Genomic DNA, 55,290 nt, shown 5'->3' with positions numbered 1-55,290 from the left:
AGTGGCTCTTGCATCACAACCAGCAGCTTTTGCAGTTCGTCGTTTGAAATTCTCGCCACTGCGTTCAGCTCACCTGCAAGACTTGCGGCTTTTTTTGCGTTACTGTCGCTGAGCCCGTCAACATCGGTCAGAAATTGGGCCGTTTCAGAAATCAGGCCGCCATCGCTGCCCATGAGAGTTTTGCAGGCGTCTTCGTTAGGGCCCGGCAGGTCTGCCCGTGTTTTCATTGTCTCCTCATGGGTGACTGCGGACTTGTCCGGATCCGGCGAAGCACAGCTGGTGATAAGAATGAAGCAGGAGGCGAGGATAACGAGCTCATTTTTCACGGTCAGCCGTTTTTCTACTAGTACCGTACGAGGATTCCGCATTGGCGGACGTTGCCATATTGGAAGTCTACGCGGAACGCTCCTCGCTTCATCAAGGTTTTATTGTCTAAACAATGCGGCCGCAAACACCAAGTTTCCTCCGAAACGCCATCCGAGACGAACTAGAAAGTCTCTCCGTGAGCTCTTCTATCGCTGGCCTATTGCACAGACCCCCGCCGGCCAGGAATAAGAAGCCGCTCCAACACACTGGCTCACCTCCGGATATTGCTGGAAACACAGGAAAAAACTCAAAACCCCTAACAGCGCGGTGGACTGACCCCCTCATCCCCCTAACGCTGCACGTCCCGAACCCCACATGGAAAGCTTTTTCGTAGGGGGACTAACCCCGATGCAGCTCGGGGCCAGCGCCAATAGATTTAGGACAAGCCAGGCAGCGCGCAGGGCTCACTACATAGCTCACATCATTCAATTAGGGGAGATTATTATGCCTAACGTCACCACCGAACTTCTGCAGTTCCTGATGAACCTTTTCGGCGATCGCCAAGCTGCCCAGGACTTCCTGGACGACCCGGAGAATGCACTGGAGCACGCCGGACTGGGCGGCGTCTGCAAGGCAGACGTTGATGCCGTTATGCCGGTTGTTCTTGACTACGCACCCATCACCGTCAAGTCCTCCTTTGACCGTGAGTACAACACCGGTGGCAACAGCTCCTGGGCCGGGACCGGCGCAGTTGCCGCTCCTGCACACCACCACCACGATCACGATCACGCCCATGCTGTCCAGCAGCTGCACCACGTGGTGCACAACTACTCCTACACCTCCAGCGTTGATGACCGCGACACCATCACGGACCAGTCCGTAAACCAGAACATTTGGGCCGACGGCGACGTCAACCAGTGGTTCGACAACGATGCCGTAGTCGCCTCAGGTGACGGTGCCATCGCCGCAGGTGATGACGTGGAAATCGACAACTCCGAGGACAACTCGACCAACACCAACATCACTGTCGGCGACATCGATATCGAAGACTCCTTCAACGAGGACAACAGCGTTGATGTCGACATCGAGGACTCCTTCAACGGCAACATCGTTGGCGACGAGAACGTAGTTGTCGGTGGCGACCTGACCAACATCGACACCGACATCGACGTCGACATCGACGACAGCATCATCGTCGGCGGAGACGTTGAGGACTCCGACCTTGTCGGCGGGGACCAGACCAACACCGACATCGACGTCGACGTAGACGGAGATCTCATCGTCGGCGACGGGAACGTAACCGGCGACGGCAACCTCGTAGGCGACGGCAACCTCGTAGGCGACGGCAATGTCGTGGGCGACGAGAACGACATCGTCGGTGGGGACCAGGTCGGTGGCGACAACGTCGGCGGAGACCTCATTGACGTTGATCTTGGGGACGTGACCGTTGATATCGTCGGCGGAGACGTCGTCGGCGGGGACGTCATTGGTGGAGACCTTATTGAAGGCCCTGTCGTTGGCGGAGACCTCGTCGATGTTGGCGACATCGTAGAGGGAGACCTCATCGTGGTCGATGACGTCCTGGACGGAGGCGTTATTGGTGACGTCGACGTCATTGTTGATGCTCCCGTCCTCCCTTTGGCTGACGCCGCCCCTGCTGCCTAAGTAGTAGTAAGACAGCTGGATATCTGCAACTAGAAGGCCCGGCAGGAATAATCCTCCTGCCGGGCCTTTGCAGGCCTAGACTGAATGAACACACCTAAGGAGGACCGGTGGCTGACCTGGTCAAGCTGGTAACGCACGGGATCACCATGGCACGAGCCGGTAACCGGGAGGACCTAAGCCGTCGTCTCGAACAGACCCGCAACCGGCTCAAGGATCCCAGTGTCCGAGTCATCGTTGTTGGCGAGTTCAAGCAAGGCAAAAGTCAGCTCATCAACGCCCTGGTGAACGCTCCGGTTTGCCCTGTTGATGATGACATTGCCACTTCTGTCCCAACCGTTGTACGGTACGGCAGCCCTGCATCGGCCGCTGTGCTGGTAGCAGGTTCAGGCGGGGAAGCTGAACTGGAGCGTCTACCCGTTGCGTTAGATGAACTGGCCGCGCATGTTTCTGAAAAGGGGAACCCTGGGAATAAGAAGAGATTCATCTCGGCAGAAGTGCTCCTCCCCCGCAAAATCCTCGCGGGCGGATTGTCGCTCATCGATTCCCCCGGTGTCGGTGGGTTCAACTCCGTGCATTCCCTCACCACTCTGACAGCACTGCCGACAGCAGACGCAATGCTCTTGGTTTCCGATGCATCTCAGGAATACACCGAACCTGAAATGCGGTTCATCCGCCAAGCCCTGCGGGTTTCACCAAACGTTGCGTGCGTACTGACGAAGACCGACCTATACCCCCAGTGGCGTCAGGTGCTTGATCTGGACCGGGCCCATCTTGACGACGGGGGTCCCGAGGTGATTCCCCTGTTTCCGGTGTCCTCCGAGCTGCGACTGCATGCCGCCCGGCACGAGGACAAGGAGCTCAATGACGAGTCCGGTTTCCCAGCACTCGTGAAGCATCTGCGTGATGAAATCGTGGGTAACTCTGAACGTATCCAGGAAAAGTCCGTCCGCCATGATTTGCTGTCCGTCATTGAGCACTTACGCTTGTCGCTCAACGCAGAGTTAGTCGCGCTGCAGAACCCCGAGGACACTCCCCAACTCATAGCCGAGCTGGAACTGGCTAAGGAAAAGTCCGGTGAATCCCGCAAGCGCTCAGCCCGCTGGCAGGTGACGCTCAACGACGGCATGGCTGATTTGATCGCCGATATGGATCATGACCTGCGTGACAGGCTCCGAAAAATTCAGCGCGAGGCAGAGCGCGCCATAGACCAAGGTGACCCCGGAAAGTCGTGGGAAGAATTCACGATATGGCTTGAGGAAGGCTGCGCGGAGGCCGTGGCAGACACCTTTGTTTGGACAAATGAACGCGCCCAATGGCTGGCCGCCCAGGTCGCGGAATACTTCGACCAGGACGCGTCGGCCTTGCCTGGGCTGCGGGTCGATGAGACGGACGACGTCATGGATCCAGTTGAACCAATGCCGGTGCTGGACCCAGGCTACGTCAAGCCGACTCAGAAGATTCTCATCGGGATGCGAGGGTCGTACGGCGGAGTACTAATGTTCGGGTTGCTGACAGGAGTCATGGGGATGGCGCTCATCAACCCTATCTCCATCGGGGCAGGTCTCCTGCTCGGCGGAAAGGCGTACAAAGAGGACATGGAGGCGCGGCTCCAGCGGCGCCAGGGTGAAGCCAAGAACCTCGTGCGGCGACAGATCGACGACGTCATTTTCCAGGTCGGCAAAGAACTGAAGGATCGGCTCCGTTTGATCCAGCGCTCATCGCGGGATCACTTCTCCGAGATCGCCGAGGAACACCACCGCTCACTATCGGAATCCCTGACTGCCGCACAGAAAGCTGCATCAACCTTTTCAACTGAGCGCGAGCAGCGGATCAAAGCCATAAAACTCGAGCTAGCACGCGTGGATGTATTACACAAGCATGCTTCCGCTTTAGGGACCCCTCCTATGGTTACGACGGGGTCGTAAATCGTGACGTTAACAACCACCGCTGCCGCCGAGCTGTTGCGGGAAGCAGTGCTGCTCTACGAAGGAAACGAGCCCGCCCTCAAGGTGCTGAAGGGCTATGCCTCCCGGCTTAACGAACCAATGCGCGTTGCAGTGGCAGGAATGGTGAAAGCCGGGAAGTCAACTTTGCTCAATGCCATAATTGGCGAAGAAGTTGCTGCCACAGATGCCGGTGAATGCACGAAAATTGTCACGTGGTACACGTTTGGCCCCGTTCCCAAACTGACCCTGCATCTGCATCAAGGAGAACCCAGGGAACTGCCCGTCCGCCGGCGCGACGGCCAACTGGTACTGAATCTCGACGGTCACCGGCCCGAAGAAGTTAGCCACCTGGCGGTGAACTGGCCATCCCCCAACCTGAAGAACTTCACACTAGTAGACACCCCGGGTCTGGCCTCGACGGCAGAGAGTGTTTCTGTTCGGTCCATGAACTCCTTGGCGCCTGATGACGCGCCGCCTGACGCGGACGCCATCATCTACCTGATGAGGCACCTCCACGACTCCGACGTGCAGTTCCTCGAAGCCCTCAAGGACCCAAAAAGAAAATATTCCGGTTCTGTCAACGCGTTGGTGGTTCTCTCCCGGGTGGACGAGATAGGAGCAGGGCGCATCGAGTCGCTGGTATCGGCCCGGCAAATTACGGACCGCTACAAGCAGGATAAAAACCTGCGACGGCTTAGCCTTGGAGTCCTTCCTGTAGCGGGCCTTCTCGCCCAAAGCGCCCGCACCCTTCGACAGTCCGAATACGCGGCCCTGGCTGAGCTCGCCAATATGGACAAGACAGCACGGGAACGGACACTGCTTTCAGTGGACAGATTCCTATCCGCCTCTCAGCCCTCAACAGTCGATAGGGCGATGCGGAGCGGGTTAGTAAACCGCTTCGGCATCTTCGGAATCCGTTTGGCCGTGGTGCTGATTGCAAGCGGAACAAAGGACGCCGCGGCCCTCGCCCAAGAGCTTGCCCGACGAAGCGGACTCGATGAGCTGCTGGAGCTTCTTTATGGGCAGTTTCAGGCAAGAGCTGCTGAAATGAAGACCCGCTCAGTCATCATTGGTGTGGTCCAGCTGCTCAGAGAGCAGCCCGTCCCCGGAGCCGACAAAGTCAATCTTCTGCTTGACCGTCTACTTTCGGCCACCCATGAGCTACGCGAGTTGCACCTTCTGATGCGCTTGCGCTCAGGTGCAGTATCTGTGCCAACAGAGCTGTTGCCAGAAGCTGAACAGCTCCTGGGCGGTTACGCTACAGCAGCGACTACTCGCCTTGGCCTCTCCAAGGAAGCGACGGCAGCGGAAATTGAAACCGCTGCCCTTGCACATGTACATCGCTGGCGGGCGATGTCCGAACATCCACTGTTGGACAGGCCAACAAGTGAGGCTTACAGAACCATCGTCAGAAGCTGCGAAGGCATTCTTGAGGAAGCACCGACCAGCGTAGATTGGTCCTAAAATCCCACCCCGTTCAACGTTCCTTCGACTTGATCCACCTTGTACTTGATGGAAGGAAACTAATGACGGTTGCTGTAAGTGCGAGGAAGAATCCCGCAGCCAGGAGCCAAAATACGTAAGGCCCCGTGGCACCAGGAGGAACGAGGAAAGCACTGGCAACTATGCCAACTGCTAGGTGGAGCAAAAGGACAACGACCATAACCCACCGCGCCCAGCTACGGGCAAGCATGACAAGTGAGACGAGGAACACCTCGATGAGGATTACGATGGAGACCGCTCCCACTGACACCCAGAAAATCAAAGAGGTGGCGCTGTCAAACGAGTCAGGATTAATGTCCAGTGCCAGCTCACGGACAGTCTCGCGCAACCACTCGAGCTGAGGCTCGCGAACCAAATAGACAATGAAGATACAGGCAGCACCTGCCAGAAAACTCACTATCCACAGGAACTGCGCCAGTCGCATGGCACCTGGCGGAGGTTCCGGCGCCAGTTTTCCTATAGGGGCAGGATCCCGGGGCGACCACCCGGGGCGAGGCGGCTCCTCTAAGGAACGGCTTCGTGCTTCGCCCTTCACGCTTTTGGAGTCGTCTTCTTTAATTGGATCCACTCCGTAAATATACAACTTTCATGGTCGTACTCTAAGCACCTCGGTGTATTTTCTGGTCCGGATTCAGCGCGGGTTTTTATTTCGAGTTATGGCACCCATATTTATCCTCCTTCATTTTAATAAAGGAAAAAGTACGAACGAAGTGACAACCAGCTTTTGACACCCTTACTCTGACTGGTGCCTGTAGCGCGAAGAGCCATCCGCAGTGAAGGCGGCGCAAGACCGTGATTCAGTTTCACGTCTACTGGCGCAGCGTGATCGCTATCGGTCTCAACGTTTGGCTCATAGGTTTCATGGACAGCGGTTGCAGCAGTTCAATCCTGTAACTTGATTCAAGAACCAACACCGGGCCACGGGCGCAGCGGCCTTCCTACTGGCGTGGAGTGCGGACAACCTCGCTGATCCACTGACGGGTTTTGTCGTCGATCGGGCCGGTGACCTTGGTTTCCCGAGCTGCCCGGTCTGCCTGGATCTTTTGCCACACCATCCGTCCCAGGCCGGCAAAGACAGCAGCAGCCATCACGGGCAAAAGGAAGGACTTTGGGTTCGCAGTCATGCGGCCATCCTAGATCAGTGGTTGACCCGTAGAACAGGTCAACCTGCCGTCCCTGGAATTCCGGCAGCGATTCCTGCGCGGCGTGCAATAAGGGTGATACCAAGGGCCGCTGCCAGGAAGATCACCGCGAGTACTGCCCAGCCATGAAATCCGTTTTTGACGACGGTCGCGGTCACCACGAGTGTTGCACCCAGGGAGAAACCCATCCCGAACATGCCTTTGTCTGGCTACGTAGCCCGGCGTCCCGTACCGAGCGGCCGTACTGGGCGAAACCCGTACCAGCCTGTTGACCGGCCTCGCGTCCCCGGCGTCATCGACTGAACTCGGAGTGCGTTTTGGCGTAACCACGTCTGCCGTTAATCAACACCTCCGGGTTCTTCGGAACGCTGGGCTCGTGACCTCAACCCGTTACGGCCGCAGCATGCTTTATTTCCGCAGCGAACTTGGAGTTGCTCTGCTGCAGGGTTGAGGTCCGGGGAAGCCAGCGGGGCCGGTAGAATAGACTGGCAAGCTCGCGGAGCGTCCGTTCATTTCTGTTGTTGATCCCTACCGGGTCGCCAGGCCACGGCGTGAGACGGCACTACTCCGCTGGGCTGCACTGCGCCCCTTACCCAATGCTCACGCACAGGAGTTGCCGGATGCCCCGGATCGTTGTTGACGTCATGCCCAAGCCCGAGATTCTGGACCCGCAGGGGAAGGCCATCGTGGGTGCACTCCCCCGTCTGGGCTTCACCGCGTTTAGCTCTGTCCGTCAGGGCAAGCGCTTCGAACTGACGGTCGACGGCGAGGTGACGGAGGAAATCCTGGCCCAGGCCCGCAATGCCGCCGAGACCCTCCTGTCCAACCCGGTGATCGAAGACGTCGTAAACGTCGAGGTCGTTGGAGCCTGACATGACTGAACTTCCCCTGATCGGCGGGGCTCCGGCTGCCGCTGACATGTTCGACGGCGGCCCACTCGCCGGTGCCAAGATCGGCGTCATCACCTTCCCCGGCACACTTGACGACCGCGACGCTGCCCGCGCTGTCCGCCTCGCTGGAGGCACGGCCGTTCAGCTCTGGCACGCCGACGCCGAGCTCGGCGACGTTGACGCTGTCATCATCCCCGGCGGTTTCTCCTACGGTGACTACCTGCGCGCAGGCGCCATTGCCCGGTTCGCACCCTTGATGGGCAAGGTCATTGACGCTGCCAATTCGGACGCCAAATTGCCCGTCCTGGGTATTTGCAACGGCTTCCAGATCCTGACCGAGTCCCACCTGCTTCCCGGTTCCATGATTAAGAACGACCACCTGAAATTCCTGTGCCGCGATCAGGTCCTGCGGGTGGAGAACAACAACACGGACTGGACCCTCGACTACGGTCAGGGCCAGGAAATCACCATCCCCCTGAAGAACCAGGACGGCCAATACCTCGCCGACGAAAAGACCCTCGATGCCCTCGAGGCTGAAGGCCGCGTGGTGTTCCGCTACGTGGGCTTCAACCCGAACGGCTCCCGCCGGGACATCGCCGGAATCTCCAACGCCGCCGGCAACGTGGTGGGCCTGATGCCCCACCCCGAACACGCCATCGAACCTGGCTTTGGCCCCGAATCGCTCGATGGAATCGGCGGCTCCGACGTCGATGGCCTGGGCTTTTTCACCTCCGTATTGACCAAGATTGTGGGAGGCGCCAAGTGACCACCTCAGCTGAAACCATCGGCAAGAAGTTCAACATTGACACCGTCGAGAACGCTGCCAAGACCCCGGACACCGATCTCCCCTGGGCCGAACTCGGCCTGAAGCAAAACGAGTTCGACGAGGTCGTCAAGGTCCTGGGCCGCCGCCCCACCGCGGCCGAACTTGCCATGTACTCGGTGATGTGGAGCGAGCACTGCTCCTACAAGTCCTCCAAGAACCACCTTCGCCAGTTCGGCGAGAAGGTCACCGAGGAAATGAAGAAGGACATGCTGGTAGGCATCGGCGAAAACGCCGGCGTGACCAACCTCGGGGACGGCTGGGCGGTAACCTTCAAGATCGAATCGCATAACTCGCCGTCGTTCGTTGAGCCCTACCAGGGCGCAGCTACGGGCATCGGCGGAATCGTCCGCGACATCATCTCCATGGGCGCCCGCCCCGTTGCCGTGATGGATCCGCTGCGCTTCGGCGCGATCGACCACCCGGACACTGCCCGCGTCATGCACGGAGCGGTTGCCGGCATCGGCGGTTACGGGAACTCCCTGGGCCTGCCCAACATCGGCGGCGAAATGGTGTTCGACTCTGTCTACCAGGGCAACCCGCTGGTGAACGCCCTGGCTGTAGGCGTGATGCGCCACGAGGACATCCGCCTGGCCAACGCCTCCGGCAAGGGCAACAAGGTGGTCCTGTTTGGTGCACGCACCGGCGGCGATGGAATCGGCGGCGCCTCGGTGCTGGCGTCTGAGTCCTTCGATGACACCAAGCCGTCCAAGCGCCCCGCCGTCCAGGTGGGCGATCCGTTCGCTGAGAAGGTCCTGATCGAGTGCTGCCTGGAGCTGTTCAAGGGATCGCTGGTTGAAGGCATCCAGGACCTTGGCGCGGCAGGCATCTCCTGCGCCACCTCGGAGCTCGCGTCCAACGGTGACGGCGGAATGGAAGTTGAGCTGACCTCGGTCCTGCTCCGCGATCCCACGCTGACCCCCGGTGAGATCCTGATGTCCGAGTCGCAGGAACGCATGATGGCCGTGGTCACCCCGGAGAACATCGCCGCATTCGAAGCTGTGATGGACAAGTGGGCCGTGGAATACTCGTGGCTGGGTGAGGTCACCGATACCGGCCGCCTCATCATCACGTGGGAAGGCGACGTCATTGTCGACGTCGACCCGCGCACCGTTGCCCACGACGGCCCGGTCTACGACCGCCCTTACGCCCGTCCGGAATGGCAGGACTCCGTCCAGGCCGATTCCTTCACCGGTTCCGTGCACGATGCCGGCCGTCCCGCCGCTCCGGCTGAACTGGCTGCAGCAGTCACTGAGCTGGTGGCTTCGCCGAACATGTGCAGCAAGTCCTGGATTACGGACCAGTACGACCGCTACGTTGGCGGCAACACCTCCATGGCGTTCCCCGATGACGCCGGCGTGGTCCGGGTTGACGAGGAAACCGGCCTGGGCGTTGCCCTGGCTACTGACGCCAACGGCCGCTACACCTACCTGGATCCGTACTACGGCGCGCAGCTTGCCCTGGCTGAGGCTTACCGCAACGTGGCCACTTCCGGTGCCGTACCCATGGCTGTCAGCGACTGCCTGAACTTCGGTTCCCCCGAGGATCCGGACGTCATGTGGCAGCTGGCCGAGGCTATCCGCGGCTTGTCCGACGCCTGCATGGAGCTGGGCATCCCGGTCACCGGCGGCAACGTCTCGCTGTACAACCAGACCGGCACCACGCCCATCCACCCCTCCCCCGTGGTGGCAGTGCTGGGCAAGCTTGACGACGTCGCCCGCCGCACGCCGTCGGGCTGGCGGGAAGATGGCCAGGCGATCTACCTCCTGGGCACCACGGCCAACGAGCTGGACGGCTCCGAGTGGGCGAACATGCACGGTCACCTCGGTGGGTTGCCCCCCAAGGTTGACCTCGGCGTCGAACGTTCCTTGGGCGAGATCCTGATTAATGCCTCACGCGACGGCATGATCGACTCCGCGCACGACCTCTCCGAAGGCGGCCTGGCGGCTGCCCTCGTGGAATCCTCGCTGCGATACGGCGTGGGTGCCCGGATCGCCCTGCAGGATGTCATGGACCGCGATGGCGTGGACCTGTTCACGGCGCTCTTCTCCGAGACCCAGGGACGTGCCATTGTTGGCGTCCCGCGCTCGGAGGAGGTCCGCTTCAACGACATGTGCACCGCCCGCGGCTTCGCTTACACCCGGATCGGCGTTGTCGATGCCGAAAGCGGCGAACTCGCCATCAACGGTGTAGATCCGCTGTCCCTGGACGCGCTGCGCGAAGCCCACGAGGGAACGCTGCCGAAGTACTTCGGCTAACGCACAGACCAGAAATCCGCGGTGGTGCCGGCATGTCCGGGACCACCGCGGATTTCTTTTAAGGTCGGCGCCCGGGTGCCTAGTGGTCCTCGCTGCGGAGGTCCCGGCGTCGAACGCTGAGCAATTCTATTTCCGGACGGGAAGCCACCAAACGTTCGACGGCGTCAAGCACCTCGATCAGATGGCTGCGGTCTGCTGCCACCAGGCCAATGCCCAGGACAGTCCGGCGGTGCTGGTCGTGAAGTCCCGCCTCGACGGCGGAAACGTCGTACCGGCGCCTTATTTCGGCCAGGATGGGCCGCACCACCGAGCGTTTTTCCTTCAGGCTGTGAACATCACCCAGCAGGACATCGCATTCGATCCATCCAATCCACATCTACCCAGTCTTGCACTTCTACTTCATGGTGCCCTGGGACACCGAACCCTGCAGTTGGCGCTGGAAGATGATGTAGACGATCAGCACCGGGACTACCGTGACCGTAACGGCGGCAAAAAGCGCTCCGAAGTCCACGGCGTAGCCCATCTGCCCTGCGAAGGCCGCGAGCTCCTGTGACAACACGCGCGGACCTGCAGCGTTGATGGCTACCGGAATCAGGAACTGGTTCCACAGGCCCAGGAAGTTGAAGATGGCCACCGAGGCGAGCCCGGGCTTGGCCATCGGCAGCATGACCTGGAAGAACGTCCGCCATTCTCCTGCTCCGTCAAGGGCGGCTGCCTCGGTGATCTCATGAGGCAACGACTTGAAGAAGGCGAAGAGGAAGAACACCGTGAACGGCAGCGCAAAGCCGACGTAGACCAGGATCAGCCCCGGCAAGGTGTTCAGCAGGCCCATGTTCCTCAGGACGAAGAACAACGGCACCATTGCGAGGAAAATCGGAAAGGTGAGCCCGGCGAGCATCAGGTAGTAAATCAGCGTGCTGCCCGGGAAGGTATACCGGGCCAGTACGTAGGCACACATGGCGCCCAGGACCATGACGATCACCAGTGCCGTAGCCACCACCAGCACCGAGTTGAGGAACGCGCTTCCGATGCCCGCGTCACTCCAGGCCTTGAAGTAGTTGTCCAGGTTCCACTGAGCCGGCAAGGCGAACGGCGAAGCGAAGATCTCACTGGACGTCTTGAAGGAGGACATAACTGTCCACAGGAGGGGAAGGATGACGATGAGCGTCCAGATGGTCAGAGCGGTATGCGACACCGCACCCACGACTTTGTCAGCGGTTGAGGTGGCAGGGGTCCGTGGCTGGAAGTGCAGCGACTTCATCTCAGGAGATGAGGTTTGTGTTGTCATTAAAAGCTCACATCCTTATCGCCGCCGGTGAGCCGGTTAACCAGGAACACGAGCCCTGAAAAAACCAGCGTGGCAACTGCAAGGACAACGCCCATGGCGCTTGCCAACCCGAACTGTCCCTTGCTGAACGCCGTGAAGAACAGCTGCTGTGCCATCACCAGCGTGGAGTTATCCGGACCACCGCCGGAATTCAGGGCTGCCATGTAGACGAAGGCATCCAGCGCCAGGATGCCCATGTAAATGTAGGCAGTCTGGATGTTGTCACGGATCAAGGGGATGGTGATGGACAGAGCGGTTCGGAAACGGCCGGCTCCGTCGATCCTGGCGGCTTCAAAGAGCTCGGCAGGGATACCCTTGATGCCGGCAACGAACAGAACCATGTAGAAACCCACGAAGCCCCAGACGATCACGAACATGGTGGCTGCCATGGCGGTGTTCTTGTCGCCCAGCCAGGCAAAGTCCTTGTACTGGTCAAATCCCAGTCCGGTGAGCATGCCGTTCAGCAAGCCACCGGAGGGATCATAAATCTGGCCCCACATAATGCCTATGGCGATGGCCGGAATCGTGTACGGGAAGAAGGACACAACACGGTAAAAGCTGGAATTGCGCAGGCCCTTGATTTGGCCTTTGCTGCTTCCGCCCACGGTCACCAGGGATGCCAGCACCAGGCTCAGGATGATGGTAATGATCGGGAGGAAGATGACCAGGAGAATGTTGTTTCCCATGGCCTTCATGAAGATATCGTCCGTGAAGATCCGCGTGTAGTTCTCCAGGCCGATGAAGTTCTGGGTGGGTGAAAAACCCGACCAGTCCGTCAACGAATAGCCGAAAGCCTGAACAAAGGGCCAAATCACGAACAACAGGTAGATCGCCAGCGGCAGTCCGAGAAAGACTGCGAAGAAACTGACTCTGTCCCACGTTAACGGCTTGCGCCGCCGCTTCACGAACGTCGGAGCGGTAACCGGAACGACGACGGCGGCCAGGCCGTCGTCGTTCCGGCCCTGCTGGGTTTTCACTGCTGTCACTTCACTTCGATCTTCTTGACCGAGCTGTCGTTACGAACCTTGTCCGTGATGTTTTGCAGCCCCGCGGTCAGCGTCGCCACGTCGGACTTGCCGTCGAGGAACGTGTTCCAGACCACCAGCTGGTCCTTGTTGGTGCCGTACAGGTCGATGAAATTCCAGGTGTAGATATCCTCACCGGCTGCATCAAGCAGCTTGGTCTGCGAGACGAGGGCTGTGGATCCAAAGCCATCCGCCGGAACGGTGTCCTTGACGATGGTCGGGGCCAGCTTGGACTTGGCGAAGTTGGTGGCGGCTTCCTTCGAGAGCATGACGCGCAGCAGCTCTTTGCCGCCGGCTACATTCTTGCCCTGGGATGGAACGATGAAAGGCTCACCTGCCGCGCTGTGCAGTGCCTCGTAGGGAAGCGCAGAATCGGCGGTAACAGACGGGACAGGCGCCCCGGTCATATTAAAGCCGTCCTTGGTTTGGTCCTTCATTTCATTTTCAATCCAGGAGCCGGACGGGTAGAACACGGCTTCCTGTGCATTGCTCCACTGTGCCTGGGCAGCGGTGAACTGGGTGCCTGAGCCGCCGGGCTTGAAGAAACCGGCCTTGATGATCTTGTCCAGGGCGGTGAAAACAGACTGGACGGCGGGGTGCGACCAGCAGTCGGCCGTGAGGTTCTCCAGGCCGAGGCGCACTTCGTCGCCGCCTTCCTTGACGGCAGAGGCAATCGCCATCTCCTGGTAATACGTGGCTGCTTCCTTGCCCCACAGGAACAGGTACTTGCCTTTAGCCTTGGCCTCCTCGCCAAGCGCAAACATCTCGTCCCAGGTCTTGGGCACGGACCAGCCGTTTTCCTTGAGCAGCGAATCCGAGTACCACATGGCGTAAACGGTCAGCACGTAGTTCAGTGCTGCCAGTTTGCCCTCGAAGGTGCCTGGAGCAAGGACGCCGCCGTAGAGCGTGTCCTTGATGACAGTTCCCTCAAGGTTCTTGGCTTCGACCACGCTGGTGAGGTCTTCGAGCTGGGCGAGTACGGTGCTGAAGCCGATGGCCTTTGCACCGGAGTTGTCGATGAGGTCCGGCGGGTTGCCACCGACGAAGCGGGGCTGGAGTTCCTGGGCGATATCTGTGGAGGGGGCAATCTTGGCGGTGGAACCCTCGCGGACCTTCTCGAACGTCTTGCCGGCAAACTCAACGTAGTCAATTCCATAGCCGCCCTTGAAGATGACAGCGTCAACCGTGGAGTTGTCCGCCATGCCGAAGGGGTTGGTGTCGGAGACGGTACCTGTAGCTGCCGGGCCGGCAGTCCCTCCCCCACCTGCGGCACACGAAGCCAGGGCTCCACCCATCGGAACGAGGACTGCAGCTGCAAGTGCCCCACGGATAAATCCCCGCCGTGCGAGTGGCCGATTCTCAATCTTCATCTCATACCCTCCAGTGACTCCTGATGCGACCCCCTGAACGGATAAGTTCCGGGACATCGACGGCCAATCCGGTCCGTCCTGTGTGACATATTTCACCACTAGTGCTCGGAAATCAATATTTGGTGGCACTTTTAATCAAAAAGAATCATTCCAGCAACACGAGTCGGTATTTCGGGACGTCAGGGCGTCTGTTCAAGTGCCATCCGCAACCCGCGCCCAACCCAATTGCTCCTGCTGCTTGCGGCTTAATGAGGCCACCACCAGGTCGTAGGAGTCCTCGATCATGTCGCGGACCATGTCGTCGGGCAGGGCACCGTCCAGCCGGACGCCATTCCAGTGCACCTTGTTCAGGTGGTACGCGCCGACGATTTCCGGGTGGGCTGCGCGGAGCTGCACAGCCAGGGCCGGATCGCATTTGAGGCTGACAGAAAGTGCCGCTGGCTCCAGTCCGGAGATCGCAAAGATCTTGGCCTCCTGCCGCGCGCCGCCGCTTACGGCCGCCCGCACCTTAAAGACGGACATGTCGGGCCCGAAGGGAAAATCCTCAAAGGTACCGGGAAAAGAGAGGCATATTTTCCTGAGTTGCGTGGCATCCATGCAGCGAGCCTACAAAGCCCGCGTGCGCGGTGCTAGCCTGCGGGAATGGAGACTATTCCAGTTCTGGACTTCAGCACCGCCAAGAAGCCGGACGGTTCGTACAACCCGGAGTTCATCGATCAGCTACGGGACGCCACCCACCGCGTGGGTTTCTTCCAACTGACGGGCTACGGAGCTGTGGCCGGACAGACGGAGCACCTTTTCGACGTCATTAGACGGTTCTTCGCCTTGCCTCTCGAGGAACGCATGAAGCTGGATAACCGGCTGTCGCCGCATTTCCGCGGGTACACACGGATGGGCACCGAGGTGACCCAGGGCCGCGCGGACGCCCGTGAACAGATCGACTACTCGCCGGAACGGGAGCCAGTTCGGAATTACCCTCAGGACCAGCCGTTCTGGCTGCTTCAGGGTCCCAACCTCTGGCCGGACGAGGCCTTGCCGGAACTGCGCCAGGCAGCCATGGAATGGGCTGGGCTGATGTCCAGGGTGGGTGCGGGACTGCTGTCCGCGATCGCCGTTTCCCTGCACCTGGAACCGGACTATTTTGATCCGGCTTTCGAGGGGACGCCTGCCTGGATGGGCAAACTGGTGCACTATGTGGGCGGTGTGGTGGAGGCGGCCGGAGACCAGGGCGTGGGCACCCACGCGGACTACGGTTTTGTCACTCTGCTGCTGCAGGACAACGTGGGCGGGCTGGAGGTGCTGCCACCCGGTACCACCGAGTGGATTCCCGTGGAGCCAATCGAGGGTGCTCTGGTGGTGAACCTGGGCGAGATGCTGGAAGTTGCCACGGAGGGCTACCTGGCGGCCACCGTTCACCGTGTGCAGGCGCCTCCGCCGGGCGTGGACCGCTACTCGGTGCCGTTCTTCTGGTCACCGAGGCTGGACGCGGTGATCGATCCCGTGCCGCTTCCGGAGGAGTTGAGGCGTGAAGCCCGGGGCATCTCCGACGATCCGGAGAACCCCATGCTGGCTTCGTTTGGAATGAACATGCTGAAGGGCCGCATGCGTGCCCACCCGGATGTCACCGAGCGCCACTATCCGCAGATGCTTAAGCGCTGATCCCCGGCGGCTCAGCCCGCTTAGAGTCCTAACTTCCATGCGTGGTGCGCCGGGCAAGTATTCATCACGACGTCGAGTCCAGCGGCTTTGGCGCGCTCCGCAGCGGCTTCGTCAATAACGCCGAGCTGCAGCCACACCGCTTTTGCGCCGACGGCGATCGCCTGGTCAACCACGGCGCCCACTTTTGCGGAATTCACAAAGCAGTCCACGACGTCGATCGGTTGTTTTTCAGCGGGAATGTCCGCCAGTGTTTTGTACCCCTGTTCGCCGTGGACGCTATCGCCGGGAAGGTTCACAGGGATGATTTCCATCCCCAGCCGGTCACGGAGGAGCAGTGAGACGTCATACGCTGAGCGCCACGGATTGGTGCTTAGGCCAACAATGGCCCAACGGCCCTTCGTGCGCATGAGCGTCTCAATAACCACCGGATCGTTTAGATAAGCCATAAATCAAGCGTACTCTGACCAGCGATTAGCGCTCTACGTCGAATAAATGAACGCTTTGCGTTCCTACAACGGCAGATTAACGAACATTACGTGTGACTGGCGCTTATTTTGGATCAAGTGATGGGTATCGGCTGTAGTGGTTAACGACCATCCCGAGCGGCCAAGAGACCTGGATCGATGAAGCCGCAGCAACCCTGGTCACCGGATGCCCCCAAGGCGTTCAGTGATAACAAGGACCAAGCCCTGGGCACCCGGAACTGACCACTCCGGCTAAGGCTGAACTCCGTAGGGTGCTACTGCCAGGACCGATGGAGTGATCCCATGACTGCTGTACTGTCGTCTCCGCGTGCCGCCAACGGCACCGGTCATGCCCCTGCCCTGCCTGTTTCCTTCCGCGGCCTTCGCCGTACCTTCGGAACAGGACCAGCTGCCCACACTGTGCTGCGGGACGTCAGTTTCGACGTCGCTGCCGGTGAAGTGCTGGCCATCCTGGGCCCGTCAGGCTGCGGTAAGTCCACGCTGCTGCGTGCCGCCGCCGGACTTGATGCGCCCAGCGCGGGCGCCGTCGTGATTGAAGATACGCCCGTCCAGGGCATTGACCCCCGCTGCGCCTTCGCCTTCCAGGAACCGCGTTTGTTGCCGTGGCACACCCTCCAGGCCAACGTAGCAATCGGCCTTCCCAAAGGCTGCAGCGCCAAGGAGGGGAAGGCCAAGGTGGACCGGCTCCTCGAGTTAGTGGGATTGGACAGCTTTGCCAAGCACCGCCCCCGCGAGGTGTCCGGCGGCATGGCCCAGCGTGCCTCCCTTGCCAGGGCATTGGCACGCAACCCCGGTGTCCTGTTGCTCGATGAACCGTTCGGCGCCCTTGATGCGCTGACCCGGATCAAAATGCAGGACCTGCTGCTGGACGTGCACCGTGCCGAGCCCACCACCGTCCTCCTGGTTACGCACGACGTGGACGAAGCCCTGCAACTGGCGGACCGGATCATCGTCCTGGGCAGGGAGGGCTCCACCGCAGGCGCCACCATTATCCGTACGGTGAAGGTGCCAGGCACCCGGCCGCGGGACCGGGCGTCAGCGGAACTTGCCGCCATGCGCGGGTCGCTCCTGGCGAGCCTGGGAGTGGACGGGCACTGACTTTCCACGCTCCGTGACGCACCGGTTTCCCGGCGCCATCGGACGGGCGGGACGCCGGCCACCCGCCGTCGGCTAGTGGAAACATCCGACGACGGCATTCACTGTATGCGCACTCCGCGTTTCTTTTCTTCACATCAATAACCTGCTCTACCAGCTAAGGATGACCATGCCGCACGCACGCCCCTTCTCCCGCCGTTCCCTTTTTGGTGCTGCCGCAGCGGCCGCCTCCGCCGCCCTGTTGCTGACCGGTTGCGTGGCCGGCGAAAGCCCGTCCAACGCGGCGGCAGCAGGCAGCGCGTCGGGCGGCACGTTGAATATCGACTTCGCCACCTACAACCCGTTGAGCCTGATCATCAAGGATCAGGGCTGGCTTGAAGAAAGCCTCAAGGACCAGGGCGTTACCGTCAATTGGATCCAGTCCGCTGGCTCCAACAAGGCCAACGAAGCCCTCCGTTCCGGGGCGGTGGATGTCGGTTCCACTGCAGGATCAGCTGCTCTGCTGGCCCGCGCCAACGGATCCCCCATCCAGACCATTGACATCTACTCCCAGCCTGAATGGTCCGCCCTGGTGGTACCTGCGGATTCGTTCATCACGTCAGTCGCGGACCTCAAGGGAAAGTCCATCGCGGCCACCAAAGGCACAGACCCCTACTTCTTCCTGCTCCAGGCACTCGAAGAAGCCGGTTTGCAGCCCGGCGACGTGACCGTTCAAAACCTCCAGCATGCGGACGGCCGCACCGCGCTGGAGAACGGTTCCGTGCAGGCGTGGTCCGGGCTTGACCCAATTATGGCCGGCGCAGAGAAAGCGGGTGCCAGGTTGCTCTACCGCAACGTGGACTTCAACAGCTACGGTTTCCTCAACGCCACTGAATCGTTCCTGCAGGAGAAGCCGGACCTGGCCCAAGCCGTAGTCAACGCCTACGAGAAGGCCCGTGAATGGGCCGCTGCCAATCCTGACCAAACCGCAGAAATTCTCGCGGGTGTAGCCGGGCTGGACCTGGCAGTTGCCAAGACCGTCATCCTGGAGCGCAGCAACCTGGACGTGGACCCGGTTCCGGGTGACGCGCAGCGCACCGTGCTGGAAAAAATCGGCCCCACCTTCGTGGAAACCGGCGACGTCAAGACCCAGCAGCAGATCGACGACGCCCTGGACTCCCTTCTCAATGACTCACTGGTGAAGAAGGCTGATCCATCGGCCATCAAGGGTTCCTGATGAGCCGTCAGGACCCCTACCTCACCGGTAACAGTGTTGCGGATGTGCGTGCTGCAGCCGCCTCCGCAACAACGGCAGACGCGGCCCAGTCGGACGCCCCCGTGGCTTCCGCTCCGGCACGCGGATGGTCTCCCGCCGGAGTCCGATCCAGGAACTGGGCGCGTCTGCCCCTTGGCCTGATTGTTCCCGCCCTACTGCTCGCTGCCTGGCATACCGCCACGGCTGCCGGCATGTTCAGCGTGGTTCAACTACCTCCCCCGGGAATGGTTCTGGAGGCCGGCGCCGAACTCCTTGAGCGCGGCGAACTGGGCACGCATATTGCCATCTCCACCCAGCGCGTTGTGATCGGCTTCCTGGTCGGAGGGGCCCTGGGCCTGTTTTTCGGCGCCGTCGTGGGACTGTCGAAGCTGGCCGACATGCTGCTGGCACCCACCATCGGCGCCCTGCGTGCCGTGCCGTCACTCGCCTGGGTTCCCCTGCTGATCCTCTGGATGAAAATCGGTGAGGACTCCAAGATCACCCTGATCATCATCGGCGCGTTTTTCCCGGTCTTCACCACCGTGTCCCTGGCCCTGCGCCACGTGGACCGCAACCTGGTGGAAGCGGCCCGCGCGTTCGGCCTCAACGGCATCAGACTGCTCACCACGGTGCAACTGCCCGCGGTTGTTCCTGCGGTTTTCTCGGGACTGCGGCTGGCGCTGGCACAGGCCTGGCTGTTCCTCGTGGCGGCGGAACTGATCGCTTCGTCCATGGGCCTGGGCTGGCTGCTGACCGACTCGCAGAACAACGGCCGCACTGACAGGCTCCTGCTGGCCATCGTGCTGTTGGCCTTGATCGGAAAATGCACAGATGCGCTCCTGGGTCTGGCCGAGAAATGGGCGGTGAAGCGTTGGGCGTAACCTCAGCGGACGCTACACGACAGGACAGCGCACCGCGGTCCGAAGCAGAGCGGATTGTCTTCTGGGAAGACGCGGCCCGCCGTCTCAGCTGGGCCGAGCCTTGGCACACCGCCCACCGCTTCGAGAAGGCGGAGCGGCTGAGCGGTCCCGACATTCCCGAAGTGGACGCCGAGTACTCGATCCCGCATATCGAGTGGTTCAGCGGCGGAAAGCTGAACGTGGCCTACAACTGCGTGGACCGGCACGTGGAGGCCGGCCGCGGCAGCAAAGTAGCCCTGTACTTCGAGGGCGAGCCGGGCGACCGCCGCGCCATCACCTACGCGGAGCTGCAGCGCGAGGTTTCCAAGGCCGCGAACGCCTTGACCGCACTGGGGATTTCCCGCGGGGACCGCGTGGTGGTCTACCTTCCCGTGATCCCTGAGACCGTCATCATCACGCTGGCCATAGCCCGCGTTGGTGCAGTCCACTCGCTGGTGTTCGGTGGGTTTTCCGCCGAGGCATTGAAGTTCCGTGTGGAGGACACAGGGGCGAAGCTGTTGGTCACCACGGACGGCCAGTACCGCCGCGGTACGGCGGTACCGGTCAAGGACAACGCCGATGCCGCCGTCGCAGGTGACAACGCCATTGAGCACGTCCTGGTGGTTAACCGGACAACTCCCGCGAACCAACTCGGTACCGTTTCCATGGTTCCGGGCCGGGACGTGTGGTGGCACGACGTCGTGGATACCGCCCCCGCCGTCCATTTCGCCGAGGCCTTCGACGCCGAAAATCCGCTGTTCATCATGTACACCTCGGGAACTACCGGAAAGCCGAAGGGCCTGGTCCATACCTCCGGTGGTTACCTTACCCAGGCGTCGTGGAGCTTCGAGCACCTGTTCAGCAACCCGGATCCGGCACTCCGTGACCAGGATGTGCACTGGTGCACGGCAGACCTTGCCTGGGTAACGGCGCATACCTACGAAATTTACGGGCCGCTCTCCAACGGCGTGACCCAGGTGATTTTCGAAGGCACGCCCAACACGCCGCACCCCGGCCGGCACTTCGAAATCATCGAGCGGTACGGGGTGACGCAGTACTACACCGCGCCTACGCTGGTCCGCTCGCTGATGGGCTGGTTCCCGGACGGCGTTCCGGCCAGCTACGATTTCTCATCCATCAGGCTCCTGGGCACCGTGGGCGAGGCAGTGAACCCTGAGGCGTGGCGCTGGCTGCGCAACAATGTGGGCCGCGGCACCGCAGCGATGGTGGACACCTGGTGGCAATCCGAAACCGGCGCCACCATCTTGTCCCCCGCGCCTACGGACTCCGAGTTCAAGCCAGGCTGTGCCACACGGCCCCTGCCGGGCGTCAGCGCACGGGTTGTTGACGAGGCAGGGGTCACGGTCCCGCCGGGCGTTCCCGGATTCATTGTGGTGGACGCCTTCGGGCCGTCCATCGCCCGCACGGTTTGGGGAAATCCGTCCCGCTACCTCGATTCGTATTGGCGGCAATACGCGGAGCAGGGCTGGTTCCTGGCCGGCGACGGCGCCAAGTACGACGACGACGGCGACATCTGGATCCTGGGCCGCATCGATGACACCCTCAACGTCTCGGGCCACCTGCTCTCCACGATCGAGATCGAGTCCGCTCTGGTCTCGCACCCTGAGGTGGTGGAGGCCGGAGTATGCCCCGCTGCCGATCCGACCACCGGTCATGCTGTCGTGGCCTTCGTGGTTGTGCGCAGCAACGGCGGTGCGGGGGTGGCTCCGGATCTTGCCGCCGAGCTCCGCCACCATGTTGCGAAGGCGATTGGCCCGATCGCCAAGCCGCGGGACGTCGTCTTCGTTCACGACGTACCCAAGACGCGCAGCGGCAAGATCATGCGCAGGCTGCTGACCCAGCTTTTCGAAGGCACTCCCCTGGGAGACACCACGTCTCTCCAAAACGAACCGGCCATCGAGGGAATCCAGGAATCCTTGCGGCACTACCAAACAAACACAGCAAACCTGGCGAACACAGCAAACACTGCACGCAATGGAAAAAAGTAAGGACAGCGCCATGACTGACATCAGCAAAGTCGCCCGGCTTGAAGAGCCGCTGAAGTTCGCCTACTGGGTGCCCAACGTTTCCGGCGGCCTGGTGGTCTCGACCATTGAACAGCGCACCAGCTGGGACTTTGACTACAACAAGAAGCTGGCCCGCATCGCCGAGGACTCCGGCTTCGAATACGCCCTCACGCAGACCCGCTATGCCGCGTCCTATGGCGCGGACAAACAGCACGAGGCCACCTCCTTCAGCCTGGCCCTGCTGGCCGCCACGGAGCGGCTCAAGGTCATCTCAGCGGTCCACCCCGGCATGTGGCACCCCGGCGTGCTGGCCAAGTTCATCATCACGGCGGACCACATCTCCAACGGCCGGGCAGCCGTGAACGTCGTCTCCGGCTGGCTAAAAGCCGAATTCGAGAACTTCGGCCTTGAATGGCTGGAGCACGACGAACGCTACGTCCGCACCGAGGAATTCATCAGGGTGCTCCGCGGCCTGTGGACCGAGCAGGAATATTGCCAATCCGGCAAGTACTACAACATCAACGAATTCACCCTGAACCCCGCACCGGTGGACGTTCCCGGCCGCCCGCATCCGGAAATTTTCTTCGGCGGAAACTCGACGGCGGCACAGGGCGCCGCAGGGCGGGTTGCGGACTGGTACTTCTCCAACGGCAAGGACCTGGAGGGCTTCAAGGAGAACATCGCCGGGGTGGTTGCTGCCGCGGGCGAAAGCGGCCGCCGCATCGGTTCCCCAGGTGCGCTGCCTTCCCCCAGGTTTGGCCTGAACGGCTTCGTTATCGCCCGTGAGTCTGAAAAAGAAGCCCGGGACACCCTCCGCGAAATTGTGGAGAAAGCGCACCGCCCCGCCGTCGAAGGTTTCCGGGACGCAGTACAGGAAGCCGGGCCTTCCACCAAGGACGGCAAGGGCATGTGGGCGGACTCCACCTTTGAGGACCTGGTCCAGTACAACGACGGTTTCGAGACCCAGTTGATCGGCACGCCGGAACAAATTGCCCGGCGGATCGTTGAGTACAAGAAGATCGGCGTTAACCTGTTCCTGACCGGTTACCTGCACTTCCAGGAGGAAGTGGCGGCGTTCGGCAAGGACATCCTTCCGATCGTGCGGGAACTGGAGGCGGACCTCGCCCGAAAGAACGGCACTGAGCTGGATCTCAGCGCCACCCCTACTGCAAAAACGGAGGTTGCCGCTTAATGGCTGACCGTACCTTTGGATTCCGTACCCGTGCCCTGCACGCAGGCGGAACTCCCGACGCCGAACACGGCGCCCGTGCTGTGCCCATCTACCAGACCACGTCCTTCGTCTTCAAAGACACGCAGGACGCAGCGAACCTGTTCGCCCTGCAGAAGTACGGCAACATCTACTCACGCATCGGAAACCCCACGGTTGCGGCCTTCGAGGAGCGCATTGCGTCCCTGGAAGGCGGCATCGGTGCCGTCGCCACGTCCTCCGGGATGGCAGCTGAATTCATTACCTTCGCAGCGCTGACCCAGGCGGGCGACCACATTGTGGCAGCGTCCCAGCTCTACGGCGGTACGGTGACCCAGCTGGACGTCACGCTGCGCCGCTTCGGGGTGGACACCACGTTCGTGCCGGGTACGGATCCGGCGGACTACGCCGCTGCCGTGCGGGAGAATACCAAGGCGATCTTCGTGGAGGTGGTGGCCAACCCGTCGTCGGAGGTCCAGGACCTCGCGGCACTGGCCAGGGTGGCACACGACGCCGGCATCCCCCTGGTGGTGGATGCCACGCTGAGCACGCCCTACCTGGTGCGGCCCATCGAACACGGTGCGGACATCGTGATCCACTCCGCCACCAAGTTTCTGGGCGGCCACGGCACCACCCTGGGCGGCGTCATCGTTGAAAGTGGCCGGTTCAACTGGGGCAACGGCAAGTTCCCCACCATGACCGAGCCAGTGGCCTCCTACGGCAACGTCTCCTGGTGGGGCAACTTCGGCGAATACGGCTTCCTCACCAAGCTGCGCTGTGAACAGCTGCGCGACATCGGACCGGCCCTGAGCCCGCAGTCCGCCTTCCAGCTGCTGCAAGGCGTCGAAACCCTGCCCCAGCGCCTGGACGAGCACCTGAAGAACGCGCAGGCCGTAGCGGAATGGCTCGAAGCCGATCCCCGCGTGGCCTACGTAAACTTTTCCGGCCTGCCCTCCCACCCCCACTTCGAGCGGGCCCGCAAGTATCTTCCGCTGGGCCCGGGCTCCGTGTTCTCCTTTGGCGTCAAGGGTGGCCGGGCGGCCGGACAGAAGTTCATCGAATCCCTGCAGCTGGCCTCCCACCTGGCCAACGTGGGCGACTCCCGCACGCTGGTGATCCACCCCGGCTCCACCACCCACCAGCAGCTCAGCCCCGAACAGCTGGTGACAGCAGGCGTGCCGGAGGACCTGGTGCGCATTTCCGTGGGACTTGAGGACATCGAGGACATTCTGTGGGACCTGGACCAGGCATTGACCCAGGCCTCGGAAGCGGCAGCCGGCAGCTCTGCGCTGACCGGTCCGGCCGAAGACATTGCTGATTCCTGCACGATCGGAGCACGCGCATGAGCACCGTTGAGAATGTCGCTGCAGAATCCGGCGCGACGGAAACCGGCACGGCCCGAACCTGGGCCGGCCCTTCAGCCCCCGAGCGGCTGGCCCTGCTCCGGCAGGCCAGGACCATTGCGATCGTAGGGGCGTCAGACAAGCCCTCCCGGGCCAGCTACTTCGTGGCCACCTATCTGCAGTCCTCCACCCGGTACAAGGTGTACTTCGTCAATCCGGTAGTGAAGGAAATCCTCGGTGAACGCACGTATGCGTCGCTGGCTGATCTTCCGGAAAGCCCGGACATTGTGGACGTGTTCCGCAAGCACGACGACCTGCCGGGAGTCTTGGAAGAGTCCATCGCGGCCGGCGCCAAGACTCTTTGGCTGCAGCTGGGATCCTGGCACGAGGACGTGGCGCGCGACGCCGAAGCAGCAGGCCTGAACGTGGTGATGGATCGCTGCGTGAAGATTGAGCACGCCCGTTTCCACGGCGGGCTGCACCTGGCCGGCTTCGATACCGGGGTCATCTCCTCCAAGCGGCAGGTGCTGGCCTAGCGCCCGTTCACGGTTGAGGAAAACGACGACGACGGGTCACCTTCCCAAGGTGGCCCGCCGTCGTCGTTTGTTTGTTGTCTGCTCCGGGATCGTCAGTCGTTGATGAGGTCGTTGATGACGATCGTCTGGTCGCGGTCCGGCCCGACGCCGATTGCCGAGAAGCGGGTGCCGGACAGCTTTTCGAGGGCCAGCACGTAGTTGCGCGCATTCTCCGGCAGGTCCGCGAGGGTGCGGGCGCCGGTGATGTCTTCCGTCCAGCCGGCAAAGTACTCGAAGATGGGCTTCGCGTGGTGGAAGTCGGTCTGCGTCATGGGCATTTCGTCGTGGCGCACGCCGTCCACGTCATAGGCGACGCACACCGGAATCTGTTCGATGCCGGTGAGGACGTCAAGCTTGGTGACGAAGTAATCAGTGAAGCCGTTGACGCGGGAAGCGTGGCGGGCCAGGACGGCGTCGTACCAGCCACAGCGGCGCGGCCGGCCGGTGTTTACGCCGAACTCGCCACCGGTCTTTTGCAGGTACAGGCCCATGTCGTCGAACAGTTCAGTGGGGAACGGGCCGGCGCCTACACGGGTGGTGTAGGCCTTGATGATGCCGATGGAGCGGGAGATGCGGGTGGGGCCGATGCCCGAGCCCACCGAGGCGCCGCCGGCTGTGGGATTGGATGAGGTGACGAACGGGTAGGTGCCGTGGTCAACGTCAAGGAACGTGGCCTGGCCGCCTTCCATTAGGACTACCTTGCCCTGGTCCAGTGCCTCGTTAAGCACAAAGGTGCTGTCGATGACCAGCGGGCGGAGGCGGTCAGCGAAGGAGAGGAAATAGCTCACAATTTCCTCCACCTCGATGTCGCGGCGGTTGTACACCTTGACCAGGAGTTCGTTCTTCTGGCGCAGCGAGCCTTCCACCTTCTGGCGGAGAATTGACTCATCAAATACGTCCTGCACGCGAATACCGAGGCGGGCCACCTTGTCCATGTAGGCGGGGCCGATACCGCGGCCGGTGGTGCCGATAGCGCGGCTGCCCAGGAAGCGCTCGGTGACCTTGTCCAGAACCTGGTGGTACGGGGCCACCAGGTGGGCGTTGGCGGAAATCCGCAGCTTTGAGGTGTCTGCACCGCGGGCTTCCAGGCCATCAATCTCCTGGAACAGTGCCTCCAGGTTCACCACGCAGCCGTTGCCGATAATCGGGACGGCGTTGGGGCTGAGGATGCCGGCAGGAAGGAGCTTCAGCTCATACTTCTCACCGCCCACGACGACGGTGTGCCCGGCGTTGTTGCCACCGTTGGGCTTAACCACGTAGTCCACACGGTGCCCGAGCAGGTCAGTGGCCTTGCCTTTTCCTTCGTCGCCCCATTGGGCCCCGACGATAACGATTGCTGGCATGGGATCCTCCCCCATTCGTTTCGGGCCGGACCAAGATGGCGCGGCGCCGTACATGAGAACGCCCCGGCTGAACTGGCCGCCGCTACGCACAGAGCGCAGCGATGCAAGAGTTCCGGGGCTCTTACCACCCAAGTTTAGCCGATGACGGACTTTCTCCAGCCGTTGGCACGCGGTGGCTCCCTGCATCCGGCAGGGAACCACCACTGGCCGCGGGGCTGCTACTCGCCGTCGGCCTCCTCACCAGGGCGGGAGGTCTGGGTGGCGAGGGTGTCCCAGAAGGAGGTGTCGGCGTCGGCGATTGATCCGTCAGCGATGGCTGCAGCCGTGGACGTCAGCGTGGTGACCGTCTGCTTGATCAGGTAGCCGTTGCTGCGCAGTCCCAGGGCGACGCCGTCCGCGTAGTGGTCCGACATGCCGCGCATTTCGAACAACAGGGTGGCAATTCCGTATTCGACGGCGATGCCGTTGCGGCTGATGGTCTCCGCGCTGCCGCCGGCGTACTTGCCCAGGTGGCCCCAACCGGTGGAATCGACGTTATCGAACACCACGGCGCCCAACTGCTTGGACTTCTCCACAACCGCTGGATCGGCGTTGGGGGTCGTGGGGTACAGGATGGACCCGGACACCAGCTTGCCATCACGCTCGCTGCGGGTGCCCTGGTGGTGGAGGTCGATCATGTAGTCGATCCGGTATTTCCGCATCACGTTGTTGTGCAGCGCCTGGGTCTCCGGCTGGATCTTGTCCACGTGGTCGCGGTTCAGGTCCACTTCCTCCGCGTTGTAACGCGTGAGGTGGCGGTCGCCCTTGGCCAGGTAGTCATCCAGCGGGAAGTTCACATCTCCCATGGCGCCGTCGGCATTGAGCATCGGGACCACCAGTATGTTCACGCCGTCCAGGATGCCGCCCGACTTGCCGGTTCCCAGGTGCCGGATGAACTCCATGGCCCCTTCGGTGGTGAGCTGTTCATTGCCGTGCTGCTGTGTCAGGTACAGGATGGTGGGCTTGGCCGGGTCCGAAATGTACTTGACCAGGTGGATATCCCGGCCCTTGACGGTCTGGCCGATGACTTCCAGCTCCATGGCGGACTGGCGGGCGTCCTGGTCCTTGAGGAAGGACACCATTTCGTCATACGTTGCCAGTTTGGAAGTGGTGATCTGACCGTTGCCGTCGTAGTTGGGGCCCTCGCCCACAGCATTCGCCAGCGGAAGCGGCGCGGCCACTACGGCCAGCGCCAATGCTCCCGTAACTGCCAGGGTCCTGAAGGTTGCCAGTGGTTTTCTCACAGTGCTTGCCTCTTTCGAAGTCCTCTAGTGCGGGCAGCCGGACTGGTGGAGCGCGCGGCTGTCAGACCAGACAAGCAAGCTGCGCAGAAGCTGTCAATGGCCGTGACAAAAGCTGGAAAGACTTTGCACGAGTCACCCGGCACCATGATGTACAGCGGCTTGCTAAACTGGGTAAGGCTGACCAGGAATCAGTCCACACCATCTTTCAAACCACCCGGACCGGCCGTGCCATCGAACACGGCGCAGCCTTCCCCGTGGCAGCAACGCCAAACCCGCAGGAGACCCCGCCCTATATGACAGCCCTGGCACCCGAATCCACACGAGAGCAGCTCATGAACCGCCGCTACGAACCCGCCGTTGCAGCCATCAACGAGCTCTGCGATTCCCTCCAGGGCACCAAGCCGGACACCGTCGTCCCGTATGTTGACCCCATTCACGACGTTGACGAGTGCCGCATCATCAGCCTGTACTCCAACATCGGCGCCATTGATCCGTCCGGCTTCATCACCCCGGGCGACGACGACGCAGCCGGCCGCATGCTGGGCATCCAGTGGAAGCTGGGCCTGCGCCCGGAGTACGTGATGCCGTGGAACGTCCACCCCTGGTACACCCCGGGCGAGGCCAACGGCAAGTTTACTCCGGACCAGATCTCGGCCGGGCTCAAGCCGCTGCTGAAGTTCCTGGCGCTGGTACCGCGGGCATCGGTGATCGTGGCGCACGGCACCGAAGCAAACCGCCTGGCCAACCTGCTGCTCAAGACCGAAGTCCCGCTTCTCTGGCGCCGTGGCCTCAAGACCTACAAGGTCCGGTCCCTTAGCGGCCGCGCTTTCGCCGGCAGCCCGGTGCGGCAGGAACAGTATCTGGAGGACATGCGCGTGGCGTACGCAGACGCCATGGCGCGGACGGGCCTGACTCCCGCTTAGCCTCGGTGGTTGAGCCTGCCGAAACCCCGGGAGGGATCTCGACAGGCTCGATCACCAAAACCGGTGGTTGAGCCTGCCGAAACCCCCGTAATCCGGGCTATTTGCCTTCGATTGCGGCCTTCGCCGCAGGATCGGAGTCGTTGAGGAACTTCTCGATCCGCTCCGGCTCCTCCGCCTCGTTGATAGCTGCGGAAGCGCGGCCCAGCGAGTACAACGCCCGGAGGAAACCGCGGTTGGGCTCATGCTCCCACGGGATGGGGCCAACGCCGCGCCAGCCATTGCGCCGCAGCGAATCCAGTCCCCGGTGGTAGCCCACCCGTGAATACGCGTAGGAATCGATGGTGCGGCCCTCGGCCCAGGCCTCTTCGGCCAGGACGGCCCAGAGCAGCGAGGACGTGGGGTGCTTCTCCACCAGGTCCAGCGCTTCCTGGCCTGCTTCCAGCTGCTGGTAGACCTCGGTCTCGGCCGGCAGCAGGGTGGGCTCGGGGCCCATCAGGTTCTTGCGGAACTCGTCGGACATTCCTAGAAAGTCTTTCCAGCGGAGCCGAGCTGCTTGGTGGCCTCGACGACACGTGCGGCCAGACCGGCCTCTGCGGCAGCGCCCCAGACGCGCGGATCGTAGGTCTTCTTGTTGCCGACCTCGCCATCAACCTTCAGGACGCCGTCGTAGTTGCGGAACATGTGATCCGCTACCGGGCGCGTGTAGGCGTACTGGGTGTCGGTATCAATGTTCATCTTGATGGTGCCGTAGGAGACCGCGTCAGCGATTTCCTGGTCTGAGGAGCCGGATCCACCATGGAAGACGAGGTCGAACGGGCTGTCCTTGCCGATCTTGGCGCCAACCTGGGCCTGGATGTCCTTGAGGATCTCCGGGCGCAGCTTCACGCCGCCGGGCTTGTAGACGCCGTGCACGTTGCCGAAGGTAAGAGCCGTAATGTAGCGGCCGTTCTCGCCGGAGCCGAGGGCGTCAACAGTGGCCAGGGCGTCTTCAACGGTGGTGTAGAGCTTCTCGTTGATCTCATTTTCGACGCCGTCTTCCTCGCCACCCACGGTGCCGATTTCAACTTCGAGGATGATCTTGGCCGCAGCGGTGCGCTCCAGCAGCTCGCGGGCAATACGCAGGTTTTCCTGCAGGGTCTCAGCTGAGCCGTCCCACATGTGTGAGTTGAACAGCGGGTTGCGGCCGGCTTTGACCTCGGCCTCGGAAGCTGCTAGCAGCGGCAGGACAAAGCCGTCCAGCTTGTCCTTGGGGCAGTGGTCGGTGTGCAGCGCGATGTTGACGTTGTAGTTCTTGGCTACCTCGCGGGCGAACGCCGCGAAACCCAGGGAACCGGCCACCATGTCCTTGGTGGAGGCGCCGGACCAGTAGGCTGCGCCGCCGGTGGAAACCTGGATGATGCCGTCGGACTCAGCCTCGGCGAAGCCGCGAAGGGCGGCGTTCAGCGTCTGCGAGGACGTCACGTTCACGGCCGGGAATGCGAAGCCGCCCGCCTTTGCGCGGTCGATCATCTCGGAGTAGATCTCTGGGGTTGCAATGGGCATGCTGACTCCTCAAGTGAAAATTTCGTCTGCGGGTGCGGTGACCCTGGAGTGAACCTCGTCGGCTAGCAACCATCCTAGCCATTTCCGGCGGCCTTGCCCTGTTTCGGTCACCGGCGGGGTAACAGTTACGCCGGGAACCTTTGGAAGAGCCTCCTCACACGTGCTGGCTGAAGACGTGGCGTCGGATCCAGGCGTGCATGGCGATGGCTGCGGCAGAGGCGGCGTTGATGGAGCGGGTGGACCCGAACTGCTCGATAGAGAGGGTCGCGAGCGCGGCCTCGTGGACCTCAGCAGTCAGTCCCGGTCCCTCCTGGCCGAACACCAGCACGCAGTCCCTGGGCAGTTCGTACGTTTCCAAAGGCACAGAGTCCGGAAAGATGTCGATACCGATGATGGCCAGGCCCTCCCCCTGCGCCCACGCCACGAATTCGTCAACAGTCGGGTGGTAGCGGACGTGCTGGTAGCGGTCGGTGACCATGGCACCACGGCGGTTCCACCTGCGCCGGCCAATGATATGGACTTCCTTGGCCAGGAAGGCGTTGGCTGTGCGCACCACGGTCCCGATGTTCATATCGTGCTGCCAGTTCTCGATGGCGATGTGGAAGTTGTGCCGCCTTGCATCGAGGTCCGCCACGATGGCGTCGTGTTTCCAGTAACGGTATTTGTCCACCACGTTGCGCCGGTCCCCGGCTGCCAGGAGCTCGGGGTCCCAGTGGTCGCCGTCGGGCAGTTCGCCTTCCCACGGCCCCACGCCGACTTCCGCCTGCGGCGCTTCCTCGATAGTTGCTTCCGGTGCTGCGCGAGGGTCGGCTGGGGTTCCGGGTGTCTGATTCACCCCTCAACACTAGACTGGGCCGAGGAATATCCGTCACCCGTGGAGGAAGTCATGGCAGAAGCTGACCAGGTAAAAACATCGGCAGCGGTTTACCGCAGCGGCCAGGAGATCGAATGCTGGCTCACGGACATGGACGGCGTGCTGGTCCACGAGAATCAGCCCGTTCCCGGAGCGGCGGATCTGATCCAGCGCTGGGTGGACACGTCCAAGCGTTTCCTGGTCCTGACAAACAATTCCATCTTCACTCCCAGGGACCTCGCGGCCCGGCTCCGCGCTTCCGGCCTGGAGATCCCGGAGGAGAATATCTGGACCTCCGCCCTGGCTACGGCCCAGTTCCTCAAGGACCAGGTGCATGGTTCCGGTTCGGGGAACCGCGCCTACACCATCGGCGAAGCAGGACTCACGACGGCGTTGCATGAGGCGGGCTTTATCCTCACCGACCAGAACCCGGACTTTGTGGTTCTTGGCGAGACCCGTACGTATTCTTTTGAGGCCATCACTATGGCGATCCGGCTGATCCTCGCCGGGGCCAGGTTCATTGCCACCAACCCGGATGCCACTGGCCCGTCCAAGGACGGTCCCATGCCCGCCACCGGCGCCATAGCTGCGCTGATCACCAAGGCCACGGGCCGGGAACCCTACATTGTGGGCAAGCCCAATCCCATGATGTTCCGCTCCGCCATGAACCAGATCGACGCCCATTCCGAGACCACCGCCATGATCGGGGACCGGATGGACACCGACATCGTGGCGGGCATGGAAGCGGGCCTGCACACCGTGCTGGTCCTGACCGGCATCACCCGCCGCGAGGACATCGATTCGTTCCCGTTCCGGCCCAATCAGGTGCTGGGTTCGGTCGCGGACCTCAAGGACCAGATCTAGGGGATCAGGTCCAGGGGATCCAATCTAGTAGATCGTTACCCTTGACCCGCCACCGGGCAGCGGGAAGATCCTGTCCTGCAGTTCCACCACCAGTGGACGGTAGACGAACGGGTTCCAGCCCGGGCTCGCGTGGGCCGGCCGGGCGCCGTCCGTCCGCAGGTCCGTGGATTCCATGTTGTTCGGAAACGTGGATTCCCAGCCGGCCCTGGCCGTTGCGTACCGCACGGTTTGATCCTCCGGACTGCCAACAAACGCCATTCGGGTGCTTCCCAGCTTGTCCGCAAAACGGAAAGCGGAGAAGTGGTAGATGTAGGCCGATTCGCTCTGGATCAGCACGCTGGACGGCGCAAGGGGCGACAGTTGCGCCATGGTCTGATCCAGGATCTGCCGCCAGGTACGCTCGTCCTTGTGCACGATCCGTTCCCCTAACTCATAGCTCCCGCGCACTACGCTGGGCACCCGAAACCCTGACTCATAGAGGAACACCACGCCGTCGAACCAGCTTTGGTCCAGCACGTCGGTGCGGCTGTGCGGTGAGGAGTCCAGCAGGATAAATTCCACTTCGAGGCCATGGAGCTCGCGCAGGCGTGCGGCCACCTGGGTAGCCACCATGCCGCCAAAGCTGTGGCCGTAGAAGTAGAGCTTGGTAAGTTTCTGCGCGCGGACATATTCGATCACCGCAATCACCAGCTGATCAATGTCCAGCCCCAGATTGGAATATCCGACGGCGGCGAGCCGGCCCCGGCGGTTAAGGGCACCCCTCAGGGAGTTAAGGATCCACTGGGCTTCTTCCCAGCTGGTCTTGTAGCCGGGGAACAGGAACCAGCTGGCACTGGGGTGGTACTTGTCCGCGAAATCGTCGGACACGGGCAGGATCTGGCTGACGCGTCGCTGGCCCTGCACCCGCTGGGTGAACAGCATGTCCGCCGCCAAGACACTTGATGCTGCGGCGCCGAGCAGGAACTTGCGCCGGGAGAACCTGTCCAGGTCCCCGGCCTGCCGAAGCAGCCTGCGAGCCCAATCGGTGTGTTCGGAGCGAAAGTCCACGTCTCTACCGTAATAGAGGGCGGACCTGCGAAGATATTCGCCTGGGCTACGGGAGGACACCGCCCATCCGCGTGTAATCAGGCGTCAGTCAGCGATGAATTGGTCCTGCGGCGCCGCTCCATCTCGAGGCAGATGGCACTGTAGATGGCCAGGTGTTCACCAATGCGGGGGTCGCCGTCGTTCTCCATGCGGGCAAAGGCTTTGTCGCTGGCCTTGAGCAGCTCGGCGTCCGTCCACGAGGACAGGGAGGCAGGGTCAGGGCGGTGATGAAAGTGATCGAGAAAACGTGCGTGGACCATAGAAACTCCAACCTGGGCTCAACTATGGCCGGATGCTCAACCTTTACCAGCCTATAGGGCGCGTTGCGGGTAAGACAAAATTGCCCACTGGCGGCTTATCCTGCCTGGCTGTGAGTCGGCTCATCGAAATGAGTAGCAGCCTGCGCACCGCCGATCTTGTTCACCAGATTTTCTGCCAGCGTGCGCAGCTTGGTGTTGCTGTTGCTGGCGGCATCGCTGAGAATCCTGAACGCCTCCTCCTGGCTGCAGCGGTTTTGCCCCATCACGATGCCAACGGCAAGATCGATGGCTGTCCGCGACTTCATGCTGGCACGCAGATTAACCGCGTTGTCACTATGAAGCGCAATACGGACGGCCAGGCGCAGCGCCTGGGATACCTCCCGGGTGTACTCCCAGGCGCGTTCACGGGTCAAATCACCAAAGGAGTCCGGGGCGGCCGAGTACAGGTTCAGGGCGGCTTTCGCTTCACCCTGGAGGTTAAAGGGCAGCGAAAGGACAGACCTTAGATCGTGCTTGGCTACTGCTATGGCGTAATCCGGGCCCCAGCGGTCTTCCTCCAGGAGGTCCGGAACATAGACCTCTTTCTGCTCTTCAGCCGAGGTCAGGCAGGGCCCTTGGGCAAGTGAGTACTGGATCTCGTCCACCTCACGGGCCTCGGCACTGCTCCAGCCGATAGTGGCCGCCTGCCGGTCACGCAACAGGGTGATGCCGCACAGCACTTCACTGCCATCGGTCGATGTTGCCCTCGCAGAGAGCTGTGCCAGCTCATTGAGGAATTCCTCAAAGTCGGCGCTTTCCAGGATCAGGTTCTGGATCCTGTCTACCGGCGACAGCCCCGGATCAAGCGAAGTCATGCCGCTACCCCTCTATTAATGCAATACATCAAGCACGTGCGAACGTAGGAAAAGGATAGGCCCCTCAAGCCGTCCCGTCGAGCGGGAAAGAATCAGTCCAGGCCAAGCTCGTCCTTGCCGAAAGCAAAGAGGTACGGAACGCCGGTTTCCGCTTCGATCTTTTCCTTGGCGCCGGTGTCGCGGTCCACAATGACAGCCACTGCCACCACGTTGCCGCCAGCGGTCCGGACGCCCTCGACGGCGGTGAGTGCGGAGCCGCCGGTGGTGGATGTGTCCTCAAGGACCACCACATTGCGGCCGTCAACGGAGGGACCCTCCACCTGGCGGCCCATTCCGTACGATTTCTGCGCCTTGCGGACCACAAAGGCGTCCACGGGACGTCCGGCGTCGGCAGCTGCGTGCATCACGGCGGTTCCTACGGGGTCCGCGCCCATGGTGAGGCCACCAGCGCACTCAAAGCTGATGCCGGCGTCGTCAATCATTTGCAGCATGACCTGGCCCACCAGCCTGGAGGCCTCGTGGTGGAGGGTGATGCGGCGGAGGTCGATGTAGTAATCGGCCTCGGCTCCACTAGACAGAGTCACTTTGCCCCGGACCACCGCCAGTTCCTTAATCAGCTCAAGCAGGCGGGCACGGGCATCGGCAGGCGAAACGCTGGGGGAAGTCATGGTGACAAGTTTATCCGGGTCTTTTGTCCCGTTCCGCCGCCATGGCCCGTCACCTGTTGAGCAGGGTTGACACTCGTGACTAGTGTGGACCACATGCGCGAACTCCAGGCCAGGATCATTGAAGAAATGGGCGTCCAGCCCCGGATCGACCCCGCAGGGGAGGTGCGCAAACGTGTTGCCTTCCTCAAGGAATACCTCAAGGCCACCGGGACCAAGGGATTTGTCCTGGGCATCTCCGGCGGCCTGGATTCGTCGTTGGCCGGAAAGCTGGCCCAACTGGCGGTCGACGAACTGGAAGCGGAGGGCGTGAATGCCAACTTCGTCGCAGTCCGGCTGCCCTACGGCATCCAGCATGACGAGGAAGACGCCCAGGCCGCCATGGACTTCATCAGGCCCAAAACCGAGTGGACCTACAACGTCTCCCACGCCGTCGACGGCTTCGAAGAGGAGTTCGAGAAGACCACCGGAAGCCCCATCTCCGACTTCAACCGGGGCAACGTCAAGGCCCGTGCACGCATGATCGCGCAGTATGCCTTGGCCGGCGAGCACAACTACCTGGTGGTCGGCACCGATCACGGGGCGGAATCGGTCACGGGGTTCTTCACCAAGTTCGGCGACGGCGGCGCGGACATCCTGCCCCTCTTCGGCCTGAACAAGCGGCAGAACCGGATGCTGCTGGCCGAGTTGGGTGCCCCTGCCCGGGTGTGGGAGAAGGTTCCCACGGCAGATCTTTTGAACGACAATCCGGGCCGCACCGACGAGGACGAACTGGGCCTCAGCTACGACCAGATCGACGATTACCTGGAAGGCCGCGAGGTCACTGAAGCTGCCGCCACGCTGATCGAGGAGAAGTACCTGCGCACCAGGCACAAGCGCACCGTGCCGGTCACCATTTTTGACACCTGGTGGAAGTAACTACACGAAAGCGGACTTGCCGGTAACGGCCCGGCCCACAATCAGCGAATTGATCTCATAGCTACCCTCGTAGGTGTAAAGGATTTCGGCATCGCCGAACAGCTTGGCCATCTCAAAATCTGTACTGATGCCGTTGCCGCCCAGCAGGGACCGGCCCATTGCCACGGTTTCCCGCGCCAGCCGGGTGGTGGTGGCCTTGGCCATGGCGGCCTGTGCCATCTGCAGCCGCCCGTCCCGCTGGATCGTGGCCAACTGGCTCATCAGCGCCAGTGAGGCCGAGGCGTTGCCCACCATCTCCGAAAGCTGCTGCTGGACGAGCTGGAAGCGGGCCAACTCCTTGCCGAACTGGGTGCGCTCCAGGGCATAGGAGCGGGCGACGTCGAACGCGGCCAGCTGGATGCCCGCCGCCTGCCAGCCCACCCAGGCCCGTGAGTCGCGGAGCAGGGAGTTCGCTGCTGAGAAGTCGGTGGCCCCCGGCAGCAGGTTGCGGTGGGGAATCCGGACCTGGTCCAGCACTATATCTGCGTTCTGCATGATGCGCAGGCCGATCTTGTTGGAGATCTTGGTGGCACGGTAGCCGGGCCTGTCCGTCTCCACGATGAAACCCTTGATCCTGCCATCGGCTTCATCGCGGGCCCAGACCAGGGCGAAATCCGCGATGGTTGCGGCGCCAATCCAGCGCTTGGCACCGTTGATCACCCATTCCGCGCCGTCCAGCCGGGCGGTGGTGCTCAGGCCGCCGGCAATGTCAGAACCGTGCTCGGGCTCGGTCAAGGCGAAGGCCCCCAACTGGGTGAAGGCTGCCAGCCCGGGGAGCCAGCGATGTTTCTGTTCCTCCGAGCCCAGTTCGTTGATCATGCCAAGGATCAGCTCGTTATGGATCCCCACGAGGGCGCTGAGCGAGACGTCTGCCCGTGCAACTTCGACGTACATCAGGCCCTTGAACAAGGTCGATGAACCGTCGGTCTGGAGCCCGCCCAGGCCGCAGTCGGCCAGCAGTTTCAGCAGCTCGTAGGGAAACTCCTCCCGGTTCCAGTACGGAATAGAAGCTGCCCGAACCCTGGACTGCAGGAGGTCCCGCACCTCGAGGTACCGCTGACGTTCTGTTGGCGGCAGGAGGTCCACGATGTGCATCAGGTCAGCATCCGGGAAAGGGATACCGGCCCGGGCGGCCTGCGGCCTCCCTCCCCCGGTGTCACTTCCTTGTGGCTTCACGGGACATATCCCTTCTTCCAGACCATTGGATGTCCTAGTATATTCACAGAGTTGAGACGAAGTGATGGGGATCACCACGCGAAAGGCCTTCAATGTCAGTCACCGACGACTTCCGTTCTGCGCGCGACAGATTACTGGCCCTCCGCACCGATTACGGCCACGCCCGCCAGGAGTTCAGCTGGCCCCGGTTCGAGCATTTCAATTTCGCACTGGACTGGTTTGACCAGATCGCTGCCAGCCCCGCCACCGCCGGCAAACCCGCCCTGGTGATCGTGGAACAGGACGGTTCCGCCGCCCGGCGCACCTTTGCCGAGCTCGCGGCCGATTCGAGCCGGCTGGCCAACTGGCTGCGTAGCGTGGGCGTCCGGCGCGGGGACCATATGATCCTGATGCTGGGAAACCAGGTCGAATTGTGGGAATTTATGCTGGCCGGCATGAAGCTGGGCATCGTCCTCATCCCCACCACCACGCTGATGGGCCCGGCCGATCTGCGCGACCGGGTGGAGCGCGGCAGGGCGTCATGGGCCGTGGCAGGCAGTTCGAACATCGCAAAATTCGCTGATGTTCCGGGCAACTACCGCCTCATTGAGGTGAACGACGGCGGCACTGCAGCCGGCGCCCGGGCCCTTCAGTACAGCGATTCCTACGACGCCGGAGCCGGTTTTGAGCCCGAAGCCCCTACCGGTGCGGATGACACCCTGCTGCTTTATTTCACCTCCGGCACCACGTCCAAGGCCAAGCTGGTGGAGCACACCCACACCTCGTACCCGGTGGGCCACCTGTCAACGCTCTACTGGATCGGCATCGAACCCGGCGACGTCCACCTGAACGTCGCATCGCCGGGCTGGGCAAAGCACGCCTGGTCCAACGTCTTCACGCCGTGGATCGCGGAGGCCTGCGTTTTTGTGTACAACTACGAACGCTTTGACGCCCGCGCACTGATGGAGCAGATGGACCGCGAAGGCGTTAGCAGCTTCTGCGCGCCGCCCACTGTCTGGCGGATGCTGATCCAGGCGGACCTGACATTGCTCAAGAATCCTCCCACTAAGGTGGTTTCCGCCGGTGAGCCGCTCAATGCCGAGGTTATTGGCCAGGTATCCAAAGCCTGGGGGCAGACCATCAGGGACGGCTTCGGGCAGACGGAAACCACCGTGCAGGTAGCCAATACGCCCGGCCAGCCCGTCACCGTTGGTGCGATGGGAAAACCGCTGCCGGGTTACGACGTCGTACTGGTTGATCCGGTGACCGGGCAGGAAGGCGACGACGGCGAACTCTGCCTGCGTCTGGATCCCCGGCCGGTGGGACTGATGAAGGCGTACTACGGGGACCCGGAACGGACGGCGGAGGCCTTCCGCGGCGGCTACTATCACACAGGCGACATGGCCAGCAGGGACGCGAACGGCGTTATTACCTACATCGGCCGGGACGACGACGTCTTCAAATCGTCCGACTACCGACTGTCCCCCTTTGAGCTGGAGAGCGTACTGATCGAGCATCCGGCCGTCGCCGAGGCCGCAGTGGTTCCGTCGCCGGATGAGTTGCGGCTCTCCGTACCGAAGGCATTTGTGGTGCTGGTTGCCGGCTTTGAACCCAGCGCGGAACTCGCGGAGGACATCCTCAGATATTGCCGCGACCATCTGGCCCCGTTCAAACGGATACGGCGCCTGGAGTTCACCGCCCTGCCCAAGACCATCTCCGGGAAGATCCGGCGCGTGGAGCTCCGGCACAGCGAGGAACTGCGGCACGCCGCGGGTGGTGGAGGCGCCAATCCGGGCGCGGCAGGCATCGCTATGATCGCCGGCGCGGGAGTCGGCGTCGAGTATTCCGAGGCTGATTTCCCCGCCCTCAGAAGCGGCCTGGGGAGCGAAGGCTGAGCCATGGCCGGACCGCTGCCCAGGGATCCCATCGCCGATGCACAGCGCAACTGGGAGGCTCATGGCTGGGTTGAGGAAGCCGCGCCCATGGCCGCGATTACCGCGATCATGCGCACCCAGCAGATCCTGTTGGCCCGGATCGAAGCGGTGCTGCGGCCCTTTGGGCTGACCTTTGCGCGCTACGAACTGCTGGCCCTGCTCAGTTTCGCACGCGGCGGTGCGCTCCCCATGAACAAGGCGAGCGCACTGCTCCAGGTGCATCCGACGTCGATCACGAACGCCGTGGACCGGCTCGCCTCGGCGGGTCTGGTGGTCCGCTCCCCGCACCCCAGCGACGGCCGCACCACCCTGGTGGAGCTGACGCCGGAGGGCCGGACCCTGGCCAAAAATGCGACGGCGGCACTCAACAGCGCGGTGTTCGTCCAGTCCGGTTTTGGTGATGACGACGTAACGCAGCTGATCCGTATCCTGGGCGATTTCCGGCGGAATGCCGGGGATTTCGAGGGCTGAACCGGCTTCTGCCGAGTCCGGGTATTGCGGCCGTGTCACACTTCAGCCATCTCATCCGACATCCCTGATGTAAGGCACCATCACGAAAGGGAATTTGGAAATGACACGAATCAACATTGGCCGCACCAACAAGCTTGGCTACGCCGCGGTGATCGGCCTGGAAGGCTACGCCCGCAAGAGCGTCGATCCGGAACTGCTCGATCTGATCAAGTTGAGGGCCTCCATCCTGAACGGCTGCGGCTTTTGCGTGGATATGCATGCCACGGCCGGCCTGAAGCAGGGAATGTCCTCCCGCAAGCTCCATGCCGTGGCCGCCTGGCAGCACGCAACAGTTCTCTTTGACGAGAAGGAGCAGGCGGTACTGGCACTCACGGATGCCATCACCAACCTGGGGCCTGACACGGTGACGGACGACATCTGGGATGCTGCGGCCAAGCATTTCGACGAAGGCGGGATGGGCGCCCTTGTCCTGGCCATCGCCACCATCAACGTCTGGAACCGGATTGCGGTCAGCACCCGGATGCAGCCTCCGGTGGATGCGCTGAATCCCGTCGCCTGACGGGTAGCGTGGGCTCCATGAATGCTCCGACGGTCGCTGCTGCGGCGTGGCAGCACGAACGGAACCGTCTCCTTGGTATCGCCTACCGGATGTTGGGCGACTTCGGCCATGCTGAAGATGTGGTCTCCGAGGTGGCGGTGGACGCAGTGCGCCAGGAACAACGCGGCAGCAACAGTCCGGTGGAATCCTGGCCGGCCTGGCTGACCACCGTCTGCGTACGCCGGTCCGTGGACCGGGTCCGGCAGCTGGCAGCGGTCCGGGAGGATTACGCCGGGCCATGGCTTCCGGAACCCGTGGATACGGACCGGCTTCCGGAAGAAACGGTGGCCAACAGGGAGCTGTTGTCTTTGACGCTGCTGCATCTGGCCGAACAGTTGACCCCGGAGTCCCGCGCCGCCCTGATCCTGCACCGTGCCTTCGACATGACTGCGCCGGAAATCGCCGCGATCCTGGAGAAAACGCCCGCAGCCGTGCGCCAGATGGTCTCCCGTGCCGAGCGCCGCCTCGACATTGACCCGGATGCCCCCGCCCCACGTGCCCGGGACCGGGCGGCGCTGGAAAAATTGGTGAAGGCCATTGAACAGGGCGACATAGATGCCGTGCTGGCCATGCTGGAGCGGGACGCCGTGTTGTGGGCCGACGGCGGCGGGAAGGTCAGAAGCGCCAGGAACCCGATCTTCGGTGCCGAAAGGATTGCCCGGTTCTTTGCCGGCATCCTGGGTAAGGCCCTTTCTATTGAACCTGGACGTCCGGTGAGCACCGGGATTGTCCAGGTCAACGGCGACCCTGCCCTCCTGCTCCGGCATCAGGGCAGGTCCGATGTGCTGCTCATTGATGCATCCCCTGGCGGATTGATCCGCGAAATCCGCCAGGTTTCAAACCCGGACAAGCTGAGGCGGCTGCCAATGTTTGCTTCCTGACGCGTGCGGCACCTTCGTGGCCTGAGCTCACAGCCCGTACGCGTCCCACCAGCCGCTGTTGTGCACCTGGAGCAGCACCAGGAACAGCACGAAGTCGAACAACAGGTGGACGCTGACGATGTAGGACAGGGACTTGGTTACGGTAAAAAGCCTGGCCTGCAGCAGTGCGAACGGGAAGATGAACAGCGGCCCCCAGGCCTCAAAACCCAGTTCCCAGAGGAACGAGGTGAACAGCACCGCCTGCAGCAGGTTGGCCTGCCATTCAGGCAGATGCCGGCGCAGCAGCGTGAAGGCCGTGCAAATGAAGAACAGTTCGTCCCAGATGCCCAGTCCGTTGGTGCCGATGAACAGCCGGATGATGCCTTCCGGATCGCTGACCGCCGGCCAGTTCCGGTACACGCCGGTGCTCACCATGTAATAACCCAGCATCACGTAGCCCAGCGGCGGCACAACCCACAGGTAGATCTTCTCCGCGCGGGTCCAACGCTGGCCGGTCAGCACGGGGAAGCGGACGGCATGATCGCGGTAGACCCAGCGGGAGACGGCGTAGGGAACCGCGACGGCGGCGATCATCGCGGCGCCCATCTCCAGCATGTGCCCGGTACTGATGTCCGTGGTGACAGGAACCAGGCTCATCATCACCAGGCCGAACGCCACCAGGGCGAGATCCTTGGCCAGGGAGCGGTTGAAGATGGCAGCACCCAGCAAGGCAACTGCCAGCATGCTGAAACCGAGCAACCGGTTTTCGAGGACAAACAGCACAAAGCCGGAAGCGGACAGGAGCGTGGCCGGGAGCAGGTTGAGGCGGCTGGTCCGGGAGACGGTCACGGTTGACTCAGCCAACGGTCTTTGCCTTCAGGTGGACGCGTTCTCCCTGCCGGCCGAAGAGGCTGAGGAATTCCACTGGGTCGCTGTCCGCCGTGCCGAACCAATGCGGCACGCGGGTGTCAAACTCGGCCGCCTCCCCCGGGCCCATCACAAAGTTGCGGTCACCCAGCACCACCCGGAGCGCGCCATTGAGTACGTACAGCCATTCATAGCCCTCGTGCACCTGCGGATCCGGCTCTGCAGCGCGGCCTGCCTTCATGATGCACTTGTAGGCCTGGATGCCGCCGGGCTTGCGGGTCAGCGGAATTACGGTCATTCGGGGGCCCGGGATAGGCCGCAGGTGAACCCGCGGATCGCCCGTATCCGGCGCGCCCACCAGTTCGTCCAGCGGCACCTGGTGCGCACGGGCAAGCGGCAGGAGGAGTTCCAGGTTGGGCTTGCGCTGGCCGGATTCCAGCCTGGACAGAGTGCTCACCGATATCCCGGTAGTGGCGGACAGTTCAGCCAGCGTCACGTCGCTCGCCGCCCGCAACGACCGCAGCCGCGGACCGACGGCGGCCAGGACGCCGTCGAACTCTTCTTCGTCTCCCACCGCGCCTGCCTTCCGCACCAACGACCTATTTTGCTATTCCAGCAAGAATAATTGCCAGCAGGAGGGATCGCAAGCACGCTTGAGACATGAGCCAAAACAACGAATTTTCATACGACGCCGTCATCATCGGAGGCGGCGCCGCAGGCCTGAGCGCTGCCCAAACCCTGGGCCGTGCCCGGCGCACTGTTGCCGTCATCGATTCAGGCGAACCACGCAACGCGCCCGCTGAGGGCGTGCACGCTTTCCTCACTCGGGACGGCATGGACCCCCTCGAGCTGCTGCGGATAGCCCGCGCCGAAGCGGAAAGCTACGGTGCGGTCATGGTGCCCGGCCGCGTCGCCGATGCCTCAGGTTCTGAAGGCGCCTTCACTGTCACGCTCGACGACGGCGCCCGGGTTTCCGGCAGGCGCATCCTCATTGCCACCGGGCTGCGGGATGATCTTCCCGCCATTCCCGGACTCCGAGACCTGTGGGGCAAGGATGTGCTGCACTGCCCGTTCTGCCACGGCTGGGAAGTGCGGGACCAGGCAATCGGCATCATCGGAGCCGGACCGGTGTCCGTGCACCAGGCATTGATGTTCCGGCAGTGGAGCGCCAACATCACCTTGTTCCTCAATGATCTTGCCGAACCCGGCGAGGAGGAACTGGAACAGCTGGCCGCACGTGGCATCCGGCTGGTGGACGGCGGCCTTGAGGAACTCCGCGTCCAGGACGGCAGGCTCCGCGGCGTGGCACTCGCTTCCGGCGAGGTTGCCATCGACGCCCTGGTGGTAGGGCCCAAGGTGCACGCCCGCTTGGACGGCCTGGCCGGACTGGGCCTGGCCGCGGCACCGCACCCGTCCGGCATGGGTGACTACCTGGTGACCGACGAGAGCGGAGCCACCGCGGTCCCGGGCATCTGGGCGGCGGGCAACGTCACGGACATCAAGGCGCAGGTGCTGCCGGCCGCCGCGGGAGGCACCTGGGCGGCAGTTAACCTCAACAACAGCCTGATGGCCGAGGAACTGGAACGGGACGTGGCGGTGTACCGGGAGTCCCTCGGGCAGAGGGTGTAGGGGCCAGCCGGATTCGACTGACCCCTACAGGTTGTACGTGCAGTTCAGTTGGTTCGAGAAGCCGCTGACTCAATGACCTTGGCGAGGTCGAGGGGACGGCTCCACATAGGCCAATGCCCTGTTGGGAGGTCAATGACGTCGAGGTGCTCGATGTTTGCGACTTCGGCAAACATGGCATGGCCTGCGTGGGCCAGCTCCAGCACCTGCGCGCCCGGGATCGAGCAGCACACCAGGGTGGTCCGAACCTTGCGGCGGGCATCGTTCGTGAGCTCGACGGGTTGACGAAGCACTGGGCCGGGCTCAGGGACGGCCCGGGCCCGAAAACGTTCGAGGACCTCTGCACTCAGGCCTTCGAGGCTCGCCTGCTGTGCGAGGACGTCGAGGGGCGGCAGCGGAAGCTCCTCCAACTCCACCGGGAGGTCTGGGGCGAAGGCGCTTCCCGTCGCCACGGGGCCGGAGTCGACCCATACCACTCGATGGACAAGCTCGGGGTGCCGGTCAAGGACGAGGCTGACGGGGGCGTTCGCCCCGCTGTGAGCGACGAGAGTTGCGGGCTGATCCTCGGAGACCCCAAGTTGAGCGAAGATGTCCAGGACCGCCGCGGCTTGATCGTCGAGAGTCTTCGCCGCACGCCCGGGATCGTCCCCATCGAGACCGGGCAGTGTCATCGCGATTGCACGGGAGTGGTCGGTTGTCAGGTGTTCAAGCACTTCCTCCCACGCCCAGGCGCCCAGCCAGTGGCCGGCGATGAGAATGATGGTCGGACTGCTTGTAGTAGTTGTCATGTCACTACCCTCGCAGCCAGTGCGGACAAAGGTATGTCACTATCTATGTCATGAATTTGTCGGGGTCTGAACTGTGAAACGAGTCGAACGGCTCCATGCTCTATCCGAGATGTTGCGCCGCAGCGGCACACGGGGGGTTTCCGCCGAACGGTTGGCGAAAGAGTTTGAGGTGTCCGTGCGCACCGTAAAAAGAGACCTCGATGCGTTAGAGAACAGCGGTGCGCCTATCTGGTCTCGCCCAGGTCCGGGCGGTGGCTACGGATTGGCTACAGGCGCGTCCCTGCCGCCCGTCAGCCTGTCCCCAGCGCAGGCCGTGGCGCTCATGGCAGCCGTGTCCGCTGCACCCGATGCCCCCTACGCCGATCTGGCAGCGGCAGGTATCCAAAAGATCCTGGACGTCCTCGATCCTAAAACCCGGGCACGGGCCGACGAACTGGCCCACCGCGTCTGGGTCAACGCGCTTCCGTCCTCTTCCCGCGCCATCAAGTCGGCATTGGAGGAAGCGATGGCCGAGCAGCGGGTGATCCGCATTCGCTACACATCGAGGGACGCGGCTACCACCACCCGTGACGTTGAACCAGTGCTGTTCGCCTCCACGAACGGCCAGTGGTACCTGGTTGGGTGGTGCCGACTGCGCAACGCAATGCGATGGTTCACCGTGTCCCGCATCGAGCGGGCCAGCGTAACCAAAACGGCTTGCAGCGGCCATACCATCCACGAGGTCGGAGAACCTCCGGCGAACGCCAGACCGGTGCACGGTCGGGGCGAGTGGGTCACTCAAACAACCTCCCCGGCCAGTACACCTACCGGTGCTTGAACTCCGGCTGGCGCTTCTGGGCGAACGCCGCCATTCCTTCCTTCTGGTCTTCGCTGGCGAACAGCGAGTGGAAGAGGCGGCGTTCAAACACCACCCCCTGCGCAAGCCCGGTTTCGAAGGCGGCGTTTACGGCCTCCTTGGCCAGCATGGCCACGGGTTTGGACTTGGACGCGATCACTTCGGCAACCTCCACTGCCTCATCCACCACGTCCGCGGCAGGCACCACGCGGGAGACCAGCCCGCAACGTTCGGCTTCCTCGGCACCGATGAAACGGCCCGTCAGAATCAGGTCCATGGCCTTGGCCTTGCCCACTGCCCGGGTGAGCCGTTGCGAGCCGCCCATCCCCGGAATCACACCCAGGTTGATTTCCGGTTGGCCGAACTTGGCGTTGTCCCCGGCAATAACAATGTCGCACATCATGGCCAGCTCGCAGCCGCCGCCGAGGGCAAAGCCGGACACCGCCGCAACGATGGGAATCCGCAGCCGCGTCAGGTCCTCCCATGACCGGAACCAGTCCAGCGCGTACATCTCCAGGTAGCTCTTGTCCGCCATCTCCTTGATGTCCGCGCCCGCGGCAAACGCCTTCGCAGAACCGGTGATCACGACGGCGCCAACCCCCGGATCCGCATCCATGGCACTGACGGCAGCAACGACGTCATCCAGCGTGCCCTTGTTCAGCGCATTCAGGGCCTCCGGTCGGTTCAACGTCACGATGCCTACGCGGCCGCGGTGCTCTACCAGGATGTTGGCGTACTGCCCTGCCGTTGCCGGAGATGATGTGGTGTCGGCTTCTGTCGTCCCGGTGGTGCCCTGCTGCGTCATGGATTCCCTCACGTGTCTGATGCTTCCGGCTGTTTAGCTGCCGATTTGTCCCTGATGTCCGTAATAATGCCGGAAAAATCCCGGCCGGCTCCGCCTTCCGCGGCAAACGCCTCGTAAATTTCAGTGGCCAGCGGACCCAGCCGGGCCGCCACGCCATTGCTTTCCAACGCGTTCAGGGCCAGCCGCAGGTCCTTTGCCATCAGGGCACCCGCGAACCCGGGCTGATAGTCGCGGTTGGCCGGGCTGGTGGGAACCGGGCCCGGCACCGGGCAGTTGGTGGTCAGCGCCCAGCACTGGCCCGAGGCGTTGGAGGCGACGTCGAACAGTGCCTGGTGCGTCAGTCCCAGCTTCTCCCCCAGCACAAAGGCCTCGCTCACGGCGATCATGGAAATCCCCAGGATCAGGTTGTTGCACACCTTCGCTGCCTGGCCCAAACCGTGGTCGCCGCAGTGCACAATGCGCTTGCCCATCACCTCCAGCAGCGGACGGACGGCCTCGAAATCCTCCACACTGCCGCCCACCATAAAGGTCAGGGTGCCGGCCTCGGCCCCCACCACACCGCCAGACACCGGGGCATCTACGGAGCGGTGGCCGGCATCCAAAGCCAGCTGCGCAGCTTCCCGGGCCTCGTCCACGTTGATGGTGGAGCAGTCCAGGAACAGCGTGCCCGGCGCGGCTTCAGCCAACAGGCCAGGGGCGCCGCCGGTCCCGCGGTAAGCATCCAGCAGGTGCCGGCCGCTGGGCAGCATGGTGAGCACCACGGAGGCGGCCCGGACGGCGTCGACGGCGTTCTCCACCGTGGGCACCCCATTGCGGCCTGCTTCCTCGATGGCCGCCGGGACAACGTCGAAACCGGCCACCGGGTACCCGGCCTTGACCAGGTTCACGGCCATCGGACCCCCCATATGGCCCAGTCCCAAAAAGGCTATGGTGCCCTGCGGGGCAACGTCCTGTGAAGCAGCGTCAGACATGATCGGACTCCCTCTCCTGCAGTTCCAGCCCGGCATCGGGTTTCACTTCGAGTTCCGGTTCAGCGTCGTCCAGCGGATGGAAGAACCGTTCGACGTCGGACTCCGTCACCTGGTGCAGCGACGGCGGGTTCCAGCGCGGGTTGCGGTCCTTGTCCACCACCTGCGCCCGGATCCCCTCACGGAAATCCGGACCGGTGAGGCACCGCAATCCAACGCGGTACTCCTGCTTCAGCGCCTCGCCCAGGCCCAGGTTGCGCGCCCGGCGGATGCTGGCCAGCGCAACCTTCACGGCAGTCGGGGATTTCGCGGCAATGGTGGCAGCGGCTGCGGCTGCGTCCCCACCGCCGGCATCGAGCCGGCGGACAATTTCCTCGGCACTGTCCCCGGTGTAGCAGTCATCAATCCAGCTGCGCTGCTCCTCCAAAGTGCTGGGCGGGCCCGGTGAGCTGAAACGTACGACGGCGTCCTCCGGGCTTTCGCTCTCCAGCGCCTGCGCCAGCGCGGCCAACTTGCCTGACTCAACAAAGTGGTCTGCCAGCCCCAGGAAGATCGCGTCCGAGCCGGTGCAGTGCGCACCGGTGAGCGCGGCATGGGTTCCCGCCTCCCCAGGTGAGCGGGCCAGAAGATAGGTCCCGCCGACGTCGGGCACAAAGCCAATGGTGGTTTCGGGCATGCCGGTGCGTGTCCGCTCGGTCACCACGCGGACCGAACCGTGGGCCGAAATGCCCACTCCGCCACCCAGCACCAGCCCGTCCATGAAGGCCACGTACGGCTTAGGGTAGCTGGCGATCAGCGCGTTCAGCCGGTACTCGACCTGCCAGAACCTGGCCGTCCTGTCTCCGCCGGTGAGCATGTCCCGGTAGATGGCCACGATGTCTCCGCCGGCGCACAGGCCCCGTTCACCGGCGCCCCGGACCAGGACTGTGGCCACGGCATCGTCCGTTGCCCACGCCGTCAACTGCTCCAGCATCCCGGCAGCCATCCCTTCAGTCAGGGCGTTGACGGCCTTGGGACGGTTCAAGGTGATAACGCCCAGCCGGCCGCGGCGCTCGAACAACACCTCGGGAGCTGCCGCCTCGCTGGCCTCAGAAACTGCCGAGCCTGTTGATCCGCCGCCGTCCGTCATCAGCTTCCCTCCGGCATGATGAAGCTGGCACCGGAGCGGATTCCCGAGGGCCAGCGCGTGGTGATGGTTTTGGTCTTGGTGTAGAAGCGGAAGGCGTCCGGGCCGTGCTGGTTGAGATCGCCAAAGCCTGAGGCCTTCCAGCCGCCGAAGGTGTAGTAGGCAATGGGAACGGGGATGGGCACGTTGATGCCCACCATGCCTACCTGGACGCGGCTGGCAAAGTCGCGGGCGGCGTCGCCGTCGCGGGTAAAGATGGCCACGCCGTTGCCATACTCGTGTTCGGTGCAGAGCCGCAATGCTTCCTCATAGTCCGGAGCCCGCAGGATACTGAGGACCGGGCCGAAGATCTCCTCGCGGTAGATCGCCATGTCCTTGGTGACATGGTCAAAGAGGGTGGGTCCCACCCAGAAACCACCGTCGTAACCGTCCACTTCAAGGCCGCGCCCGTCCGCAAGGAGGGTGGCGCCGTCGTCAATTCCGGATTGGATGTACCCCTCGATCCGTTCCTTGGCGGCGGCGGTGACCACGGGCCCGAAGTCGCTGTCCGGCGCGAGGCTGGGGCCGACTTTGAGAGCCTTTACGCGTTCCTGGAGGGTGTCCACCAGCCTGTTCGCGGTCTCCTCCCCCACCGGGACAGCAACCGAAATGGCCATGCAACGTTCACCGGCCGAGCCGTATCCGGAACCGATCAGGGCGTCGGCAGCCATCTCAAGATCGGCGTCGGGCATGATCACCATATGGTTCTTGGCCCCGCCGAAGCACTGCGCGCGCTTGCCGTGCGCTGCAGCGGTGGCATAGATGTACTGCGCAATGGGGGTGGAGCCAACGAAGCCCACCGCCTTGACCCGCGGGTCTTCCAGCAGCGCGTCAACGGCTTCCTTATCCCCGTTGACCACGTTGAATACGCCATCCGGGACACCTGCTTCGGTGAAAAGCTCGGCAAGTCGGAGCGGCACCGAGGGGTCGCGCTCCGAGGGCTTGAGGATGAAGGCGTTGCCTGCGGCGAGCGCGGGACCGGACTTCCACAGCGGGATCATGGCGGGAAAGTTGAACGGCGTGATCCCGGCGACGACGCCCAACGGCTGCCGCACCGAGTGCACGTCGATCCCACCGGCGTCGGAAAATTCGCCCTTTAGCAGGTGCGGGGCGCCGGCGGCGAACTCCACCACCTCAATGCCGCGTTGGATATCGCCCTTCGAGTCGGCGAAGGTCTTGCCGTGTTCCCGGGACAGCAGCGTGGCCAGCTCGTCCATGTTCGCGTTGACCAGCTCCACGAACTTGAGCAGGATCCGGCCACGGCGCTGCGGATTCATAGCCGCCCACTCGAGCTGCGCCTTCTCCGCGCTGGCAATGACGTTGGCCACCTCGTCCCGGGAAGCCAGCGGAACCCGTGCCTGCACCTGGCCGGAACAGGGATCAAAGACATCCCCGAACCGGCCGGAGGTGCCGTCAACCCGCTGTCCGTCTACGTAGTGGGAAAGCTCGCGCACCATAGCTGCCATAGTGGAATGCTCCTTCGCATGTGATCCAGGCCGTCTTGCAGCCGAATATACTCGGACTTCCTACTATTTTCCAGAGGGTGCGCTTGTCTCAGCGGGCCCGGGCTAAACAGGGTTGTTGGCGTCCTCCCCGGGCGGCTCCTGATCTTCGCCGTAGTCAGTTGCGGAGGCCAGGCCCGATACCTGCTGGCCGGCATTGGTTTGCCCTGGGACGAAGTGGTCCGTTGTTTCCTCCTCCTCGTCCGAAGAGATAGATATGTCTTCCTGCAGGTGACTGTCCGTGGGCAGATTCCCGTCGCTTGGCTGATCGTCTCTCATGCCCACAGCCAATCACCCGACTACCTTCAGGGCAAGGGTGTTCTACTTGCCGGCGCCGGCTATGACCTCGGCTCCGGCGGTGGCGCACGCTTCGTCGAGCATGCCGTCCGGAGCGCCGCCCACGCCGATGCCTGCAACGGAAACGCCATTGACCTTCAAGGGCACCCCGCCCGGAAGGAACAGGGTACCGGGCAGGTCCGCGATGGAGGGCTTGCCGTTGCCGTTGATGCGGCCTGCAAGTTCACTGGTGGGAGCGCCGAACGCCGCAGCGGTGTAAGCCTTCTGCTTCGCAGCTTCGATGGTGTGCTCGGCAGCGTTGTCTCCGCGCAGGAGAGCCTGGACGGTGCCGAAGCGGTCCACCAGTGCCACCGTGACGAACGGAAGTTTGTCCGCCTGGCACTTCGCCAGGGCTGCCTCGACGGCATCCGCGGAAGCATCCACGCTGATGCGGTTCTGCTGGACCGTGGTGTCCGGCGAGGCAGGGACGTCGACGGCGGGAACGGAGATGGGTGCCGGCTGCTGCGGCACGGAGACGGCATTTGCGACGGCAGTGATGCCGCCGGTGAGGACCAGGGCACTGACGGCTGCGCTGCTGAACAGCATGGTGGACTTCTTCATGGCTTCTCCTGTTGGTTGGCTTTCCCTGGCGGTCTTGCCAGGGCACTCTTCAAGCTTCGTTGGGGAGGCCGCTTCGGGGCATCGGCCAGGCAGTCGCCGCCTGCTCATCCTTTCCGCCGGGCTTATCAGCCAAATGGCTGAGAGACCGGCAACCGCAAGGGAATTAGCATGGTGGGTAGCGTATTTCAAGCGAAGGAAACCCATGTCAGTGAACAGGATCGACGGCCGGATTGACGCCGTGGTCCACGTCAGTTTTGCAGTGCTGATGGTGGCTTCCGGCGTGCGGTACGTGATGAGGCACTCCCCCGCGGACAACCTCTGGACCGTTGGTCTGGCCGCTGCCGTCTGCACCCTCTATGGCGTGGTAGCAGTCCTTTCGCTGCGCGGCCAGCCATGGATGCCATGGATGTTTGCCCTGGTGACCGCGTGGTCTGCCCTGGTGGTCGCGGCCCCCAGCTTTGCGTGGGGTTCTTTCGCTTTGTTCTTCCTGGCCCGCTCGGCCTTTCGCGGCTGGGCCGCTTACGTGGCGTCGGGAATCACGGCGGCCGCAACCGCCGTCGGGTTGTTCTGGATGAGCGGCGGCACCGATGTTGCCATGCTCCTTGGCCCGCTGGCCGCCGGTCTGCTGCTTACCCTCATCTACGGGAGGATGGAGCGCGATGCCCGGATCCAGAAACAACTGCTCGACGACGTCACCCGGGCCCAGGACCGCCTTGCCGCCAGTGAACGCGCGGCAGGAGTGGCTGCCGAGCGCGAACGGGTTTCCCGGGAAATCCACGACACCGTCACCCAGGGGCTGGCCAGCAGCCTCTTGCTGCTCGAAGCCGCCCAGCGGTCCTGGCCGGCCCGGGAATCCCAGGAGGAAATACAGAAAGCCGCGGGCCTGCTGCGCCGGAACCTCGCCGAAACCCGGAGCCTGGTGCACGAACTGTCCGCTCCCGGGCTGGAGAGCATTCCTCTCCCGGAGGCGCTGGAGCAGGCGGCCGGGCAGTACCTGGATCGCTTTCGATTCCAGGTAACCGGAGAGCAGTCACCTGTTCCCGGCGAGATCCGTCATGCCCTGTTGCGTGTCACTCAAAGCGCGGCGGCCAACATCAAACTTCACGCCCGGGCAGGAAACATCAGCATCACCCTCGGTTTCCTTCCCGGGGCGGTCACCCTGGATGTGTTCGACGACGGCCGCGGCTTTGATCCGTCGGCGGTACCCGAGCCCTCGGACGCCGGAGGCTACGGACTCCGCGCCATGCGGCAGCGGGTGGAGCAGCTGGGCGGTATGTTGTCAGTGGAAAGCAGCCCGGGCGAGGGCACCATCATTGCTGCCCAACTGCCACTGCCTCCCACAGCGGAGGCCGAAGAGGCAACCGCCACCTCCGCCGCAACCCGCACTTCCAAGGAGACCCCGTGACTTCCATTACCGTGCTCCTGGTGGACGACCACGGGGTGGTCCGGAGCGGACTCAAGGCGCTGCTGGGTACCCAGCCCGATATCGACGTCGTCGGTGAAGCGGCATCAGGCGAGGAAGCACTGGCCGCGGCCGAATCCTGCTCGCCGGACGTGATCCTCATGGACCTTGCCATGGGTCCCGGCATGGATGGCATTGAGGCGATCAAGCGGCTCCGCCAGCGCAACAGCAAGCAGGCCGTCATCGTGTTCACCACCTACGATTCGGATGCTGACATAGTCCGTGCCGTGGACGCCGGGGCCATGGGCTACCTGCTTAAGGACGCCGCTCCAGAGGAGATCTTCGCGGGAGTGCGAGCCGCAGTGCAGGGCAAGAGTGTGATGAGCCCGCCCGTGGCGTCCCGCCTCTTCCAGCAGATGCGCAACCCGGACGAAATCCTCACGGCCCGCGAGGCGGAGCTGCTCAGCCTCCTCACCCAGGGACTGAGCAACCGCGAGCTTGGCATGCAGCTCTTCATCTCCGAAGCCACAGTTAAAACCCACCTGGCGCACATCTACGCCAAGCTCGGGGTGGAGACCCGTGCCGCCGCGATTGCCACCGCCATCCGCAGGGAGGGGATGCGCTGAGCTGTGCGTGTTGGGCCTGCGCCCGGCCGCCCAACAAACCCTGTAACGCCTCCAGCCAACAAGTTCGGTAAGTTAGAACTGTGAAGATTGCTACCTGGAACGTCAATTCCCTCCGAGCCCGGGCCGATCGTGTCGAAGCCTGGCTTCAGCGCAGCGATTGTGATGTCCTGGCCATCCAGGAAACCAAATGCAAGGACGACAACTTCCCCTGGGAGCTGTTTGAGCGGATGGGCTACGAGGTGGCGCACTTCGGGCACAACCAGTGGAACGGCGTGGCCATTGCCTCCCGCGTGGGGCTTGAGGACGTGGAGCGCACCTTCATGGACCAGCCCGCTTTTGGGAAGGAAGGAAAGGATCCCGTCCAGGAGGCCCGTGCCATGGGAGCCACGTGCAATGGAGTGCGCGTATGGAGCCTTTACATTCCCAACGGTCGCTCCCTCAATGATGAGCACATGCCGTACAAGCTGAAGTGGCTGGACATGCTCAACGCCCATGCCCGCGGCGAGCTGGCAGCAAACCCGGACCTGCAGCTGGCGCTGATGGGTGACTGGAACATCGCCCCGCGGGACGAGGATGTCTGGGACATTGACCTTTTCCTGACCCAGGGCTATACCCACGTCAGCGAACCCGAACGGGAGGCGTTCCGGGCTTTCGAGGCCGCCGGGTTTACCGACGTGGTCCGCCCGTATACCCCTGGCCCCGGCGTCTACACCTACTGGGACTACACTCAGCTCCGCTTCCCCAAAAAAGAAGGAATGCGGATCGACTTCGTGCTGGCCTCGCCGGCGCTGGCGGCCAGGGTCACTGGCGCCTCCATCGACCGGGAAGAGCGCAAGGGCAAGGGTGCTTCTGACCACGCACCAGTGATTGTGGACCTGGCTGACTAATGTTCTTGCAAGGGAGGCGGACATGACCGGAAGCATCTACCGGGGCCAGGCGGGCCTGCCGTTTTCCTCCGCCCTGCGGGTCTACGAGCCCCTGCACGCCTTCCCCGAGGAGCAGCGCAAAGCCCTCCGCAAGGCGGGGCTCGGCGCTTCCTCAAGGGACGCCGTCGAAAATGCCGAACTGCTCGCCTCCCTGGGCCGCATCACCCGCGAAGGCGGGGATCCCTTTCCCACTGGACGTACAGATCTGGTGCGGGTCCGATCGGCAAGGAACGACGCCGGAGCTGCCGCGGCCGCCGGTGCCGGTGCAGATGGTGAAGACCTGTTGTACTGCCCCAGCCAGCTGGTGCTGCGCGCCGGCCTTGCCGCGAACGCCCTGATGGAGGGCATCCACGGCCCGCTGGCACAGCTGCTGATCCCCGAGGAACAGCTGGACAAGCACCAGGAGCGGATCAACCAGGTCAAGGCCAACGGTGAAACGCCGCGGGTGCACACACGGGCCTCTACCTGGGGCATTCCGTTCAGCTGGTTTTCGCTCTTTATGGAGGGCGACCGGCAGGAGGTGGTGGAGTCCCAGGGCAAAATCGCCACGGTCCGGGTATGGACCACCCTCCTGGAGGCACTGGAAAGGGCGCGTTACGCCGTCGCACATCTTGCCCTGGCTGCTCCGGACCTGGACATGTTGGAGGAACTGGCCCAGCTGACCGCATGGCTGGAGCGGTTCGATTCCGGTTCCATTGTGGAGCTGGACTATGGCGCCGTGGCAGACAAGGTGCATCCTGATGACTCGCCGTTGGACATCAGGTTGGGCATCGAATGCCTGGCCGACGGCGACATGACTGGCGCCGCGGCCGCTTACCGCCGCCTGGCGTCCCGCTGGATCCCCATCCGGCAGCTGGCCCGCGCCTCCTGACCCAACCGCTACCTAGTTGGGCGGAGATGTTGACGTGCGGACAATCAGCTCGTGAGGCGCGACGGCGGAATGTACCGCGCCGCTGATGCCGTCCAGCTCGTCAAGGAGCATCTTGGTGCCGAGCTCGGCTTGCTCATCAGGGCGCTGGCTCACCGTGGTCAGCCCTATGGCTTCGGCAAAATCGTGGTTGTCGATTCCCACCACTGACAGGTCCTCGGGCACCCGGACCCCCAGCCGGACGGCCTCAAACATGACGCCCATCGCCATCTCATCCGATGCGCAGAAAACGGCCGTCGGTTTTGGTCCGGGCGCACTCCACAGCCGCTGAAAAGCTGCCTGCCCGCTGCGCACCGTAAAGTCGCCGAGTTCATCCCACTCCGGCCGGTCCACCAGACCCGCCCGCTTCATCACGTCGTGGAAGGCCAGGATGCGGACCCGCGGAACATCGAAGTTCAGGTCCGTTTCGTCGTCACCATGAATCAGCGCAATGTCCTTGTGACCAAGATCGATCAGATGCTGGACTGCGGTGGAGGCGGCCGCGTAGTCGTCAATGCCAATGTAAGCGCAATCTTCCACGTGGCCGCCCACCACTACCAGCGGGATGTCGATCTTCTGCAGATGTTCCAGTTCCTCGTGGGTCAGCGCCATACACAGGACCAGCAGAGCGTCGATCTGCTTGTAAACCATAGTCTTGCTGAACAGCCGCTCCCGGTTGCTTCCATGCCCGCCCAAATTAAACAGGGAGAGGTTGTAGTGCCGGGTGTGAAGCTCCCGGTCGGCACCCTCGATTGCCTTGGAGAAGAACCAGCGGCTCACGAACGGCGCCAGCACACCGATGGTCTTGGTGCGGCCGGTTGCCAGTCCGGAAGCCGACGACGACGCCACATAGCCCAGTTGGCCGGCGATATCGAGGATCTTCTCCCGGGTGGCAGGCGATACCCGGGGCAATCCCCTGACTGCCCGGGAGACAGTCGCCGTGGAGAACCCGGTGGCTGCAGCGACATCTTCGATGCTGACCCCGCTGTGCCCGCCCCGCTGGCTTCGTTCAGTTGACCGTGCCACGGTTCCCTCCGTCAGTTAGCGGCGGCATCAGCCCTTCAGGCCGCCCGCCAGCAAACCGCGAACAAAGTACCGCTGGAGGCCGAAGAACACCAGAAGCGGAATGATGATCGAGACGAAGGCCGCCGCGGGGTTCAGGAAGTCCCGGTTTCCACGGGTACCGGAAATCTCCGCCAGCCGCTGGGTAATGGGAGCGACATCCGCAGTACCACCGGAGAATACCAGGGCCACCAGCAGGTCATTCCACACCCAGAGGAACTGGAAGATCGCCAGTGATGCCAGCGCCGGTACGGACAGCGGCAGGATAATCCGCCAGAAGATTGTGGTGTGGCCGGCGCCGTCAACCTTTGCGGCCTCGATAACTTCACCCGGGATTTCCGAGATGAAGTTGTGAAGGAGGAAGATGCCCAGCGGCAACCCGAAGATTGTGTGCGCAATCCACAGCTGGGTGTAGGAGCCCGCCGGGATCTGCAGCACCTGTGTGAAGAGCTGCAGCAGCGGGATCAGGGCCATCTGGAGCGGGATG

Annotated in this window: 59 protein-coding genes (2 of these 59 cut by a window edge); 28 read left to right on the top strand and 31 right to left on the bottom strand. The window is 62.9% G+C overall.

The annotated features are described in order from the left end of the window. Positions 1-326, bottom strand: partial view of a hypothetical protein gene (locus ACWA13_RS03280; protein WP_463936753.1) — the 5' portion only. The gene continues 142 nt to the left of window position 1, outside the view; the window shows 326 of its 468 coding nt (coding positions 1-326); it begins with the start codon at positions 324-326; the stop codon falls past the left edge of the window. A 484-nt stretch (positions 327-810) separates the two neighbouring features. Between ACWA13_RS03280 and ACWA13_RS03275 the strand changes: the two genes are divergently transcribed. From ACWA13_RS03275 to ACWA13_RS03265, 3 genes are all read left to right on the top strand, one after another. Next, on the top strand, positions 811-1,971 hold the full coding sequence (locus ACWA13_RS03275) for an IniB N-terminal domain-containing protein (protein ID WP_463936752.1): 1,161 nt from the start codon (positions 811-813) through the stop codon (positions 1,969-1,971). Positions 1,972-2,117: 146 nt separating this feature from the next. After that, positions 2,118-3,896: a dynamin family protein gene (locus tag ACWA13_RS03270; RefSeq protein WP_463938007.1), complete on the top strand. Its 1,779-nt coding sequence runs from the start codon at positions 2,118-2,120 to the stop codon at positions 3,894-3,896. Between the two features lie 3 nt (positions 3,897-3,899). After that, complete coding sequence (locus tag ACWA13_RS03265; protein ID WP_463936751.1) at positions 3,900-5,381, top strand: dynamin family protein; 1,482 nt, start codon at positions 3,900-3,902, stop codon at positions 5,379-5,381. Between the two features lie 13 nt (positions 5,382-5,394). Here the strand turns inward: ACWA13_RS03265 and ACWA13_RS03260 are convergent, their stop codons facing one another. From ACWA13_RS03260 to ACWA13_RS03250, 3 genes are all read right to left on the bottom strand, one after another. Then, entirely contained in the window at positions 5,395-5,844 is a 450-nt protein-coding gene (locus ACWA13_RS03260; protein ID WP_463936750.1) for a hypothetical protein, read from the bottom strand. Between the two features lie 514 nt (positions 5,845-6,358). Next, a complete protein-coding gene (locus tag ACWA13_RS03255; protein ID WP_463936749.1) occupies positions 6,359-6,544 on the bottom strand; it encodes a hypothetical protein in 186 nt (61 codons plus the stop codon). Between the two features lie 38 nt (positions 6,545-6,582). Then, complete coding sequence (locus ACWA13_RS03250; RefSeq protein ID WP_463936748.1) at positions 6,583-6,750, bottom strand: hypothetical protein; 168 nt, start codon at positions 6,748-6,750, stop codon at positions 6,583-6,585. 56 nt (positions 6,751-6,806) lie between these two features. On the opposite strand from ACWA13_RS03250, the gene ACWA13_RS03245 reads away from it, so the two are divergent. From ACWA13_RS03245 to purL, 4 genes are all read left to right on the top strand, one after another. After that, a complete protein-coding gene (locus tag ACWA13_RS03245) occupies positions 6,807-7,013 on the top strand; it encodes an ArsR/SmtB family transcription factor (RefSeq protein WP_463938006.1) in 207 nt (68 codons plus the stop codon). Between the two features lie 169 nt (positions 7,014-7,182). Continuing rightward, positions 7,183-7,434, top strand: a complete 252-nt coding sequence (gene purS, locus ACWA13_RS03240; RefSeq protein WP_330188115.1) for a phosphoribosylformylglycinamidine synthase subunit PurS — start codon at positions 7,183-7,185, stop codon at positions 7,432-7,434. Between the two features lies 1 nt (position 7,435). Continuing rightward, entirely contained in the window at positions 7,436-8,218 is a 783-nt protein-coding gene (purQ, locus tag ACWA13_RS03235) for a phosphoribosylformylglycinamidine synthase subunit PurQ (RefSeq protein WP_463936747.1), read from the top strand. Next, positions 8,215-10,533, top strand: a complete 2,319-nt coding sequence (gene purL, locus ACWA13_RS03230) for a phosphoribosylformylglycinamidine synthase subunit PurL (protein WP_463936746.1) — start codon at positions 8,215-8,217, stop codon at positions 10,531-10,533. The genes purQ and purL overlap by 4 nt, the downstream gene beginning before the upstream one ends. Positions 10,534-10,612: 79 nt before the next feature. On the opposite strand, the gene ACWA13_RS03225 is transcribed toward purL, so the two are convergent. From ACWA13_RS03225 to ACWA13_RS03205, 5 genes are all read right to left on the bottom strand, one after another. Beyond that, positions 10,613-10,909: a DUF503 domain-containing protein gene (locus ACWA13_RS03225; protein WP_463936745.1), complete on the bottom strand. Its 297-nt coding sequence runs from the start codon at positions 10,907-10,909 to the stop codon at positions 10,613-10,615. An 18-nt stretch (positions 10,910-10,927) separates the two neighbouring features. Then, entirely contained in the window at positions 10,928-11,821 is an 894-nt protein-coding gene (locus ACWA13_RS03220; protein ID WP_463936744.1) for a carbohydrate ABC transporter permease, read from the bottom strand. Next, positions 11,821-12,846 carry a carbohydrate ABC transporter permease gene (locus tag ACWA13_RS03215; RefSeq protein WP_463936743.1) on the bottom strand — a complete coding sequence of 342 codons (1,026 nt, stop codon included), beginning with the start codon at positions 12,844-12,846 and terminating at the stop codon, positions 11,821-11,823. Before ACWA13_RS03215 ends, ACWA13_RS03220 begins: the two co-directional genes overlap by 1 nt. Next, positions 12,843-14,255 (bottom strand): N-acetylglucosamine/diacetylchitobiose ABC transporter substrate-binding protein, encoded by a 1,413-nt coding sequence (ngcE, locus tag ACWA13_RS03210; protein ID WP_463936742.1) that lies wholly within the window; start codon positions 14,253-14,255, stop codon positions 12,843-12,845. Before ngcE ends, ACWA13_RS03215 begins: the two co-directional genes overlap by 4 nt. Before the next feature lie 192 nt (positions 14,256-14,447). After that, positions 14,448-14,852 carry an MmcQ/YjbR family DNA-binding protein gene (locus tag ACWA13_RS03205; RefSeq protein WP_463936741.1) on the bottom strand — a complete coding sequence of 135 codons (405 nt, stop codon included), beginning with the start codon at positions 14,850-14,852 and terminating at the stop codon, positions 14,448-14,450. Positions 14,853-14,897: 45 nt separating this feature from the next. Here ACWA13_RS03205 and ACWA13_RS03200 point away from each other — a divergent pair, with 45 nt between their 5' ends. Further along, positions 14,898-15,914, top strand: a complete 1,017-nt coding sequence (locus tag ACWA13_RS03200) for an isopenicillin N synthase family dioxygenase (protein WP_463936740.1) — start codon at positions 14,898-14,900, stop codon at positions 15,912-15,914. Positions 15,915-15,934: 20 nt separating this feature from the next. On the opposite strand, the gene ACWA13_RS03195 is transcribed toward ACWA13_RS03200, so the two are convergent. Then, positions 15,935-16,360, bottom strand: coding sequence for a CoA-binding protein (locus ACWA13_RS03195; protein ID WP_463936739.1), 426 nt, complete (start codon positions 16,358-16,360; stop codon positions 15,935-15,937). Between the two features lie 321 nt (positions 16,361-16,681). On the opposite strand from ACWA13_RS03195, the gene ACWA13_RS03190 reads away from it, so the two are divergent. The 7 genes from ACWA13_RS03190 to ACWA13_RS03160 all read left to right on the top strand — a co-directional run bounded on the left by ACWA13_RS03190 (position 16,682) and on the right by ACWA13_RS03160 (position 24,740). Further along, the gene (locus tag ACWA13_RS03190) at positions 16,682-17,497 is read left to right on the top strand and encodes an ABC transporter ATP-binding protein (protein ID WP_463936738.1); all 816 of its coding nucleotides are present in this window, start codon (positions 16,682-16,684) and stop codon (positions 17,495-17,497) included. 166 nt (positions 17,498-17,663) lie between these two features. Continuing rightward, on the top strand, positions 17,664-18,710 hold the full coding sequence (locus tag ACWA13_RS03185) for an aliphatic sulfonate ABC transporter substrate-binding protein (protein ID WP_463936737.1): 1,047 nt from the start codon (positions 17,664-17,666) through the stop codon (positions 18,708-18,710). Further along, positions 18,710-19,609, top strand: a complete 900-nt coding sequence (locus tag ACWA13_RS03180; RefSeq protein ID WP_463936736.1) for an ABC transporter permease — start codon at positions 18,710-18,712, stop codon at positions 19,607-19,609. Before ACWA13_RS03185 ends, ACWA13_RS03180 begins: the two co-directional genes overlap by 1 nt. Next, entirely contained in the window at positions 19,585-21,636 is a 2,052-nt protein-coding gene (gene acs, locus ACWA13_RS03175; protein ID WP_463936735.1) for an acetate--CoA ligase, read from the top strand. The genes ACWA13_RS03180 and acs overlap by 25 nt, the downstream gene beginning before the upstream one ends. Before the next feature lie 10 nt (positions 21,637-21,646). Next, positions 21,647-22,846, top strand: coding sequence for a dimethylsulfone monooxygenase SfnG (sfnG, locus tag ACWA13_RS03170; protein ID WP_463936734.1), 1,200 nt, complete (start codon positions 21,647-21,649; stop codon positions 22,844-22,846). Then, positions 22,846-24,207: an O-acetylhomoserine aminocarboxypropyltransferase/cysteine synthase family protein gene (locus ACWA13_RS03165; protein WP_463936733.1), complete on the top strand. Its 1,362-nt coding sequence runs from the start codon at positions 22,846-22,848 to the stop codon at positions 24,205-24,207. Before sfnG ends, ACWA13_RS03165 begins: the two co-directional genes overlap by 1 nt. Then, positions 24,204-24,740, top strand: a complete 537-nt coding sequence (locus ACWA13_RS03160; protein WP_463936732.1) for a CoA-binding protein — start codon at positions 24,204-24,206, stop codon at positions 24,738-24,740. Before ACWA13_RS03165 ends, ACWA13_RS03160 begins: the two co-directional genes overlap by 4 nt. 92 nt (positions 24,741-24,832) lie before the next feature. Here the strand turns inward: ACWA13_RS03160 and ACWA13_RS03155 are convergent, their stop codons facing one another. Both ACWA13_RS03155 and ACWA13_RS03150 read right to left on the bottom strand, forming a co-directional pair. Beyond that, a complete protein-coding gene (locus tag ACWA13_RS03155; protein WP_463936731.1) occupies positions 24,833-26,122 on the bottom strand; it encodes an adenylosuccinate synthase in 1,290 nt (429 codons plus the stop codon). A gap of 218 nt (positions 26,123-26,340) precedes the next feature. Next, on the bottom strand, positions 26,341-27,405 hold the full coding sequence (locus ACWA13_RS03150) for a M14 family zinc carboxypeptidase (protein ID WP_463936730.1): 1,065 nt from the start codon (positions 27,403-27,405) through the stop codon (positions 26,341-26,343). Between the two features lie 293 nt (positions 27,406-27,698). Between ACWA13_RS03150 and ACWA13_RS03145 the strand changes: the two genes are divergently transcribed. Continuing rightward, on the top strand, positions 27,699-28,328 hold the full coding sequence (locus ACWA13_RS03145) for a uracil-DNA glycosylase family protein (RefSeq protein ID WP_463938005.1): 630 nt from the start codon (positions 27,699-27,701) through the stop codon (positions 28,326-28,328). A 97-nt stretch (positions 28,329-28,425) separates the two neighbouring features. Here the strand turns inward: ACWA13_RS03145 and ACWA13_RS03140 are convergent, their stop codons facing one another. The 3 genes from ACWA13_RS03140 to ACWA13_RS03130 all read right to left on the bottom strand — a co-directional run bounded on the left by ACWA13_RS03140 (position 28,426) and on the right by ACWA13_RS03130 (position 30,705). Continuing rightward, positions 28,426-28,848 carry a DUF3151 domain-containing protein gene (locus tag ACWA13_RS03140; RefSeq protein ID WP_463936729.1) on the bottom strand — a complete coding sequence of 141 codons (423 nt, stop codon included), beginning with the start codon at positions 28,846-28,848 and terminating at the stop codon, positions 28,426-28,428. Positions 28,849-28,850: 2 nt separating this feature from the next. Beyond that, positions 28,851-29,870 (bottom strand): class II fructose-bisphosphate aldolase, encoded by a 1,020-nt coding sequence (gene fbaA / locus ACWA13_RS03135; protein ID WP_463936728.1) that lies wholly within the window; start codon positions 29,868-29,870, stop codon positions 28,851-28,853. A gap of 154 nt (positions 29,871-30,024) precedes the next feature. Then, on the bottom strand, positions 30,025-30,705 hold the full coding sequence (locus tag ACWA13_RS03130; protein ID WP_463936727.1) for a TrmH family RNA methyltransferase: 681 nt from the start codon (positions 30,703-30,705) through the stop codon (positions 30,025-30,027). A gap of 51 nt (positions 30,706-30,756) precedes the next feature. Between ACWA13_RS03130 and ACWA13_RS03125 the strand changes: the two genes are divergently transcribed. Next, on the top strand, positions 30,757-31,587 hold the full coding sequence (locus tag ACWA13_RS03125; RefSeq protein ID WP_463936726.1) for an HAD-IIA family hydrolase: 831 nt from the start codon (positions 30,757-30,759) through the stop codon (positions 31,585-31,587). Between the two features lie 24 nt (positions 31,588-31,611). Here the strand turns inward: ACWA13_RS03125 and ACWA13_RS03120 are convergent, their stop codons facing one another. The 4 genes from ACWA13_RS03120 to pyrE form a co-directional block, all read right to left on the bottom strand. After that, positions 31,612-32,634 (bottom strand): thioesterase domain-containing protein, encoded by a 1,023-nt coding sequence (locus ACWA13_RS03120; RefSeq protein ID WP_463936725.1) that lies wholly within the window; start codon positions 32,632-32,634, stop codon positions 31,612-31,614. Between the two features lie 77 nt (positions 32,635-32,711). After that, positions 32,712-32,933 carry a hypothetical protein gene (locus ACWA13_RS03115; RefSeq protein ID WP_463936724.1) on the bottom strand — a complete coding sequence of 74 codons (222 nt, stop codon included), beginning with the start codon at positions 32,931-32,933 and terminating at the stop codon, positions 32,712-32,714. A 95-nt stretch (positions 32,934-33,028) separates the two neighbouring features. Next, positions 33,029-33,787 carry a GAF and ANTAR domain-containing protein gene (locus ACWA13_RS03110; RefSeq protein WP_463936723.1) on the bottom strand — a complete coding sequence of 253 codons (759 nt, stop codon included), beginning with the start codon at positions 33,785-33,787 and terminating at the stop codon, positions 33,029-33,031. A 92-nt stretch (positions 33,788-33,879) separates the two neighbouring features. Then, a complete protein-coding gene (pyrE, locus tag ACWA13_RS03105; protein ID WP_463936722.1) occupies positions 33,880-34,455 on the bottom strand; it encodes an orotate phosphoribosyltransferase in 576 nt (191 codons plus the stop codon). A gap of 93 nt (positions 34,456-34,548) precedes the next feature. Between pyrE and nadE the strand changes: the two genes are divergently transcribed. Beyond that, entirely contained in the window at positions 34,549-35,370 is an 822-nt protein-coding gene (gene nadE / locus ACWA13_RS03100; protein ID WP_463938004.1) for an ammonia-dependent NAD(+) synthetase, read from the top strand. On the opposite strand, the gene ACWA13_RS03095 is transcribed toward nadE, so the two are convergent. Next, positions 35,371-36,504, bottom strand: a complete 1,134-nt coding sequence (locus ACWA13_RS03095) for an acyl-CoA dehydrogenase family protein (RefSeq protein ID WP_463938003.1) — start codon at positions 36,502-36,504, stop codon at positions 35,371-35,373. It lies immediately after the preceding gene. A 173-nt stretch (positions 36,505-36,677) separates the two neighbouring features. On the opposite strand from ACWA13_RS03095, the gene ACWA13_RS03090 reads away from it, so the two are divergent. From ACWA13_RS03090 to ACWA13_RS03075, 4 genes are all read left to right on the top strand, one after another. Continuing rightward, on the top strand, positions 36,678-38,459 hold the full coding sequence (locus tag ACWA13_RS03090; protein ID WP_463936721.1) for an AMP-binding protein: 1,782 nt from the start codon (positions 36,678-36,680) through the stop codon (positions 38,457-38,459). A 3-nt stretch (positions 38,460-38,462) separates the two neighbouring features. Continuing rightward, positions 38,463-38,969 (top strand): MarR family winged helix-turn-helix transcriptional regulator, encoded by a 507-nt coding sequence (locus tag ACWA13_RS03085; RefSeq protein WP_463936720.1) that lies wholly within the window; start codon positions 38,463-38,465, stop codon positions 38,967-38,969. 100 nt (positions 38,970-39,069) lie between these two features. Beyond that, positions 39,070-39,528, top strand: coding sequence for a carboxymuconolactone decarboxylase family protein (locus ACWA13_RS03080; protein ID WP_463936719.1), 459 nt, complete (start codon positions 39,070-39,072; stop codon positions 39,526-39,528). Between the two features lie 17 nt (positions 39,529-39,545). Beyond that, complete coding sequence (locus tag ACWA13_RS03075; RefSeq protein ID WP_463936718.1) at positions 39,546-40,448, top strand: sigma-70 family RNA polymerase sigma factor; 903 nt, start codon at positions 39,546-39,548, stop codon at positions 40,446-40,448. Between the two features lie 27 nt (positions 40,449-40,475). Here the strand turns inward: ACWA13_RS03075 and ACWA13_RS03070 are convergent, their stop codons facing one another. Continuing rightward, positions 40,476-41,291 carry a CPBP family glutamic-type intramembrane protease gene (locus ACWA13_RS03070; RefSeq protein WP_463936717.1) on the bottom strand — a complete coding sequence of 272 codons (816 nt, stop codon included), beginning with the start codon at positions 41,289-41,291 and terminating at the stop codon, positions 40,476-40,478. Continuing rightward, positions 41,284-41,868: a helix-turn-helix domain-containing protein gene (locus ACWA13_RS03065; RefSeq protein ID WP_463936716.1), complete on the bottom strand. Its 585-nt coding sequence runs from the start codon at positions 41,866-41,868 to the stop codon at positions 41,284-41,286. The genes ACWA13_RS03070 and ACWA13_RS03065 overlap by 8 nt, the downstream gene beginning before the upstream one ends. An 86-nt stretch (positions 41,869-41,954) precedes the next feature. Here ACWA13_RS03065 and ACWA13_RS03060 point away from each other — a divergent pair, with 86 nt between their 5' ends. Further along, positions 41,955-42,923: an NAD(P)/FAD-dependent oxidoreductase gene (locus tag ACWA13_RS03060; RefSeq protein ID WP_463936715.1), complete on the top strand. Its 969-nt coding sequence runs from the start codon at positions 41,955-41,957 to the stop codon at positions 42,921-42,923. A gap of 44 nt (positions 42,924-42,967) precedes the next feature. Here ACWA13_RS03060 and ACWA13_RS03055 read toward each other — a convergent pair whose 3' ends face one another. Further along, the gene (locus ACWA13_RS03055; RefSeq protein WP_463936714.1) at positions 42,968-43,708 is read right to left on the bottom strand and encodes an alpha/beta fold hydrolase; all 741 of its coding nucleotides are present in this window, start codon (positions 43,706-43,708) and stop codon (positions 42,968-42,970) included. A 73-nt stretch (positions 43,709-43,781) separates the two neighbouring features. Between ACWA13_RS03055 and ACWA13_RS03050 the strand changes: the two genes are divergently transcribed. Then, on the top strand, positions 43,782-44,525 hold the full coding sequence (locus ACWA13_RS03050) for a helix-turn-helix transcriptional regulator (RefSeq protein WP_463936713.1): 744 nt from the start codon (positions 43,782-43,784) through the stop codon (positions 44,523-44,525). Here the strand turns inward: ACWA13_RS03050 and ACWA13_RS03045 are convergent. The 6 genes from ACWA13_RS03045 to ACWA13_RS03020 form a co-directional block, all read right to left on the bottom strand. Then, entirely contained in the window at positions 44,512-45,360 is an 849-nt protein-coding gene (locus ACWA13_RS03045) for an enoyl-CoA hydratase (RefSeq protein ID WP_463936712.1), read from the bottom strand. The genes ACWA13_RS03050 and ACWA13_RS03045 overlap by 14 nt on opposite strands. Then, entirely contained in the window at positions 45,357-46,319 is a 963-nt protein-coding gene (mmsB, locus tag ACWA13_RS03040; protein ID WP_463936711.1) for a 3-hydroxyisobutyrate dehydrogenase, read from the bottom strand. The genes ACWA13_RS03045 and mmsB overlap by 4 nt, the downstream gene beginning before the upstream one ends. Next, the gene (locus tag ACWA13_RS03035; RefSeq protein ID WP_463936710.1) at positions 46,312-47,445 is read right to left on the bottom strand and encodes an enoyl-CoA hydratase/isomerase family protein; all 1,134 of its coding nucleotides are present in this window, start codon (positions 47,443-47,445) and stop codon (positions 46,312-46,314) included. The genes mmsB and ACWA13_RS03035 overlap by 8 nt, the downstream gene beginning before the upstream one ends. Beyond that, positions 47,445-48,938, bottom strand: coding sequence for a CoA-acylating methylmalonate-semialdehyde dehydrogenase (locus ACWA13_RS03030; protein ID WP_463938002.1), 1,494 nt, complete (start codon positions 48,936-48,938; stop codon positions 47,445-47,447). Before ACWA13_RS03030 ends, ACWA13_RS03035 begins: the two co-directional genes overlap by 1 nt. Positions 48,939-49,049: 111 nt before the next feature. Then, positions 49,050-49,262, bottom strand: coding sequence for a hypothetical protein (locus ACWA13_RS03025; protein WP_463936709.1), 213 nt, complete (start codon positions 49,260-49,262; stop codon positions 49,050-49,052). A gap of 42 nt (positions 49,263-49,304) precedes the next feature. Beyond that, on the bottom strand, positions 49,305-49,880 hold the full coding sequence (locus ACWA13_RS03020) for a GlcG/HbpS family heme-binding protein (protein WP_463936708.1): 576 nt from the start codon (positions 49,878-49,880) through the stop codon (positions 49,305-49,307). Positions 49,881-50,082: 202 nt separating this feature from the next. Between ACWA13_RS03020 and ACWA13_RS03015 the strand changes: the two genes are divergently transcribed. The 4 genes from ACWA13_RS03015 (at position 50,083) to ACWA13_RS03000 (ending at position 53,705) form a co-directional block, all read left to right on the top strand. After that, entirely contained in the window at positions 50,083-51,285 is a 1,203-nt protein-coding gene (locus ACWA13_RS03015; protein WP_463936707.1) for a sensor histidine kinase, read from the top strand. Then, positions 51,282-51,908 (top strand): response regulator, encoded by a 627-nt coding sequence (locus ACWA13_RS03010; protein ID WP_463936706.1) that lies wholly within the window; start codon positions 51,282-51,284, stop codon positions 51,906-51,908. The genes ACWA13_RS03015 and ACWA13_RS03010 overlap by 4 nt, the downstream gene beginning before the upstream one ends. A gap of 80 nt (positions 51,909-51,988) precedes the next feature. Continuing rightward, the gene (locus tag ACWA13_RS03005; protein ID WP_463936705.1) at positions 51,989-52,795 is read left to right on the top strand and encodes an exodeoxyribonuclease III; all 807 of its coding nucleotides are present in this window, start codon (positions 51,989-51,991) and stop codon (positions 52,793-52,795) included. A gap of 22 nt (positions 52,796-52,817) precedes the next feature. Next, positions 52,818-53,705, top strand: coding sequence for a DUF8083 family protein (locus ACWA13_RS03000; protein WP_463936704.1), 888 nt, complete (start codon positions 52,818-52,820; stop codon positions 53,703-53,705). A 12-nt stretch (positions 53,706-53,717) separates the two neighbouring features. Here ACWA13_RS03000 and ACWA13_RS02995 read toward each other — a convergent pair whose 3' ends face one another. Then, positions 53,718-54,767 (bottom strand): LacI family DNA-binding transcriptional regulator, encoded by a 1,050-nt coding sequence (locus ACWA13_RS02995; RefSeq protein WP_463936703.1) that lies wholly within the window; start codon positions 54,765-54,767, stop codon positions 53,718-53,720. Positions 54,768-54,794: 27 nt separating this feature from the next. Next, a protein-coding gene (locus ACWA13_RS02990) for a carbohydrate ABC transporter permease (RefSeq protein ID WP_463936702.1) crosses the window boundary here: on the bottom strand, positions 54,795-55,290 show its 3' portion. The gene runs 479 nt beyond the window's last position; the window shows 496 of its 975 coding nt (coding positions 480-975); the start codon falls outside the window, past its right edge; its stop codon occupies positions 54,795-54,797.

The organism is Pseudarthrobacter sp. TRD_SC_9 (assembly GCF_055361265.1).
The sequence above is the reverse complement of the archived record's forward strand: the minus strand, read 5'-3'. Positions and strand labels throughout refer to the sequence as shown.

Bases quoted from the DNA above. Each gene is read 5' to 3' on its own strand.
- ACWA13_RS03160 (WP_463936732.1), top strand. From the start codon at position 24,204: ATGAGCACCGTTGAGAATGTCGCTGCAGAATCCGGCGCGACGGAAACC.
- ACWA13_RS03275 (WP_463936752.1), top strand. From the start codon at position 811: ATGCCTAACGTCACCACCGAACTTCTGCAGTTCCTGATGAACCTTTTC.
- ACWA13_RS03000 (WP_463936704.1), top strand. From the start codon at position 52,818: ATGACCGGAAGCATCTACCGGGGCCAGGCGGGCCTGCCGTTTTCCTCC.
- ACWA13_RS03060 (WP_463936715.1), top strand. From the start codon at position 41,955: ATGAGCCAAAACAACGAATTTTCATACGACGCCGTCATCATCGGAGGC.
- ACWA13_RS03220 (WP_463936744.1), bottom strand. From the start codon at position 11,821: ATGACAACACAAACCTCATCTCCTGAGATGAAGTCGCTGCACTTCCAG.
- sfnG (WP_463936734.1), top strand. From the start codon at position 21,647: ATGACTGACATCAGCAAAGTCGCCCGGCTTGAAGAGCCGCTGAAGTTC.
- ACWA13_RS03035 (WP_463936710.1), bottom strand. From the start codon at position 47,445: ATGACGGACGGCGGCGGATCAACAGGCTCGGCAGTTTCTGAGGCCAGC.
- ACWA13_RS03205 (WP_463936741.1), bottom strand. From the start codon at position 14,852: ATGGATGCCACGCAACTCAGGAAAATATGCCTCTCTTTTCCCGGTACC.
- ACWA13_RS03075 (WP_463936718.1), top strand. From the start codon at position 39,546: ATGAATGCTCCGACGGTCGCTGCTGCGGCGTGGCAGCACGAACGGAAC.
- ACWA13_RS03270 (WP_463938007.1), top strand. From the start codon at position 2,118: ATGGCACGAGCCGGTAACCGGGAGGACCTAAGCCGTCGTCTCGAACAG.
- ACWA13_RS03195 (WP_463936739.1), bottom strand. From the start codon at position 16,360: ATGGCTTATCTAAACGATCCGGTGGTTATTGAGACGCTCATGCGCACG.
- ACWA13_RS03145 (WP_463938005.1), top strand. From the start codon at position 27,699: ATGACAGCCCTGGCACCCGAATCCACACGAGAGCAGCTCATGAACCGC.
- mmsB (WP_463936711.1), bottom strand. From the start codon at position 46,319: ATGTCTGACGCTGCTTCACAGGACGTTGCCCCGCAGGGCACCATAGCC.
- ACWA13_RS03090 (WP_463936721.1), top strand. From the start codon at position 36,678: ATGTCAGTCACCGACGACTTCCGTTCTGCGCGCGACAGATTACTGGCC.
- nadE (WP_463938004.1), top strand. From the start codon at position 34,549: ATGCGCGAACTCCAGGCCAGGATCATTGAAGAAATGGGCGTCCAGCCC.
- ACWA13_RS03085 (WP_463936720.1), top strand. From the start codon at position 38,463: ATGGCCGGACCGCTGCCCAGGGATCCCATCGCCGATGCACAGCGCAAC.
- fbaA (WP_463936728.1), bottom strand. From the start codon at position 29,870: ATGCCCATTGCAACCCCAGAGATCTACTCCGAGATGATCGACCGCGCA.
- purQ (WP_463936747.1), top strand. From the start codon at position 7,436: ATGACTGAACTTCCCCTGATCGGCGGGGCTCCGGCTGCCGCTGACATG.
- ACWA13_RS03020 (WP_463936708.1), bottom strand. From the start codon at position 49,880: ATGAAGAAGTCCACCATGCTGTTCAGCAGCGCAGCCGTCAGTGCCCTG.
- ACWA13_RS03015 (WP_463936707.1), top strand. From the start codon at position 50,083: ATGTCAGTGAACAGGATCGACGGCCGGATTGACGCCGTGGTCCACGTC.
- ACWA13_RS03185 (WP_463936737.1), top strand. From the start codon at position 17,664: ATGCCGCACGCACGCCCCTTCTCCCGCCGTTCCCTTTTTGGTGCTGCC.
- ACWA13_RS03030 (WP_463938002.1), bottom strand. From the start codon at position 48,938: ATGGTGCGCGAGCTTTCCCACTACGTAGACGGACAGCGGGTTGACGGC.
- purS (WP_330188115.1), top strand. From the start codon at position 7,183: ATGCCCCGGATCGTTGTTGACGTCATGCCCAAGCCCGAGATTCTGGAC.
- ACWA13_RS03180 (WP_463936736.1), top strand. From the start codon at position 18,710: ATGAGCCGTCAGGACCCCTACCTCACCGGTAACAGTGTTGCGGATGTG.
- ACWA13_RS03055 (WP_463936714.1), bottom strand. From the start codon at position 43,708: ATGACAACTACTACAAGCAGTCCGACCATCATTCTCATCGCCGGCCAC.
- pyrE (WP_463936722.1), bottom strand. From the start codon at position 34,455: ATGACTTCCCCCAGCGTTTCGCCTGCCGATGCCCGTGCCCGCCTGCTT.
- ACWA13_RS03255 (WP_463936749.1), bottom strand. From the start codon at position 6,544: ATGACTGCGAACCCAAAGTCCTTCCTTTTGCCCGTGATGGCTGCTGCT.
- ACWA13_RS03200 (WP_463936740.1), top strand. From the start codon at position 14,898: ATGGAGACTATTCCAGTTCTGGACTTCAGCACCGCCAAGAAGCCGGAC.
- ACWA13_RS03080 (WP_463936719.1), top strand. From the start codon at position 39,070: ATGACACGAATCAACATTGGCCGCACCAACAAGCTTGGCTACGCCGCG.
- ACWA13_RS03115 (WP_463936724.1), bottom strand. From the start codon at position 32,933: ATGGTCCACGCACGTTTTCTCGATCACTTTCATCACCGCCCTGACCCT.
- ACWA13_RS03190 (WP_463936738.1), top strand. From the start codon at position 16,682: ATGACTGCTGTACTGTCGTCTCCGCGTGCCGCCAACGGCACCGGTCAT.
- ACWA13_RS03110 (WP_463936723.1), bottom strand. From the start codon at position 33,787: ATGACTTCGCTTGATCCGGGGCTGTCGCCGGTAGACAGGATCCAGAAC.
- ACWA13_RS03250 (WP_463936748.1), bottom strand. From the start codon at position 6,750: ATGGGTTTCTCCCTGGGTGCAACACTCGTGGTGACCGCGACCGTCGTC.
- ACWA13_RS03260 (WP_463936750.1), bottom strand. From the start codon at position 5,844: ATGCGACTGGCGCAGTTCCTGTGGATAGTGAGTTTTCTGGCAGGTGCT.
- ACWA13_RS03140 (WP_463936729.1), bottom strand. From the start codon at position 28,848: ATGTCCGACGAGTTCCGCAAGAACCTGATGGGCCCCGAGCCCACCCTG.
- ngcE (WP_463936742.1), bottom strand. From the start codon at position 14,255: ATGAAGATTGAGAATCGGCCACTCGCACGGCGGGGATTTATCCGTGGG.
- ACWA13_RS03125 (WP_463936726.1), top strand. From the start codon at position 30,757: ATGGCAGAAGCTGACCAGGTAAAAACATCGGCAGCGGTTTACCGCAGC.
- ACWA13_RS03225 (WP_463936745.1), bottom strand. From the start codon at position 10,909: ATGTGGATTGGATGGATCGAATGCGATGTCCTGCTGGGTGATGTTCAC.
- acs (WP_463936735.1), top strand. From the start codon at position 19,585: ATGGGCGGTGAAGCGTTGGGCGTAACCTCAGCGGACGCTACACGACAG.
- ACWA13_RS03155 (WP_463936731.1), bottom strand. From the start codon at position 26,122: ATGCCAGCAATCGTTATCGTCGGGGCCCAATGGGGCGACGAAGGAAAA.
- ACWA13_RS03165 (WP_463936733.1), top strand. From the start codon at position 22,846: ATGGCTGACCGTACCTTTGGATTCCGTACCCGTGCCCTGCACGCAGGC.
- ACWA13_RS03095 (WP_463938003.1), bottom strand. From the start codon at position 36,504: ATGCACATCGTGGACCTCCTGCCGCCAACAGAACGTCAGCGGTACCTC.
- ACWA13_RS03025 (WP_463936709.1), bottom strand. From the start codon at position 49,262: ATGAGAGACGATCAGCCAAGCGACGGGAATCTGCCCACGGACAGTCAC.